The 57385-nt window shown below is 53.0% G+C and carries 58 protein-coding genes and 2 pseudogenes (2 of these 60 cut by a window edge); 9 read left to right on the top strand and 51 right to left on the bottom strand.

All coding sequences use genetic code 11. From position 1 onward, the window contains the following. From O1Q74_RS06805 to O1Q74_RS06765, 10 genes are all read right to left on the bottom strand, one after another. Positions 1–843: the 5' portion of a baseplate assembly protein gene (locus tag O1Q74_RS06805; protein WP_271877397.1), read on the bottom strand. It extends 261 nt beyond the left edge of the window; 843 of the gene's 1104 nt are visible here — the first part of the coding sequence; the start codon lies at positions 841–843; its stop codon lies beyond the left edge, outside the window. Further along, on the bottom strand, positions 834–1181 hold the full coding sequence (locus tag O1Q74_RS06800) for a GPW/gp25 family protein (RefSeq protein WP_095699143.1): 348 nt from the start codon (positions 1179–1181) through the stop codon (positions 834–836). Before O1Q74_RS06800 ends, O1Q74_RS06805 begins: the two co-directional genes overlap by 10 nt. 58 nt (positions 1182–1239) lie before the next feature. Next, on the bottom strand, positions 1240–1821 hold the full coding sequence (locus tag O1Q74_RS06795) for a phage baseplate assembly protein V (protein WP_271877392.1): 582 nt from the start codon (positions 1819–1821) through the stop codon (positions 1240–1242). Beyond that, a complete protein-coding gene (locus tag O1Q74_RS06790) occupies positions 1818–2978 on the bottom strand; it encodes a phage late control D family protein (protein WP_271877389.1) in 1161 nt (386 codons plus the stop codon). Before O1Q74_RS06790 ends, O1Q74_RS06795 begins: the two co-directional genes overlap by 4 nt. Continuing rightward, on the bottom strand, positions 2966–3178 hold the full coding sequence (locus tag O1Q74_RS06785) for a tail protein X (protein ID WP_271877386.1): 213 nt from the start codon (positions 3176–3178) through the stop codon (positions 2966–2968). Before O1Q74_RS06785 ends, O1Q74_RS06790 begins: the two co-directional genes overlap by 13 nt. Beyond that, positions 3168–4097 (bottom strand): phage tail protein, encoded by a 930-nt coding sequence (locus O1Q74_RS06780; protein WP_271877384.1) that lies wholly within the window; start codon positions 4095–4097, stop codon positions 3168–3170. The genes O1Q74_RS06785 and O1Q74_RS06780 overlap by 11 nt, the downstream gene beginning before the upstream one ends. Continuing rightward, a complete protein-coding gene (locus tag O1Q74_RS06775) occupies positions 4097–6583 on the bottom strand; it encodes a phage tail tape measure protein (RefSeq protein WP_271878798.1) in 2487 nt (828 codons plus the stop codon). Before O1Q74_RS06775 ends, O1Q74_RS06780 begins: the two co-directional genes overlap by 1 nt. 222 nt (positions 6584–6805) lie before the next feature. Next, the gene (locus O1Q74_RS20245; protein ID WP_094431851.1) at positions 6806–6949 is read right to left on the bottom strand and encodes a GpE family phage tail protein; all 144 of its coding nucleotides are present in this window, start codon (positions 6947–6949) and stop codon (positions 6806–6808) included. After that, the gene (locus O1Q74_RS06770; RefSeq protein WP_225087738.1) at positions 6894–7214 is read right to left on the bottom strand and encodes a phage tail assembly protein; all 321 of its coding nucleotides are present in this window, start codon (positions 7212–7214) and stop codon (positions 6894–6896) included. Before O1Q74_RS06770 ends, O1Q74_RS20245 begins: the two co-directional genes overlap by 56 nt. 240 nt (positions 7215–7454) lie before the next feature. Next, the gene (locus tag O1Q74_RS06765; protein WP_271877381.1) at positions 7455–7640 is read right to left on the bottom strand and encodes a hypothetical protein; all 186 of its coding nucleotides are present in this window, start codon (positions 7638–7640) and stop codon (positions 7455–7457) included. A gap of 85 nt (positions 7641–7725) precedes the next feature. On the opposite strand from O1Q74_RS06765, the gene O1Q74_RS06760 reads away from it, so the two are divergent. Beyond that, positions 7726–9089 (top strand): IS3 family transposase gene (locus O1Q74_RS06760; protein ID WP_271873361.1). Its coding sequence is split into 2 segments (ribosomal slippage): positions 7726–8203 and positions 8203–9089, totalling 1365 coding nucleotides; the frame shifts between segments, so codons are not numbered across the junction. Positions 9090–9146: 57 nt separating this feature from the next. On the opposite strand, the gene O1Q74_RS06755 is transcribed toward O1Q74_RS06760, so the two are convergent. The 15 genes from O1Q74_RS06755 to dinG form a co-directional block, all read right to left on the bottom strand. Further along, positions 9147–9671 (bottom strand): phage major tail tube protein, encoded by a 525-nt coding sequence (locus O1Q74_RS06755; protein ID WP_271877378.1) that lies wholly within the window; start codon positions 9669–9671, stop codon positions 9147–9149. Then, positions 9671–11098: a phage tail sheath subtilisin-like domain-containing protein gene (locus tag O1Q74_RS06750; protein WP_271877375.1), complete on the bottom strand. Its 1428-nt coding sequence runs from the start codon at positions 11096–11098 to the stop codon at positions 9671–9673. The genes O1Q74_RS06755 and O1Q74_RS06750 overlap by 1 nt, the downstream gene beginning before the upstream one ends. Further along, positions 11088–11285 carry a hypothetical protein gene (locus tag O1Q74_RS06745; protein WP_010281040.1) on the bottom strand — a complete coding sequence of 66 codons (198 nt, stop codon included), beginning with the start codon at positions 11283–11285 and terminating at the stop codon, positions 11088–11090. Before O1Q74_RS06745 ends, O1Q74_RS06750 begins: the two co-directional genes overlap by 11 nt. Beyond that, positions 11282–11749, bottom strand: a complete 468-nt coding sequence (locus O1Q74_RS06740) for a Gp37 family protein (protein ID WP_271877369.1) — start codon at positions 11747–11749, stop codon at positions 11282–11284. The genes O1Q74_RS06745 and O1Q74_RS06740 overlap by 4 nt, the downstream gene beginning before the upstream one ends. Before the next feature lie 261 nt (positions 11750–12010). Beyond that, positions 12011–12322, bottom strand: coding sequence for a hypothetical protein (locus tag O1Q74_RS06735; RefSeq protein ID WP_039532748.1), 312 nt, complete (start codon positions 12320–12322; stop codon positions 12011–12013). Further along, positions 12315–12644, bottom strand: coding sequence for a hypothetical protein (locus tag O1Q74_RS06730; protein ID WP_015839828.1), 330 nt, complete (start codon positions 12642–12644; stop codon positions 12315–12317). The genes O1Q74_RS06735 and O1Q74_RS06730 overlap by 8 nt, the downstream gene beginning before the upstream one ends. Beyond that, entirely contained in the window at positions 12634–13308 is a 675-nt protein-coding gene (locus tag O1Q74_RS06725; protein ID WP_271877364.1) for a hypothetical protein, read from the bottom strand. Before O1Q74_RS06725 ends, O1Q74_RS06730 begins: the two co-directional genes overlap by 11 nt. Beyond that, positions 13298–13909, bottom strand: coding sequence for a transglycosylase SLT domain-containing protein (locus O1Q74_RS06720; RefSeq protein ID WP_271877362.1), 612 nt, complete (start codon positions 13907–13909; stop codon positions 13298–13300). The genes O1Q74_RS06725 and O1Q74_RS06720 overlap by 11 nt, the downstream gene beginning before the upstream one ends. Position 13910: 1 nt before the next feature. Next, on the bottom strand, positions 13911–14240 hold the full coding sequence (locus O1Q74_RS06715; RefSeq protein ID WP_010281025.1) for a putative holin: 330 nt from the start codon (positions 14238–14240) through the stop codon (positions 13911–13913). Positions 14241–14350: 110 nt separating this feature from the next. Next, the gene (locus O1Q74_RS06710) at positions 14351–15697 is read right to left on the bottom strand and encodes a TolC family outer membrane protein (protein ID WP_271877357.1); all 1347 of its coding nucleotides are present in this window, start codon (positions 15695–15697) and stop codon (positions 14351–14353) included. Between the two features lie 2 nt (positions 15698–15699). Continuing rightward, complete coding sequence (locus O1Q74_RS06705; protein ID WP_271877354.1) at positions 15700–17028, bottom strand: HlyD family type I secretion periplasmic adaptor subunit; 1329 nt, start codon at positions 17026–17028, stop codon at positions 15700–15702. A 27-nt stretch (positions 17029–17055) separates the two neighbouring features. Further along, positions 17056–18783 carry a type I secretion system permease/ATPase gene (locus tag O1Q74_RS06700; RefSeq protein WP_271877351.1) on the bottom strand — a complete coding sequence of 576 codons (1728 nt, stop codon included), beginning with the start codon at positions 18781–18783 and terminating at the stop codon, positions 17056–17058. A 17-nt stretch (positions 18784–18800) separates the two neighbouring features. Further along, positions 18801–19112, bottom strand: a complete 312-nt coding sequence (locus tag O1Q74_RS06695; RefSeq protein ID WP_271877348.1) for a protease inhibitor Inh/omp19 family protein — start codon at positions 19110–19112, stop codon at positions 18801–18803. Between the two features lie 105 nt (positions 19113–19217). Beyond that, the gene (locus O1Q74_RS06690) at positions 19218–20648 is read right to left on the bottom strand and encodes a serralysin family metalloprotease (protein ID WP_271877346.1); all 1431 of its coding nucleotides are present in this window, start codon (positions 20646–20648) and stop codon (positions 19218–19220) included. Between the two features lie 645 nt (positions 20649–21293). Next, positions 21294–23393 carry an ATP-dependent DNA helicase DinG gene (dinG, locus tag O1Q74_RS06685; protein ID WP_271877343.1) on the bottom strand — a complete coding sequence of 700 codons (2100 nt, stop codon included), beginning with the start codon at positions 23391–23393 and terminating at the stop codon, positions 21294–21296. A 208-nt stretch (positions 23394–23601) separates the two neighbouring features. Here dinG and O1Q74_RS06680 point away from each other — a divergent pair. From O1Q74_RS06680 to O1Q74_RS06670, 3 genes and pseudogenes are all read left to right on the top strand, one after another. Next, positions 23602–24448, top strand: a pseudogene (locus O1Q74_RS06680) (helix-turn-helix domain-containing protein). Positions 24449–24500: 52 nt separating this feature from the next. After that, positions 24501–25193 carry a LysE family translocator gene (locus tag O1Q74_RS06675; RefSeq protein WP_271877342.1) on the top strand — a complete coding sequence of 231 codons (693 nt, stop codon included), beginning with the start codon at positions 24501–24503 and terminating at the stop codon, positions 25191–25193. Positions 25194–25295: 102 nt separating this feature from the next. Next, the gene (locus O1Q74_RS06670; protein ID WP_271877340.1) at positions 25296–25403 is read left to right on the top strand and encodes a hypothetical protein; all 108 of its coding nucleotides are present in this window, start codon (positions 25296–25298) and stop codon (positions 25401–25403) included. 122 nt (positions 25404–25525) lie between these two features. Here O1Q74_RS06670 and idi read toward each other — a convergent pair whose 3' ends face one another. Next, positions 25526–26065 (bottom strand): isopentenyl-diphosphate Delta-isomerase, encoded by a 540-nt coding sequence (gene idi, locus O1Q74_RS06665; protein ID WP_271877338.1) that lies wholly within the window; start codon positions 26063–26065, stop codon positions 25526–25528. Between the two features lie 126 nt (positions 26066–26191). Beyond that, positions 26192–28498, bottom strand: coding sequence for a beta-glucosidase BglX (gene bglX, locus O1Q74_RS06660; protein ID WP_271877335.1), 2307 nt, complete (start codon positions 28496–28498; stop codon positions 26192–26194). A 396-nt stretch (positions 28499–28894) separates the two neighbouring features. Between bglX and O1Q74_RS06655 the strand changes: the two genes are divergently transcribed. Further along, positions 28895–29581 (top strand): glutathione S-transferase family protein, encoded by a 687-nt coding sequence (locus O1Q74_RS06655; protein WP_271877332.1) that lies wholly within the window; start codon positions 28895–28897, stop codon positions 29579–29581. Positions 29582–29831: 250 nt separating this feature from the next. Here O1Q74_RS06655 and pbpG read toward each other — a convergent pair whose 3' ends face one another. The 6 genes from pbpG to dusC all read right to left on the bottom strand — a co-directional run bounded on the left by pbpG (position 29832) and on the right by dusC (position 34311). Further along, positions 29832–30779 carry a D-alanyl-D-alanine endopeptidase gene (pbpG, locus tag O1Q74_RS06650; protein ID WP_225087714.1) on the bottom strand — a complete coding sequence of 316 codons (948 nt, stop codon included), beginning with the start codon at positions 30777–30779 and terminating at the stop codon, positions 29832–29834. Positions 30780–30929: 150 nt separating this feature from the next. Then, complete coding sequence (locus O1Q74_RS06645; RefSeq protein WP_271877328.1) at positions 30930–31439, bottom strand: DUF6622 family protein; 510 nt, start codon at positions 31437–31439, stop codon at positions 30930–30932. A gap of 36 nt (positions 31440–31475) precedes the next feature. Continuing rightward, positions 31476–31832: an FMN-binding protein gene (locus O1Q74_RS06640; protein WP_271877325.1), complete on the bottom strand. Its 357-nt coding sequence runs from the start codon at positions 31830–31832 to the stop codon at positions 31476–31478. Positions 31833–31892: 60 nt separating this feature from the next. Next, positions 31893–32435 carry a class IV adenylate cyclase gene (gene cyaB, locus O1Q74_RS06635; protein WP_271877322.1) on the bottom strand — a complete coding sequence of 181 codons (543 nt, stop codon included), beginning with the start codon at positions 32433–32435 and terminating at the stop codon, positions 31893–31895. 402 nt (positions 32436–32837) lie between these two features. Further along, positions 32838–33386 carry a hypothetical protein gene (locus O1Q74_RS06630; RefSeq protein WP_334311396.1) on the bottom strand — a complete coding sequence of 183 codons (549 nt, stop codon included), beginning with the start codon at positions 33384–33386 and terminating at the stop codon, positions 32838–32840. After that, positions 33376–34311 (bottom strand): tRNA dihydrouridine(16) synthase DusC, encoded by a 936-nt coding sequence (dusC, locus tag O1Q74_RS06625; RefSeq protein ID WP_271877317.1) that lies wholly within the window; start codon positions 34309–34311, stop codon positions 33376–33378. The genes O1Q74_RS06630 and dusC overlap by 11 nt, the downstream gene beginning before the upstream one ends. A gap of 340 nt (positions 34312–34651) precedes the next feature. On the opposite strand from dusC, the gene O1Q74_RS06620 reads away from it, so the two are divergent. Continuing rightward, positions 34652–35341, top strand: coding sequence for an epoxyqueuosine reductase QueH (locus O1Q74_RS06620; RefSeq protein WP_271877314.1), 690 nt, complete (start codon positions 34652–34654; stop codon positions 35339–35341). 148 nt (positions 35342–35489) lie between these two features. Here the strand turns inward: O1Q74_RS06620 and O1Q74_RS06615 are convergent, their stop codons facing one another. The 15 genes from O1Q74_RS06615 to pdxB form a co-directional block, all read right to left on the bottom strand. Continuing rightward, a complete protein-coding gene (locus O1Q74_RS06615) occupies positions 35490–36683 on the bottom strand; it encodes an IS4 family transposase (RefSeq protein ID WP_271877311.1) in 1194 nt (397 codons plus the stop codon). Between the two features lie 192 nt (positions 36684–36875). Beyond that, on the bottom strand, positions 36876–37649 hold the full coding sequence (hisP, locus tag O1Q74_RS06610; protein WP_271877309.1) for a histidine ABC transporter ATP-binding protein HisP: 774 nt from the start codon (positions 37647–37649) through the stop codon (positions 36876–36878). Between the two features lie 16 nt (positions 37650–37665). After that, positions 37666–38382, bottom strand: a complete 717-nt coding sequence (locus O1Q74_RS06605) for an ABC transporter permease (protein WP_271877307.1) — start codon at positions 38380–38382, stop codon at positions 37666–37668. After that, entirely contained in the window at positions 38375–39064 is a 690-nt protein-coding gene (locus tag O1Q74_RS06600; protein WP_271877305.1) for a histidine ABC transporter permease HisQ, read from the bottom strand. Before O1Q74_RS06600 ends, O1Q74_RS06605 begins: the two co-directional genes overlap by 8 nt. 183 nt (positions 39065–39247) lie before the next feature. Beyond that, the gene (locus O1Q74_RS06595) at positions 39248–40027 is read right to left on the bottom strand and encodes a lysine/arginine/ornithine ABC transporter substrate-binding protein (RefSeq protein WP_271877302.1); all 780 of its coding nucleotides are present in this window, start codon (positions 40025–40027) and stop codon (positions 39248–39250) included. Positions 40028–40441: 414 nt separating this feature from the next. Then, positions 40442–41014, bottom strand: a complete 573-nt coding sequence (locus O1Q74_RS06590; RefSeq protein WP_271877300.1) for a UbiX family flavin prenyltransferase — start codon at positions 41012–41014, stop codon at positions 40442–40444. Between the two features lie 214 nt (positions 41015–41228). Then, complete coding sequence (gene purF / locus O1Q74_RS06585) at positions 41229–42746, bottom strand: amidophosphoribosyltransferase (RefSeq protein ID WP_271877297.1); 1518 nt, start codon at positions 42744–42746, stop codon at positions 41229–41231. Positions 42747–42767: 21 nt separating this feature from the next. Beyond that, the gene (gene cvpA / locus O1Q74_RS06580; RefSeq protein ID WP_180741931.1) at positions 42768–43268 is read right to left on the bottom strand and encodes a colicin V production protein; all 501 of its coding nucleotides are present in this window, start codon (positions 43266–43268) and stop codon (positions 42768–42770) included. Between the two features lie 316 nt (positions 43269–43584). Continuing rightward, positions 43585–44337 (bottom strand): cell division protein DedD, encoded by a 753-nt coding sequence (gene dedD / locus O1Q74_RS06575; protein ID WP_271877293.1) that lies wholly within the window; start codon positions 44335–44337, stop codon positions 43585–43587. Further along, entirely contained in the window at positions 44327–45595 is a 1269-nt protein-coding gene (gene folC / locus O1Q74_RS06570; protein WP_271877290.1) for a bifunctional tetrahydrofolate synthase/dihydrofolate synthase, read from the bottom strand. Before folC ends, dedD begins: the two co-directional genes overlap by 11 nt. A gap of 105 nt (positions 45596–45700) precedes the next feature. Beyond that, positions 45701–46618: an acetyl-CoA carboxylase, carboxyltransferase subunit beta gene (gene accD / locus O1Q74_RS06565; protein ID WP_271877287.1), complete on the bottom strand. Its 918-nt coding sequence runs from the start codon at positions 46616–46618 to the stop codon at positions 45701–45703. Between the two features lie 224 nt (positions 46619–46842). Next, a complete protein-coding gene (locus O1Q74_RS06560; protein WP_271878796.1) occupies positions 46843–47505 on the bottom strand; it encodes a DedA family protein in 663 nt (220 codons plus the stop codon). A 195-nt stretch (positions 47506–47700) separates the two neighbouring features. Next, complete coding sequence (gene truA / locus O1Q74_RS06555) at positions 47701–48552, bottom strand: tRNA pseudouridine(38-40) synthase TruA (RefSeq protein ID WP_271877285.1); 852 nt, start codon at positions 48550–48552, stop codon at positions 47701–47703. After that, positions 48552–49562: an aspartate-semialdehyde dehydrogenase gene (locus O1Q74_RS06550; RefSeq protein ID WP_271877283.1), complete on the bottom strand. Its 1011-nt coding sequence runs from the start codon at positions 49560–49562 to the stop codon at positions 48552–48554. Before O1Q74_RS06550 ends, truA begins: the two co-directional genes overlap by 1 nt. A 114-nt stretch (positions 49563–49676) precedes the next feature. Then, positions 49677–50813 (bottom strand): 4-phosphoerythronate dehydrogenase PdxB, encoded by a 1137-nt coding sequence (gene pdxB / locus O1Q74_RS06545; RefSeq protein WP_271877280.1) that lies wholly within the window; start codon positions 50811–50813, stop codon positions 49677–49679. Between the two features lie 269 nt (positions 50814–51082). Here pdxB and O1Q74_RS06540 point away from each other — a divergent pair. Both O1Q74_RS06540 and flk read left to right on the top strand, forming a co-directional pair. Next, a pseudogene (locus O1Q74_RS06540) lies at positions 51083–51977 on the top strand (DMT family transporter). 105 nt (positions 51978–52082) lie between these two features. Further along, positions 52083–53327, top strand: a complete 1245-nt coding sequence (gene flk / locus O1Q74_RS06535) for a flagella biosynthesis regulator Flk (RefSeq protein WP_271877278.1) — start codon at positions 52083–52085, stop codon at positions 53325–53327. Between the two features lie 128 nt (positions 53328–53455). Here flk and fabB read toward each other — a convergent pair whose 3' ends face one another. Then, positions 53456–54673: a beta-ketoacyl-ACP synthase I gene (gene fabB / locus O1Q74_RS06530; protein WP_271877275.1), complete on the bottom strand. Its 1218-nt coding sequence runs from the start codon at positions 54671–54673 to the stop codon at positions 53456–53458. A gap of 171 nt (positions 54674–54844) precedes the next feature. Here fabB and mnmC point away from each other — a divergent pair, with 171 nt between their 5' ends. Then, positions 54845–56872: a bifunctional tRNA (5-methylaminomethyl-2-thiouridine)(34)-methyltransferase MnmD/FAD-dependent 5-carboxymethylaminomethyl-2-thiouridine(34) oxidoreductase MnmC gene (gene mnmC / locus O1Q74_RS06525; RefSeq protein ID WP_271877272.1), complete on the top strand. Its 2028-nt coding sequence runs from the start codon at positions 54845–54847 to the stop codon at positions 56870–56872. Between the two features lie 80 nt (positions 56873–56952). Here mnmC and O1Q74_RS06520 read toward each other — a convergent pair whose 3' ends face one another. Both O1Q74_RS06520 and O1Q74_RS06515 read right to left on the bottom strand, forming a co-directional pair. Then, on the bottom strand, positions 56953–57237 hold the full coding sequence (locus tag O1Q74_RS06520; protein ID WP_271877269.1) for a YfcL family protein: 285 nt from the start codon (positions 57235–57237) through the stop codon (positions 56953–56955). A 33-nt stretch (positions 57238–57270) separates the two neighbouring features. Then, positions 57271–57385, bottom strand: partial view of an elongation factor P hydroxylase gene (locus O1Q74_RS06515; protein WP_271878794.1) — the end only. Its footprint extends 431 nt past the window's final position; 115 of the gene's 546 nt are visible here — the last part of the coding sequence; its start codon lies beyond the right edge, outside the window; its stop codon occupies positions 57271–57273.

Here is a 57385-nt window from a genome sequence, read left to right as displayed (position 1 = left end):
GATGGCGTAATCCACCTGCGTGGGGGATTTAGCGGAGACAAAATCCGTCAGCGGGCGCACCTGCTCGTCGGAGCAAAAGCTTTCCACCAGCGAGAGCAGGCTGTTGTCCGGCAGACCAGTGCTGAGCAACGGGTACAGCACCACCTCACCCGGTTCCGGTGACATCACCGCGACATCAACAATGTTTTGGTGCGCCCGCATCGCATGGAAGCGATACGCCAGTTTCGATCCCGCGGTGCTAAACGACTCCGGCGCCAGTTGAACGCGTTCCCGCAGGCGATCGTCATCCTCTTCCGCAGACCCACCGCTGCTTTTGGTGATATTGACGACACGTAAATCGCTGTCGCCAATATCATCCAGCAGCGTACTGATCTGGGCTGGCAGCCAGTCATTGCCCACTTCGCCACTTTCAGTACAGGTCGCCATTACAGTGACGCCGCTGCCGTTCGCTCTCAGCAGCGCATCGCTGTCGGTAGTGAAAATCACGCTGTCCGATGCGCTAACTCGGGTACCTGCCGGAATCAGCAAATCGCTGACTAACGGCGCTTCGGGGGTAAAACGCAGCTCTGCACGCGCCGGCTGCGCCGCCAAACGGGAGACGCCGACCAGTTCTGCCAGATAATCCAGCATCGGCGCACGAGCAAACGCGACCAGGTTCTGCTTGGCGGCTTCCTGGACCGCGCTACGCAATAAAGTTTCCCGGTAAGCAAAGAGGTTGATCAGCAGGCGTTCGGCCTGCGCTGGATAGAGTGTTTTCCCTGAGTCAGCTTCATATTTCGCGATCATTTCGGCGGTAATCTTCGCCGCGTCGCGTTCAATAAAATTGGGTTCTGTCAGCGCCATAACAACTCCGTGGTCTGTGTCGCGCCGTTAGCGGTTTTCCAGCTAACGTGCAGCGTCAGGTGAGCCCCATTCACAGAAGGTTTAACCGCCAGTAACTGGCAGCGAGGTTCCCATCGTTTGATCGCTTCTACCGATTCCCTGACGACATGCGGGATCGCACGATCGATCGGATAATCGAGATACAGATGTAGATTGCTACCAAAGTCAGGCCGATGTGGGTCGCTGCCGCAGGGTGTCCGCAGGATGATGTGAATCGCCTGCATGATATCTGCCGTTCCTTCGACGATGTCGCCAGAACGTTGCAGCGCCGGTTGCCAAAAAACAGATTGAGTTTTCATAGGGGGCTATTGTCGCCCCCGGTGAGAGAAAGGAATATTAAAGCGGTTTAGGGAAACGTTAGTGCGAGTGGTGATTGGAGTTGCCGCCAGCGTCCATGACGCTGCCGCTGGCGCTGACGTTACCAGAGATACTGACATCACCGCTGAGACTGGCACCGCCGGAACCGGACATCCCGCTCTCATAGGTGAGTTGCCCTTGCACCAGTAGCTTGCCCGTCACCGTCGTTTCTGGCGCATTGATAGTGACGCGCTGCGCGTTAACCACCACGTCTGTGCCGCTGCTAATCGCAATATGCTGCACGCCGCCGTTGATCGTTAACGTATGCGTTCGGCGATCGTATTCAATGTGCGCGCCGTCAGCGAACGTTACCGCCCTTTTGTCCTTATCTGCCAGCGTTGGCACATCAACAGCGGAGTAAATCGCTCCCAGCACCAGACCATCTTCGCCGTTGCTGTCCAGCAGAACTTCAACCTGTTCGCCAATATCCGGCAACCAATAATCCTTATTGTTCTGCGTATTGCACTGTAACACCGGTAGCCAGGCCGTACGCAGATTGTCACACTCTGGTAGACGAACGCGCACCATCACGCGAACCTCATCCAGCGCACTGATCGTGCCAATTCGACGAGATAAACTCATAACCCCACATCCTTTTTACTCTTAACCGTTTGTGTTGTCTGGCTGCCATCAGGATGGTACGTCACCAGCGTTTTTCCGCTGTCCGACTTACGCTTGCCTGCCGTAATCGGTCCGCGCGTCACACCGATCTCGGTGGTATAACCACTACCTCGTTCCAGAACATGGCGCGCCGATTCGATCAACCATTGACCAGAAAGCTGGCCGAACGACACCAGTTCAACTTTATTCCCCGCCGCCAATTGTGGGCTACCCATCAGCGTCATCGATCCCGTTTGTTGCTTTTCGTTATGCGCATCCAACGCGGCATCCGTTTTCATCCGCACACCAGAGGCATCCGCCGCGCGGGCGTTAACTTTCAGCGTATCCGCGCTGGTCTCGGCGCCAGCAGACTTCATTTCGCTTTTCACGCCTCCGTCAGCTTCATAAACCATCAGTTTCTTTTCACTCCCTTTCTGATATTTCGTCTTGGCGTTTTTATAGACGTGGCTGATGGTGTCGCGCAGTGAAAAACGCGCGACATCCGTTGGCTTGATTTGTCGAATAGGTGCCTGGCTGCGCAGCGTTGCCAGATGGGAAAAAATCAGCTGGTCACTGACCACTTTCACAACATAGCCATATTCGCTGGCGAGCCGCTTTAGAAAAGCGACATCGGTTTCCGCATATTGCGTCACACGATCGATCTTGATGATTTGAATCTTCCCTACCAGCATCAACTGATGCTTTTTCGCGATGCGCGTCGCAATGGCGGCTAGCGTCGTATCTTCAAAACCGCGGTTTGACTTGGTTCGCAATGCACGGTTGACCGATGTCGCAACGCCGCGAATCATCACCTCGCTCGGCGGTGCGCTAACCTCAATCTCATCAATCGAGAACGTACCGCAGTTAAACAGCGTTTCACCGCGATAGCCTAGCTTGAGCGATAGCGTATCGCCCGTACCGGGATACCACTTATCCATCCAGCGGCCGTCGGTATCGTCGAGCCTGACCTCGATCGAATCCGATTCATTCTTGATGCTGTCGGTATACGTCACGCTGGTGACATACGGCGCGATATCATTGGTAATGTCTTTTTGCTGATACCACAGGGTGAACGCGGGTTGCAGCACGTCCGACACGGCGGGAGAGAGCAAGGTTAATTCTTCCGTTAACGCAGCCATGGTGGGGTGTCCTCCGCATTGCTGGCTTCTGCCTGTTCAATAATCGGAATCAGCACCAACAGGCCTGATGGCAACAGCGGCACAATCGGAATATGCGGGTTCGCGGCAATGATCCGCGGATAGCCGAGCGGATCGCCGTAATACCGATAGGACAAGGTATCCCAGCGTTCGCCCTGTGTAGTGATATGTTCAAGGTGCATATGCTTCAACCCTCTTCACGATTTCCGCCGTCAGTTTGCTCAGCGCAGGTTCCGCGCCTTTAAACGTGTCGCTAGCTGCATCAACATGTTTACTGATGGCTTCCACCCTCTCGATGACGTTTTTACTGTCGACGCCCTGCAACAAGTCGGCAACTTGCCTGACCTGTTTCAGCACATCATTCGCCGCTTTATTCACCGCCGTAATTTCAGGCATCATCTTCTCTGCCTGAACAGCGGCATCAGAAATGGCTTCTGCCGTTTTTTTAAACGCGGGCTCCACCTCACTTAGCGGCGTCAATACATTCCCGACTTGCGTTAACAGCCCGGGAACTTGCAACAGCGCCGTTTCGGGATTTTTCTTCATCCGCTTGACAATCTGCACCGTGGTTTTCGCCGCTTTAAAGGCAGACTGCGCCTTCTTGGCATACGTAACGGCCGTGCGTAACGAGGTCGCAAAGTCGTTCACTTTCTCGACAGCCCTGGTGATAGCGCTGACGTTAGGAACAGGCGTCTGTATCGCCGGCGGCTTGAGCGGATTCTTCGGATCGCCAATGTATTCGCGCAGCGTCAGCTCGGCATTCATAGCCAATACGTTACCCTTCGCGTCGGTATGTTGGCTGGTCGAGGTCAGTGCAGTAATCACAAACCAGCCGCGATAGTCCCCATTACCGAAGACCAACGCCATCGCCTGATGCGCTCGCATCGCTTCATTCAAGCGCTTCAGTTCCACATCCGGCGTGCAATATTGCTGGTGAAACACCAGGCTAATGCGAATCTCGTCCAGCTTCGCGCCGATGAATTGCAGACCAGGTTTACCTTCAATACGGCTATGCTCGGCGTAATCTGCCCCGAATGACGTATTAAAGCCGTCCCAGTAGGCCGTCACTTTAAATTCAATATCTCCTAATACCGCAAACATCAGGCATACCCCCTGCGCTCACGCTGAGTGAGCAGCTTGTTCAACATATTTTCCAGTTCATTCATACTAAGCGTCAGCGTCTTCGTCATTTCAGGCGTTGGCGCGGCCTTCTGGCCGTTGAGATAAATGGTGGGTGAGAAAGCGACCTGAACACGCTCGGAAGGGGCTCCAGAGACTAACTTACCTTTCGCTCCACCGACAGATGATGTCATTGCAACCCGCTGTTGCGGCGTTGCTACGAGCACCACGTCCTTTTCAGCCTTAGGTGATTCAACATGCTGCGTCGGCTGTAGCGACAATGCAGATACTTGAGTGGGTTGCAGAACGGGTGGAGTCATAATACTGGCAGCCACAGATTGACCGCTGGCTTCTACAGACACTTTTTTCGAGCCGATACCCAGAAAGTCTTTAACACTATCGGGAATAAACTCATCGATCGTTTTCAGGACATTTTTTAGCTCGGGGAAATAACTGACCAGCCCCTTAACCAAGGAGTCAATAATCACGCCACCGAGCTCACTGAGGCTGCTGGGAAGCTGAATACCCAGTTCGCTAACGGTATCAGCAAAGATGGAATACAGCACACCGTAGGGTGACCAATCGAGCAGTAAGGCTGTAATACCCACTACGCCACCAGATACCGCATTATTGAGTGCTTCCCACCCCGCATTAAAAGCCTGACTGACTTGTGACCAGAGGTTTTTAAAGAATGCGATAATTGGTTCCCAATATTGGTAAATCAGGTAAGCTGCACCCGCGATTGCCGTTATTGCTAACCCAATCGGATTCATCAGCAGCATACGCCCCAGAAATAAAACCGCTCGGCCTGCCATCATCAAGCCACTACGTAACATACCGCCAAGCATGCGCCCTAATGTTCCGGCTCCGCCAACCAACCAGTTCAGCGCCGCTCCCACACCTTGCAATACGCCCGTCGTTCTTAATCCCGCATTGAACAATTGCCAGCCGCGCTGAACTTGCAAAATACCGCCCCAAACGCTCTGCAAAGGCGATAACAGCGTGGTCATCCCCAACTTCGCCCCGCTCAATGCCATTCTGAACGCGAAGAAACCGGCGACGGCCATCACGATCCCGCGAACCAGTTCAGGGTTCGCTGCCGTCCAGGTCACCAATTGATCCAGAATAGGGATCAGCGCATCACTCAGAGAAACCAATACCGGCGTCAGCGCTTCACCCACATTAAGCGCAATATTCATCACTGATGTTGTCATTCGATTCCAGCGCGCGGTTAATGTGTCATTCTGTCGGGCGAAGTCGAGACCCAACACTTGCGTGGCTTCTGGGCTGTTCATCCGCTGTTGGTTCGCTTGATAGCTCTGCCAGTTCTGCTTCATCGACATCGCATGGTTTACCGCTTCTGGTGTTCGGAACACCTCCTGCAAGCCGTAACGCTGCATTAAGCTTTGCTGTGCGTCGATGTTGCCCGCTTTGCTGGCCCTATCCCACCGTTGCTGGAATTGGCTGCCTTTGCTGTCGATGAATCGGTTACTAATCTGAACCGCAGCGTCGTACTGTGAGTAGCCACCTTTCATATAGCTTTTTAGCGATGCGTTGTAATCTACACCCGCGTTGTAATAACTGCCGGCAATATCGGTTCGTCCCACGGCATTCATGAAACTCCCCAGTCGAGCCGCCGTATTCGCTTCCGTATCCGTGCCTTTTGTCGCACTCAGACTGGAAACCAACTGACTCAGCGCCTGATTACCCGTCGCCCCCATCACTGTAAACCCTGGGGCCAGCGCGGTCGCGTATTGCGCCATCGACGCCATGGAAAACCCTTGCTTAGTCCCCGTCAGCATGCGGGAGAAGGATTCCTCCAGCGCTTTCGCCCCTTTCAGGTTAAACACGCCATCCAATGTGGCCGAAAGCGCGGTAAGATCGGAAAGCGCCGCGCCAGAGGCCGTTGACGTTTTCCCCAGCACCTCGGCCACATCCGTTACCTGCTCTTTTGACATACCGCGAGCAAGCAGCTGTCCTGTAGTACTGAGCAGCGCATCCGGCGTTTGGTTTACTCGTTGAGAAGATTGACGTAGCTTCTGCCCCATCAACTTTTCCTGCTCGCTCGATATCCCATGAGCAATGCTGATGTCGCGCAACTGCGCTTCAAACGACGCATAGCGTGTGACCGACGCCACAATCGGTTTCATGACAAAACCAAACTGTTCGCGCTTAGTCTTAAAGTCACTAGCGAGTTCACTTCGACGGCTACGTAGCGTTTCCTGACGTGACTGGCTACTCTCCAGCCGTTCCTGATTGGTTACCAATTTACTTAGTGACTGGCTCAGTCGGGATGTCACTTGTGTGCTGTGCAAACTGACATTGCCAAAACGTTCTAGCGACTGATTAAACAGACGCTGCCACTCCTCAGCTTGTTTGAGTTTATCGCTAAGTGGCTGCAGGGATTTTTTTGTGTCATCCAGCGTGGCGCCAAACGCCCTACCCAGCATGACACCGTTTAAAAGCATATCCACGGTTCACTCTCATTTAGAAAAACCCCTTGCGGGGCGGATCGGAGACGGCGGCTTGCGCCGCTCCAGCTTGGTTTCCCCATCACAAACCGGGGATAAAACGAGGAAAAGGGCGGTAATCAGCAGGAGAAGAAGACAGGTGGTGAGGGAGTAAAACGGCCAGCGTCCTATCGCTGGCCGGGTTAGGGTGGATGGTGGACTCAGTAATCCTGTCAGTGATCAGTCTTCCTCACCGTTCTCACGTTTTATCTGTTCGCTGGCTTCATCCAGCCAGCGTTCAAAATCGTCCAGTTCCAGCGCATCAATTTCACTCGGCTGAAAGCGAAACCACCTCGCCAGTAGCGCCTGCGCTTTCCACAGCAGCGCCGGCTGCGTTATCCAACCCAAGTAGCTGCTGAAATCGTTTTTGCAGCGCCATGTAGTCCTGCGCGTCCATCTCATCAATGTCTTCCGGCACCAGACCGGTCATGCGTGACAGCAGCGCGTCGTCCCAGTTGCTTGGGTCATCGCTGATTTTTTTCACCGCTTTGATGTCTTTGACTTTCAAACGCTTGAGCGAAATGGACTCCACGCGTTGGCCGGCAGAGGTGGTGTAAGGGAATTGCAGAGAATAGGTTTCAGTGTGCATAACGGCTCCTTAGTAAATGTCGGGAGCAGTATCGCGTGCGGCGAGGAATAACGATTTTAAAGTGAATTAGAAAACGAAAGGGGCAGGCATAAGAAAGGGGCCGAAGCCCCTTTCATTACGATAACGTGAATATTGATAATTAACGATGCAGCTCATCTTCTGCAAAGAAGCGAACAACACAGTTACTTAGCGGGTAAGAGGTATCCGTCAGAAAGAAGCCGGCCGCTTTCTGGTTGTCATCTAAATACTTTGATCGACCTGACCAGAAATCAAACGTGCTGCCGATGATGGGTCTGCGCCAGCACGACTCGAATAGGGTAAAGTAAAACCCGCTTCTTCTCCTGCATCCAAAATGTAGACATCCTCACGGCACTGGAAATGAATATTATTTTCCAAGTCGATAATATCAAATACTTTTGCTGACATAGCCACCTCACTGATTGATAGAAACGCCCGCCCCTGGACTGCACCCCAAAAGTTGGACACCCAACTGAGTAAGGTGCAGTTTTTTATGGCAAAGCCAAAATATTCCCTCGAAACCAGATTAGCTGTAGTTAATCACTACCTCGCCGGAAAAGATGGAACACATCGTACAGCTGAACGCTTTGGTGTTGAGAGAACATCAGTGCGACGCTGGGTAAGAGCCTGGCAACTCCATGGTATTGATGGCATTACCTGGAAAAATGACCGCCATTCTCCGGCGTTCCGGATGACTGTTGTCCAGACTGTTCTCAATGAAGAACTTTCGATGCGTGAAGCTGCCGCACGGTTTAATATCTCAACTGAAACCGTTGTCCGGCACTGGGTGAATGTATACAAAGACGCAGGTGAGAAAGGACTTCTGAGCATAAAACCAGGCCGGAGCAAGGACATGACAAAACCCAAAAAAACACCTCCACTTACCGATGCTGCACTGGAAAAGTTATCTCCCGAAGAACTGCGGGCTGAACTTCGTTACCTGCGCGCAGAGAATGCCTATCTAAAAAAGCTGAAGGCCTTAGTTCAAAGCGAGAAAAGCGGCAGAAAGCCGGAATAATCAGTGAGCTAAGGCTGGAGTATGCGCTCGGTGATCTTCTGCGTGCAGCGGGTATGTCCCGTAGTACGTGGTATCACAATATGAATGCGCTGAAGCGAGTGGACAGGCATGCCGGGCTGAAAGATAAAATCAGAGAGATTTACCACTATCACAAAGGGCGTTATGGCTACCGCAGGATCACACTCTCACTGAGAAAACAGGGGTTGTTGGTAAACCATAAAACTGTGCAGAGACTGATGGCGGAGCTGTCACTCCGCTCTCTGATAAGGGTGAAGAAATATCGTGCCTGGAAAGGGGAAATGGGCAAGGCTGCGCCCAATATCCTGAGCCGGAACTTCAGTGCATCGAAAGCCAACGAAAAATGGGTCACGGATGTTACAGAGTTCTCGGTGCAGGGTAAAAAGCTGTACCTGTCGCCGGTTCTCGATCTGTTTAACCGGGAGATTATCTCCTACAGCCTGTCGGAAAGGCCGGTGATGGAGATGGTTAATACGATGCTGCACGATGCGTTCTCAGCGCTCGGACCGGAGGATACACCGCTGCTGCACACGGATCAGGGCTGGCAATACCGAATGGCAGGCTATCAGGCAAAGTTAAAGGCACAGGGTATGACGCAAAGCATGTCACGCAAGGGAAACTGCCTGGATAACGCGGTGATGGAGAACTTCTTCGGCACACTGAAATCGGAGTGTTTTTACCTGAACAGGTTCAGCGATCTGAATGAACTGAGGAAGGCGATAGAGGACTATATCCATTACTATAACAACGAGCGGATCAGCCTGAAATTAAAAGGCCTGAGTCCGGTAGAATACCGAACCCGGGCCCTGATAGCCGCTTAACATGAACTGTCCAACTTTATGGGGTCAGTCCACCCACTGGCGGGCCTGGAAGATAAATTAACCGCCGATATTGGCGCGGTAGCTGTTCAGTTGATCCATACCGCCCACCATGAAGATGTTGGACATATAATCCAGCTCCAGCAGGTCTTCACCGTTCATCACCTGCTTGATGTAGGTGCAATTGAACGCGCTGCTAAAATCCGGGTTTTCGTGCTGCTTGAACGTGCCCAGCGGATTCTTTTTGAACATGATGGTCATGTACGTCACCAGCGGCACTTCTTCAATGCGGCCTTGAGAGCCGTAGCGTTCCACGCTGGAGCGGCACTGTAACGCCAGCGACTGGTACGGGTTCGCCGCCGCAAGCATCGCTTCGCGGTAGAAGGAGTTCCATTTGATCTCACCTTCCAACTTGTCGAAGCCCGCAGGCAGTTCGATCTTGCCGACCATACCCAGCGCTTTATGCTCCTGCATGATCATGGAGACATCCGGCAGTTTGATTTCCTGCGCACGTCCCAGCAGGTTGGTGCCATTGATGTAGATGTTGGCGTTGGTAATACGGTTTACTTCAATTTTCCCGGCCATCAGTTAGTGCCCTCCAGCGTTACCAGGTATTCCGAGGTGATCTCCGCCTCAAAGGTCAGACGCTCAAGCGGCGGCGGCGGAGTGAATTTGTAGTTAAGCAACAGGTACCCAGCCGCCAGCTCGGTTTGCTCGTTACGCGCAGCATCGAACCAGCATTTGAAGCCCAGCAGTGCGCCATCGCCGATCAGCTTGCGGCCATAGGCGTTGACGGATTCCACCAGCGCATCGATCAGCGCCTGATTGATCGGCATGTCGATGTACTGCTGGCTGAAGTAACGGATGGATTCGTTAATCACATCGCCAGTACGACGCACGTTTTCAAAGTTCTTCATGTGCGTCACGGTTGGCCAGGCTGCGGTACGGTTGCCCCACAGACGCAGACCGGAGCCGTAGCTGTTGAAAATGGTGCTGATGCCCTGCTCGTTCAGCAGGTTCACTTCGCTCTGCGGATCGTCAATCATCGCGGACAGTTGGCGCTCTACGCCGGTGATCCCTTTGATTTCCTGATTGGATGACGACCACCAGAAACCTTTTTCCAGATCGACTTTGGCACGCAGGCCGGCAGCACGCGCCGACAGCGGTTCCAGACGTTCGCTGTTGGTTTCCGCGTCGTACACTTTTACGTGCGGATAGCACAGACGAGCGCGTTCAGAGCTGGTGTTGAAGTTGATCGTGCCTTCCGGGCCACGGCCGCTCAGCGCCTGCGCAAAGGTGGTGCCGATTGGCGCATCGATGTAGGCAATCGCGCCCAGTTTGTCGGCCAGTGCGATCAGCTCGGTCGTTACGCTATTTTGCGTACAGAACACCGGCGAAATCAGAATCTTGGCAAAGAAGCCGTACAGGTTGTAGGTATCGTTCAGCAGCTTCATACCGGTGCGTTTGCCCGCGGCGTTGATGCTGCCGATGATGTCGGCGGCAGTCACTTTCGTGACATCAGCAAAGTCGTAAGACGCGCTGACCACAGCGGTCACATCGATGTTTTTACCCAGATTTTTCAGTACGCCGGTTTGTGCATCCAGCGTATAGTCCTGACCTTCGACAAACGGCTGACCGCCTTCTGCCGCCGTCAGCACCAGCTTGGCAACCACACGGTTAGCCAGTTGCGCCGTACCGGTCGCTTTGTCAAAAGTGACTTTTTCTGCGCTCACCGACGATTTGTGTTTCGCCGGATCCAGCACGTTGATGACCAGAACCGTACCTGCTCCGTGATCGTAAATGGCATCCAGCGCCTGTGGGATGGTATAACCGCTGAACTGGCTACCGAACTGTGCCGCATCTTTTTCGGATAGACACAGCGTGACATCATTTACCGCACCCTGCGGCGCCGTACCAATCAACCCGATCACCGCAGATTTGACGGTTTTCACCGGACGAGCACCGGTTTCAACTTCAATGGTTTCTACACCGTGTAAATAATTAGCGGCCAAGGGTCACCTCCGTTGCGCTATCAGCCAGAACCTGATCTGCGACAGGCAGCAAATAGCCCAGCGCGATCAGCGTTTTCACGTACTCATGATCTGCCGGCAGTTCAGTCACCTGAGCGGGCCAAAGCAGGATTTCCTGACCATCTGCCAGCGTGACGCCGCTGGCGGGGCCGGTATAGCGATACTTCATGCGTCTTTCTCCTCATAATTAACCGTGGTAAGCAGCGGACCATCCGTCTGCTCGCGGTCTTCGATAAAAAGGGTTTCTGTGGTGCAATCGATGGCGTAGTGCCAGCGTCCCTCGGTGTAGCCAACATAACGATCACGAACTAACCGAATACCGCGATGACAGTCAGGCAGTCGGTATCCCCCCAGCGCCTGACGGACGGTATCGAGCGTGGCCAGCACGCCGTCTTCGCCATCCAGCTCCGGCAGCAGCACGGCAACCATCAGCTGTGGTCGCTGCGTCTGAACCGGAGAATCCGCATCTTCCGGTACGGAAAATTCGGAACCGTGATACCCCACCAGTACATCGCCAGGTGTCAGGAGATCGGGGCCGAGCAGAATATTTTCTGGGCAGGACGCAATCCGCCGTGCCGGCAAGTGCTGCTTGAGGCGGGCTATCACCGCATCGATAATTGGTCTGGTATTCATATCCGTTCACCCGCAGTGTTGATGGCGCTCTGTTTTGGTGGCACATCGTGTTGATGGCGCTAGTATCCGGATAATGGTTGGCTGCGGCTTTTAATCTGTTTTAGAAAAAACAGAGAAATGACTCACTTGAAGAAATACACATAACACAATGAAAAATAAAAATTACTTCGATAAAAAACGCCAGCACAATCGTACTGGCGCAGAGAAATATGACGACACTGATAACGCGCAAAGACAGAAGTAAAAGCAATCCAAATGGGATTACCGATCCCAATATTTTTCTGGCCGGGCGATGCCAACCATACAGTCAACCGCATATTCCACGACGTCCACGCCAAGACGGGTGAGATTCGCCAGCCAGACGCCGCCTACCTCCTTGGTCAATACCGCCATCTTTCGATCGGCCAGGTAATCCAGCGCATGGCGCAACTCCGGCTCTGAGGCATCGGCATACAGCCGCTGCATCAGCGCTAGCAGGAACATTTCATTCGCGGTGTAAGGCCGCGTTTTATTTAATGCGATAAGCAAGTGCCAACGCATCGATTCCTGTCGGATACGCTGCGTATCAGCCATGATTGCCTCCCACATGCCGTTGCTGCACTAACTCCAGCTTGTTATAAAGTGCATCCAGCTTGGCTTCGATGACCGTCTGACCACGGATGTAATCCTCACGCCGCACGTAAGTCAGTGGCAAATCAGCGCGGAATTCCAGAAACTCACGCTCCAGCCGCGTCCAGCCTTGCTCGCTCTTCTGGCGTGCATTTTCCAGCGCGGCAAAACGCTCGTTCAGCCGTTTTTCAATCTGGGTAAGCAGAATCCGCCCAGCGGCAAACAGGAAGCTCATAAACGACAACAGCAGGCCGACCAGCGACCAGAATTCCACTTCAATCTTCACGTGTTACCTCCCCTGCCTGTTGTAACGCTTCGATGTAGTCCAGCAGCGCGTTAACCTGCGCACTCAGCGCCTGGTACCGCTCTCCGTTGTCGCTGATGTTGGCGAGAATATCGCTCTGGGAGACGCCTGAAAGCTGTAATTCGGTGTTAGCGGTTGCGCCGAGAGCGGACGCTGCGCCAGTGCGGCGGGCAGCGGCGGTAATGTCTGTGGCACCATTGGCGGACAGACCGAAAGCGGCGTTATAGTGCTGCACGAAGCCACGAGTAAACACGCACTGCACAGGCTGAACTTTGCCTTTTTCGTCAATATATTGCTGAGTAACATGGTCGATTTTCCGTTGCAGAGCGACGTTATCCGCCGCCAGTTTTTGACGCGCTGCGATATAGCGCTGTTCGAGCTGATTCCCACGCTCTATCTGTTGCTGATATTGTTCTGCCGCCGCACGTAATAGCTGGTTTTGGGTTTCGGCCTGCTGTTGCTGTAGCAAATTGAATGCTGCCTGCTGTTTCGCCAGCTCGGCATCCCCCAACGCTTGCGCAAGCTGATAGCCTTGATGACGACCGGTCAGATAGACCGCGAGTAGCAACACAACAACAAGCAGGACAGTGACCACGCGTGGCGAAAGAAGGGACTTCAGACTATTGAGAAACAGACTATTCCACACAGCTCGCCCTCCCCCAGCTCAAATACCGTGGTGCCAACTGATGCAAAATACGGTCAGGATAATGGCGATTTTCACGCCAGTTGGCGGCACTGCGCCCGGCATTAACGGTTTCCACATGGCCGAACCAGCGAAGAATGTCCTTCTCGGCAATCTTCGCGCGCTGTTTATCACGCTGTAACCAGCCAAGTCCGCCGTTGTAAGACGACAACGTCATTGCCATGCGTTCGCAATCATTGCTGGCACTGATTCGTGTCCACAGCCAGCGGTCATAACCCGTCAGCGCGCGGATAGCCCAAGCCGGATTAAACGGTTGGTTTGCCCGAAGCTCAGGAACGATACCGCTAAACCAGTCAGCGGTTGTCGGCATAAACTGCGCCAGCCCTTGTGCACCGACGGGCGAGACGGCCCGTGGATTCCAGCCGCTTTCCTGATGCAGTTGCGCGGCAAAGTCTGCAATCGGGGCATTCATGCCCCAATCCAGCCGTGCGCTGCGGATGACATCACTGCGGTACGCCTGCGCGGCACGAGGGATCGTGTCTGCGCAGGCCACAGCACTTAACAATATTGTTTTAAAAAACAGAATGATGAGAAAGTAGCGCATATCACAGCCCCATCGCTACGCCGATGCAAACGGCTGACACAATCAGCGCACGCCGCAGCATCGCAGCAGCAAACACGGTGTGGTGGCCGTCCCGAACCGGGAAACGTCCGCGCGGCACAGGTTCATCACCTTGTTCGAGGAACAAACCGGGGCGCGCTTTAGGAAATAGCGAACGATCCAGCCAGTAACCGAGTACGGCGGCGAGTGAAATAAGCGAGAGCTTATAGACGGTGACGGGAAGCTGTTGTGGTGAAATCAGCCCGATGACAGCAAAGAGAAAAGCGGATGTCACAATCCAGCCGGTAAGACGCGGTTTTTTGATTTTTTTCACGATAAAGCCTCCTGATAAGAACGGAGGCCATTATGCAAAATGCGGATGTTTGATGATTTTAAAGGAGTTTAAGTATTACTGAGGCGCAATACCCTACAAAATTGAACCATTTAAAATGAGGGATTCGTTGCTGGCTGAAACCAGGCCGCCAGTTCCAGAATATCTTTCTCGTTCAGCGTCCCTGCGGTATAGCGCAGTAAGAGCCACGCCTGAAGCCAGCTGTATTTCGCTTCCGCCAGCTCTCGTCGGGCGTTATACCAATCCTGTTCGGCCAGCAGAATATCCAGATTGATGCGTTCGCCGCCCGCGACGCTTAATCGCGTGGCGTTGACCGCTTCTTGTGCCGACGAGGCGGTCATTTGCCAGGCCTTAATTTTCGCCGACCCGTTGTTGTACAGATTGTAGTACTTTTTCAATTCCGCCAGCGTTTGCTTGGTTTGATCGTCCAGTTCCGCCTGACTTTGCTGATATTCCGCTGCGGCCTGCCGCATCGATGCCGAGACGGAACCGCCGGAATAAAGTGGTACGTTCAACTGTAAACCGACACTCTGTGTATCGTATTTCTGGTTGTAGTTATATTCACTTTCCGAACGGCTATCGCGCGATGATGCCACCAGCGACAGCGTGGGTAAATGCCCGGCGCGACTGCGTTCAATTTCATAACGGCTGACCGACAACCCCTCGCGCTGCGTCGCCAGTTTGGCGTTATGTTGCACGGCAAGATCGCGCCACTGCGCCAGCGTCTGCTTGCCTGATTCCGTAGACGGCAGTTGAGTCAGCGTCAGAGGATGCAGCGCCGTGATATCCAGCGCTGTACCCGTCATATTTTCCAGATCGGTGATCGCGGCATCCAGATTGTCCTGCTGCTCAATCCGCTGTGCTTCCATCAGCGTAAAACGCGCTTCCGTTTCCCGCACGTCCGTTAGCGTCCCTTCGCCCGCCAGTAAGAGACGTTTATTCAGCGCCAACTGCTCCTGATACGCCCGCTGTTGCGCATCCAGCAATTGCAGTTTTTCCTGCGCCAGCAGCGCGCTACTCCAGGCTTTATATAACCGTACCATCAGATCCTGACTGCGATCGCGAAAACGCTGGTCGGCCATTAGTGTGCGGGCAACGCCCTGCTGATAGCGCGCCCAGGCTGCATAATCCAGCAGCGGCTGACGCAGCGACAGCGTGGACGTGTAGCTGTTGTAATCACGTTTTAGCGTGTTATTGGTGAAGCTATCCGTTTGGGTGACTTTGGAGTGGCTGCGGTTAGCGCTATAGCCATACTGGAGATTGGGGAGCAGATTGGCACGCCCGATGTTTTCCTCTTCCTGACCTGCCGCACGTTCAAACCCCGCCGCACGAAACTGAGCGTCGTTACGCAGCGCCAACTCCCAAGCATCAAGCAGTCCTAATGCGCTCGCGCCCGAAGAGAGCAGCCCAAACAGCACGATTATCGCGATCCTTTGCATGATTACTCTTCCGTTAATGCCAGATGCAGGCGATCCATTAAAGGCTTAAATAGATAATTGACGAACGACCGCTCCCCAGTACGCACAAACCCTTGTACCGGCATGCCGGGTTTGATTTCCAGTCCCTCCAGCGCACGTTTTCCTGCATCATCCACCATCACGCGCAGGCTGTAATAAGGGGAACCGTCTCGCTCATCCAGCAGGCGGTCGGCGGACAACAGCTCGACCGTTCCCGCTACGCGCGGCGTTGTGCTTTGGTTAAACGCGACGAACTGCAACTCGACGGGTAGCCCCGGCCAGACCTTATCCACCAGTTCCACGGGAAGGCGTGCATCCACCAATAGCGGCTGATCGTCCGGCACGATCTCCAGCAGCGTCTGCCCCGGCGCAATCACACCGCCTTCCGTAAACACTTTCAACCCGACCACCGTGCCGGAAACGGGCGCGCGCATCTGGATATTCGCCAGATTGAAATCGGCTTTTTCCTTCTTGCTGCCCACATCACTCAGCAACGCCTGCACTTCCGCCAGCTCGCTGTTCACTTCTTTGTCGTATTCCTGCTGACGCTGTGCAATCAACAGCGTTTGTTGCTCAATATCACGGCGGATACGGTTCGTATCCCCCGCCAACTGAGCGATGTCGCCGTTAAGCTGCGCCAGCAAACGCTCGTTTTCCAGCATTTTGTTACGCGGGACATAATTTTCCGCCGCCAGTGAACGCAGCCCTTGCAGTTGCTGTTCCAGCGTCTCCCGCTGCTTCTGCTTACTGGACATTACCTGACGTTGAGCGCTGAGTGACGCCTCCATGCCTGCAATACTGGAACGCATTCCTTCAGCTTCAAGCCTGAGTGATTGCTGACGGCTGCGCAGTAAATCACGCTGCAATGCCGTAATTACGCTCATCTCCGGCCTTTCAGCGAGAAGTTTCAGGCGGGGCGTCATCACCATGTCGCTCAGACGCTGCTGCTCGGCAAGCAGTCGCCCTTCCCGTGCCACCAGTTGTAAATACTGCCCATCCAGCCCTTCACTCGCCGAACGCGCATCAACCTCATTTAGCGTGAGCAGAATCTGGCCGGCCTCGACTCTGTCGCCGTCTTTCACCTGAATTTTATCGACAATGCCGCCCTGATTGTGCTGCACAACCTTGCGATTACCGGAAATCACCACGCTGCCATTCACCGTCACGCCCTTATCCAACGGTGCAAACAGTGCCCACAGGAGAAAGCCACCAAACCCGGCAAGCACCAGCAACCACCCCAGACGCACGGCACGTTTTTCATCGCGCTGCGCCGTCTGGTTCATACTCTCTTCGCTTATTTCTGATGCGGACATGTTTTTCCCTGTTGTCGTCATTCCATGTTACCGCTGGACAGCGGCAGAAGGGGCCATTTGTGCCTGATTGGCGGCACGACGCGGCTGCAGTTCGCTCAGAATATCGCGCGCAGGGCCAAAGCGTTGCTGCCTCCCCTGATTAAGCACCAGAATCTTATGCGCCAGCGTCGTTAATGCAGGACGGTGTGTAATCAGTACCACCGTCGCCCCCCGCTTCTGAAGATGCGAGATCGCCTGCGCCAGTGCCATTTCACCTTCGTTATCGAGGCTGGAATTCGGTTCATCAAGCACCAGCAGACAAGGGTCACCATACACCGCACGCGCCAGAGCGATGCGCTGCCGCTGCCCGCCCGACAGCCCGTTGCCGTCAGCGCCGAGAGGGGTGTCATATCCCTGCGGCTGGCTAAGAATCATGTCGTGCACACCAGCCAGCTTCGCCGCCGCCACAATTTTTTCCGCATCATGTTCGCCAAAGCGAGAAATATTCTCCGCCAGCGTGCCCTTAAAGAGCTGTACATCCTGCGGCAGGTAGCCCATCGCCGGGCCAAACGCGGTTTTATCTACCTGGCTGAGATCGGCGCCATCCAGTCGAACCTTGCCGCGCGTCGGAGTCTGTGTCGCCACCAGCAGACGTGCCAGTGTCGATTTCCCCGAACCGGATGCGCCCAGAATCGCCAGCGTTTCTCCGGCCTGAAGCGAGAAATGGATGTCCTGCAACCTGGCCGCCCCTTGTGGCGTCTGCAACAGCAGATTCTCGACGCTGAGCTGGCCAACTGGCGCAGGCAACGCCATCGGCGTCGCTTTCGGCGGATATGCCGCCATGATACGACTCAGTCGATGCCAGGCCTGACGAGCGCTGCTTAACGGTTTCCAAATACCAATAAACTGATCGATAGGACTCAGCACACGCCCGATAAGAATTGATCCCGCAATCATCATGCCCGGCGTAATCTCGCCCTTAATCGCGAGCAAGGCACCCACGCCGAGCATCAGCGATTGCAGAAAAACGCGTGCATGTTTGGATGCCGCGCCGACAACCGCAGCCCGTTCACTTGCCAGATTTTGCAAGGTAATAAAGCGGTAGTGTTGCCCCAGCCAGCGGCGGCGCAAATTAGGCAGCATCCCCATCGATTCAATAACTTCTGCATTGCGCAGTTGCGTATCCGCAAGATGAGTCGCCTGTAGCGCTTCATGGTTAGCCTCTTCCAAAGGCGATGTGGTGAGATACTGATTCAGCCACGCCAGCAGCACCAACACCACCGTCCCTCCCAGCGCCACCAGACCGAGAACCGGGTGGATCAGGAACAGCACCAATAAAAAGAAGGGAAACCAGGGAATATCAAAGAAGGCAAACAGTGAATTGCCCGTAATGAACTGCCGCAATAGCGTGAGATCGTTCAGCGCCTGACCCGCTTTGGCCTCACCGGCTTCCAGATTGCGCTCAAACGCGGCGTTGAAGACCTGTTGATTCAGTTGTAGATCGATCCGGGTTCCGAGTCTGACAACAAGCAGGCTGCGCACCCATTCGAGTGCCGCCATGAATACCCCTAGCCCAGCAATCAGCAGGGTAAGCATCAGCAGCGTAGTGCCATTCCCCGACGCCAGTACGCGATCGTAAACCTGAAGCATATAGATAGAAGGCGACAGCATCAGTAGATTAACGATGGCGCTGAAAATCCCAATGCTCCAAAAGCTGCGCCGGAAAGGACGCAGTATACTCAACAACGAACGTTCCTTATTTGCTAGTTGACTCACTGCGTTTGCCTCTCCTGTCAGGGCTGTTTATGCAACGTCCGTGTACTGCCATCAGGCAATGTCAGCGTATAGCCCTCTTTTTCCTTGCTAAAAAACGCGACGGACTGCCCCTGCGCTTTCGTCAGCGTGATACCGTCCGGCGTCGGCCGCCACCCGGCAGGCACATCTGGCAGCAGCACTTTTAAACACTGTGCATCACCCTCAAGACGCCAGGTATTATCCACTAACGGTGTATTGTGCAGCACAACCTCACACTGCTGTTCTCCGCCACGCAATTGCCATACGCCGCTTAGTTCACTTGCTGAAGGCAATTTCAGACTACTTGCCATACATCCTCCGCTTATTGCACTTAACAACGCCGCGATGATTAACTTTTTCATAGTGGCCCCTAGTCGATAACAGAAAAGGACGGGGGTTTCCCCGTCCTTGCTACATCACACGATAAAATCGGTTGCCGCAGAAGGCTGACCAACAATATGCACAACAAAGTCTGCCGTGGTCTGACCCGCAAAATTCAGCCATAGATCAGTGGTATTGCTATCTGCATTCCAGTTAAGCAGTGCTTCATTGCCACGTCCGGTGAACGCATCAACAAACTGCAAATCTTTATTTTGATTCAACGCTGACAGGTCGATTTTGTCGATGCCGCGTTGGAAGTCCGTGATGGTGTCATAACCATTCTTATAGGAGGAGTCGCTCGCGCTGGCGTAAACAAAAATATCTTTGCCCGCACCGCCCGTCAGCGTATCCGCACCGCCGCCACCGTAAATAACGTCATTACCCGCGCCACCATTCAGGATATTATTCGCGTCATTGCCGATAATAATATCGTTGCCGGAGCCACCAATCGCGTTTTCGATCGTGACGCCATGGGCAATAGAGACGTTACCTTTCAGGCCGCCAACATCAGAGAATCCGCCTTCATTCAGGTTAATACGCTGATCGTTTCTGTAGCCAGAGAAATCAAACGTATCCGTACCGCCCGCATCCCAAACGGAGAAGATCAGTTTGTCACTGCTGCTATTCGCTGAATAGAAATCACGGCCAGTATTGGAGTTGAAGCCGTATACCGTGTCACCGGTACGCGTGTTCATGTTTGCACCGTAAAGATATTGGATTGCCGTGATGTCATCAATCAGCGGACCTGCGGCATAGTGCCCCTGAAAATCCCCTCCAGTGTTCTGCTCACTCCAGTAGCTCATCAGGCTGAACTGGCGCGTATCTTCAGCGTAAGTCACATCGCGGTAGGTCGGATTGCCTTCGCCAGCATTGTAAGAACCTGGGTGGTTCAGGCCCAGCGCATGACCGATTTCATGCGTCAGCGTCTGCTTACCGTATTCCGTCGCCGGGTTACGCACCGTGTCGGAGTTGTAGTTAAACCAGGCACTGCCCGCCGCCGAGTGGTTACCCGGCATATAAGCGTAAGCCTGAGTATCGTAGTCCAGACGACCACTTGAATCACGGGTGTAGTTACCAAACGTGATGGTGGCTTTTTGGGTAGGACTAACCTGGGTAAATGTAATATTGGCGACATCTGACCACGATTGCAGAGACAGTTTGGCTTGCTGCTCTTGGGCTGCGCTGAATTTCACAAAGCCCTGATCGCCAGAAGGGATAGACCGCACGTTCTGTAAGAACGAATAGGTCAGATTAGCGGATTTGCCGAATACGTTCGTGCCATTCCAGGTCAGACCGTCGCGGACAATTTCCTTGGCTGCCAGATCGCTTGTGAACGAGGGTTTGCCATTAAGCTGTCCATCGCCACGGGAATGATAATTATACAGATCGTACACATCACTATATCCTGTACCCGCTGCATGCAATGCCGATCCAGCGGTATCCTTATCTTCATCTCGTAAAGCCATCTTTTCTTCTCCATAAGTCTGATCGGGATGATCAGAATCCTAAATCCCTTCATGCAATGGCTATATTGCATGTACCGCGCGTGGTAGCGGGCTAATCGTCTCCTGGGTAGATAAAGCTCACTATACCCGTCACACTTCAAGTTGCATGTGCGTTGGCCGCGTTCAGTCACCCGAATCACTTACCAGTGTAAGCTCATCGGGATTCCCTCGCTTGCCGCCTTCCTGAAACTCGAATTATTTAGGGTATAAAAATATTTATATAAAAAACTCATATAAATAAAAATTATCTCTATAAGGAAATAATTAAGAAAGAAAGCCAATTAATTTCGTTATTATCAAATGATAAATAATAAGACCATAGTGACTAGTTTTTATTATTAGTATGGATATGAACAGCAAGAGAGACGGATGCTAAACAGCATTCATTTTTGAAAAGTAAGGGATTTTTATTAACTGCGTTAATTCTCATCGTGATACCCTTCCATGGTTGATAAAAATTGTGCCGAGCAATGACATATTTTGTCACACGTATTAACGGCATCCTTGCTGTTCGGAGACAAATCTAACAAATAAGAATAAAAAAATATAGCGTTAAATTAGGGATTAATTACGCCTTTATTCAGCGAACGGATAGAGAGGAATTTGTTATGGCATATCTCGCTGTTCGATCGGGAAGACGGGCAGCGCCGCGAGCAACTGTGCGCCATAGCCTTTAGTCAACAGGCGGCGATCGTAAATGACGATTTCGCCAAAGCAGTCATGGCTGCGAATCAGGCGTCCAACCTGCTGGATGAGGTTAAATGAGGCGCTGGGTAAGCTTTGTACGATAAACGGGTGCCGTTTGAGGCTTTTTAGCCACTCGCCTTCCGTCAGAATCACCGGGCTGTCGATGGGCGGAAACGCGATTTTATGGATATGCACCTGAGAAAGGAGATCCCCTTTCAGATCCAACCCTTCCGCAAAAGATTGTAAGCCAATCAGCACGCTCGTCTGACCTTCCTGTACCCGCTGACGATGTAACTCAACCAGCCTGTAGCGCGGCTTATCTCCCTGAACCAGCAGCATCAGGCGTAAATCGGTCACCTGCGTCAGAAATAGCTGCATGGCACGCTGGCTGGCAAACAGCATCAGTATCCCTTTATGCTTATCCTGCTTTAACTCCGCCCGGAAAAACTGCGCCATTTCAGCAACATGCTGCGCTTCCGATTCCATCAGCGGTTCATAGCGCATTTTGGGAATCACCAAACGCCCCTGCTCACGGTGGTTAAACGGCGAATCCAGCGCAATGAACGTATCGCCTTCCTGCTCACCCAGACCGGAAAGTTCCTGTAGGCGCGCGAAACTGTTCAGCGAGCGCAGCGTTGCCGAGGTCACCACGACGTGCGACACCTTACTCCACAGTAGCCTTTCAAGCTGGTCGCAGACGCGGATTCCCGCGCAGTGCAGGTGAAGATGCGGCTGGTTATCACGCATTTCCCGCGTGATCCATTTGGAAACCGGCGCATTCGAGGATTTTTCCATTGCCGCCAGCCGCCACAGTTTACTCATAGACTCAAGGTAGCCCTGCTGGCGGCTCATTTTCAACAAGGCATGATAGACCCGCACCACATCATGCTTCCCAGTTTTCTCACTCAGGTCGTTAAGCATATACTCAGCCAGCGCCCGCAGCGTGTCGGTCAATTTGAACAACCGAACGCAGAGTTCGCGCATTTCATCCGGCATTTTGCCCATCGCAAAGCGGTACTCGGTTTCCTGCCGGTCAGGCGGAAGGAACAGACCGCACATTTGCGAGAAAAACAGCACGCACTCGCGGATCTCCTCACAGTGGCTGGTTAACCGTTCGCTGTTAGCGAGCCGCGGTGGTGATTTAGGGGCAAACTGCGCCATACATTGCCCGATGAGCTGCACCAGCTGTTCCAACTGCGCCATCATATAAGCGGGATGAATATCACCGGACATCTCCAGCGTATCGCGGGCAACGTCAGGAATATGGTGCCCTTCATCGAGCACCAGCAGGAGATTCTTAGGGGGAGGCAGTACCGACTCACTTTCCATCGCCGCCATTACCAGCGCATGGTTGGTGACAACCACATCGGCCTGTTCGATCTCACGCCGTGCGATGAAGAACGGGCACTCACGATAGTAATGGCAGTTGTGCGCGAGACAGTTCGCTTTGTCGGTACTTAGCTTCTGCCACAGGCTATCGTCAATCGTATCCTGATAATGGTCGCGCAGTCCGTCCCAGGCGTAACCTTGCAGCGCCTTTTCGAGCCGCACACAGGTACGCTTTTCCTCCTTGCTGGCGGACATCAGTTCATCATCCAGAAAGAGCGGTAAATCCCCCTGCGCATCGGGATCGGTGGCCAGCATCGCCAGATTGCGCGGGCAAATATAACGACGACGACCAAATGCGGCGGTAAATTTCAGTTCGGGAATAAACTTCTGCAACAGCGGCAAATCTTTGCTGTAAATCTGATCCTGCAACGCCACATTCGCCGTGCTGACCACCAGCGTTTTATCCTCCGCACGCCCCACCGCAATGCCCGGAATCAGGTAAGAAAGCGTTTTCCCGACGCCGGTTGGCGCTTCAATAGCCAGATGGCGCGGGTAATCCCCCGCCAGCGTTTTCGCCACTTCGGCAATCATCTGTCGCTGGGGAACGCGGGAAATAAAATCCGGGATTTGTTCTTGCAGGGCCTTATACCATTGACCAATCTGCAATTTTATTGCGGGGGACAGCGTCATGCATACTCTGTATTTGTGTAATCTGACCGCCATTGTCCCACAGACGCTCGGCGACGTCAGCCGATATCACCGTCCATTCCAACCTCGACAATCTTCCGCCCAACGATTAGGGTAAGTTATTCTTTTTACCAGACACATATGTTTATCAAACACGACCTTTATCGCGAGCGGTAAATGCTATTTTCGTAAACAATAGCTTCGGTAAATTATGTCCTCAGTCCATGCCATTAACCAATCGTACTGGTTTTCACCACGATTACCGCACGTTGAAAGCCGCAGCACGCGCAACAGCAGTCATGCCTATAAAATACACAGCCATGCGCAATTTTCGATTGGGGGCGATAGAACACGGCGAAACGCTTTGCCATTACCGTAACGACATTCACCACTTACAGGTTGGCGACCTGATCTTTATCGATCCCGAGCAGCCACACAGTTGTAATCCGCTGCCCGGCAAAACGCGCAGTTATCACATGCTGTACCTGGATGCGGAATGGTGTCTCGCTCAAATTTCTACTCACTGTGGTTATCAAGTAGATACCTTGCGTTGCAACTGCGTCGTCTTGTGCGATCCCGACCTGTTTATACATTATCAACACGTCATTGCCCTGCTGTCTCGGGGGGACATTGCGTCGGCAGATAACCAACTCAAAGCGATGCTGGCACCCATCTGGCAACAATATTGCCTGCCCGCGCCATCCTGTTTGCCAGCATTACCGCATCAGGTGTCGCAAACCACGACGCGCCATGTGCGCGAACGTTTGCTGAATAATTTGCAAGAAGCGCCCTCGCTGGAAACGCTGGCGGAGGAGCTAAGCCTGAGACGTGAAACTATCGTGCGACAATTTCGTCACGATACCGGCATTACACCGATGGCATTCCTGAATAATGCCCGCATTGAGTATGCTAAATCACTGCTGAAACAAGGCACGCCATTGGTTGATGCCAGCTATCAAAGCGGCTTCTGCGATCAAAGCCATTTCCACAAAACATTTGTGCAATACACCGCCGCGACGCCGGGTCAGTACGCGCGATCAATATTTGACAATAAATAGCGGAACGCCTTGTCTAGACTGGCCTCTATTACCTATTGAGGTCAGATATACCATGTTTATCAATGCTACGTTCACCAATACCACGTTTATCGATGCCCCGTTTATCAATACCCTTTTTTCCGCTGAGGCTCTCTTTCCCACTCACTTTCCCGCTCTGGCACTGGCGCATTTTGTCGCGCTACTGAGCCCTGGCCCGGATTTCTTCCTGCTGACGGCCTACGCTATTCGCTACCGACTGCGCGGCAGTGCGGGAATTTGTTTTGGCATCGCGCTGGGTAACAGTATTTACATTCTGCTGGCGGCGATTGGCTGGGCAGGCATTCAACATTCGCCTACGCTGTTTACCCTCATCGAGTTAGCCGGGGCGGCTTATCTGCTCTGGGTGGGTTATCAGATAGTGAAAAGTCGTTCAGTGCTCTCGCTACAGGTGGAACAACCGTCCGACCACTGCCCGACACTGCGTAAACAAATTTTGCTGGGACTCGGCTCGGCGCTGTTGAATCCCAAAAACATGCTGTTCTACATCAGCCTGATGACCAGTATTCTTGGGCAGAATGTGACACCCACGCAGCAATTCGTCAGCGGTGGCTGGATGTTTTCTGTCGTTCTGGTGTGGGATCTGCTGATCGCCGCACTGATCGCTCGTCCGTTGATTCAGCAGCGTTTAACCCGCTGGCTTAACCCGATTGAACGCGGTGCTGGCGTCATTCTGCTGTGTTTCGGCCTGCTACTTTTATTTCGCTAATCAGAAGCCAGTATTTCACTAATCAGAAACAAGGTGCGTTTCAACCTTGTTTCATGGGCGGAAGGCTTTATAATTCGGGGCAATTAACAAAAGGATAACCTGATGACTCTTCAAAAAATCGGTATTATCGGTCTCTTTGCCCTGCTTTCCTTAGGTGGCATCTCCGGTATGATGCTGGTGGGTTACATTATTATCGTGCACTCAGGCTGAAGCATTCTACTCGCAGAGTTACCTCTATCCCTACGGCACAAATTTACGGTAAGAATGCACGAACAGTGCCGCATGGAAACGCGGCAATTAACGCAGTGGTTTAGCTAACACGGCCGTTCTGGCTAGCGTGATTGCTCAGACTGAAACGTCTGCCAGTACTCAGGAATACGCGCGAAGGTCAGTTGGAACCAGGCGGTAAACTGTTCGGGCGTCGCCGTCATCCGCTGTGCAATGTCGTCCATTGATTGGTATTCATAGTTCGACACTTCATCGGGATTCATCCGCGGGAGGTCATCCGTTACGCCAAAATACACATGCCCCAGCTCATGCTCAATCAGCCCGTTATCCAGCGGCAGGCGATAAGTCAACGTGAACATCGGCGTTAGCACACAGCGTAATCCCATTTCTTCATACAAACGGCGGTGTGCCGCCTGTAATGTCTCTTCACCGGGCGCAGGATGGCTGCAACAGGTATTGCTCCATAAACCGCCGCTGTGGTATTTCTCCTCCGCCCGCTGCTGCAATAACATTTGCTGGCGAGAGTTGAAAATATAGACGGTGATCGCACGATGTAAGGCTCCTTTTACATGCGCTTCCTGCTTTTCCATTACGCCCGTTGGCTTGTCACTTTCATCAACAAGAACCACTTCAGTCAACGGCATACCTTTCTCCTGCAATACCTTACTCTCCCGCAATACCCTATTTCCCGCAATCACGCGGTATGACGATAATCACCCTTCGTATTCACTCGCCGCCGGCACTTGCTCCCGGCGGCGAGACAACCATCATTATAGCAGGGTGAAACTCTCGCTCTTCACACGCTGTGAATCCAGACCAATCATCACGTCAAACTTGCCAGGTTCCACCACCTGCTGCATGCGGGCATTGTAGAACTTCAGCGCATCCTGATCGAGCGTGAAGGTAACCGTGCGGGACTCTCCCGGCTGGAGCATCACTTTCTCAAAACCACGCAGCTCTTTCACCGGACGGCTGATGGAAGCCACCACATCGTGCACGTACAGCTGCACAACGGTTTCCCCTGCGCGGCTGCCAGTGTTTTTCACTGTCACGCTGGCGTCGATCGTTCCGTTACGCTTCATCGTCTGGCTCGACAAACGCACGTCTGACACGCTGAAAGTGGTATAGCTCAGGCCGTAACCGAACGGATAGAGCGGCCCATTGGCTTCATCGTAGTAGTGAGACGTATATTTGCCTGGGTTTTCCGGCGTGTAAGGACGGCCTGACGGCAGGTGATTGTAATAAATTGGGATCTGACCAACAGAACGCGGGAAGGACATCGGTAGCTTGCCGGACGGGTTATAGTCGCCAAACAACACATCAGCGATTGCATTGCCACCTTCCGTGCCGCTGAACCAGGTTTCCAGTAACGCATCGGCCTGCTGATCTTCACGCACCAGCGCCAGAGGACGACCATTCATCAGCACCAGAACCAGCGGTTTACCCGTCGCTTTCAGCGCGGCGATCAGGTCACGCTGGCTTTGCGGCAGATCGATGTTAGAGCGGCTGGAGGCTTCATGCGCCATGCCTGCCGCTTCGCCGACGACCGCAACCACGACATCCGCCTTCTTCGCCGCTTCAACGGCTTCATCGATCATCACCTGCGGCGGACGTTTATCCACCTGCACAGCATCTTCATACTGATTAAGGAAATCGATAATGCCTTTGTGATTACTGACGTTGGCACCTTTGGCATAGAGAAGGGTGGCTTTATCGCCGACGGCATTCTTCAAGCCCTGATAAACGGTAATCGTCTGTTTCGTGACGCCTGCGGCAGACCAACTTCCCATCGTATCGCGCTGGCTGTCAGCCAAGGGACCAACCACGGCGATCGTGCCCTGTTTTTTCAACGGCAGCGTTTGCAGACGGTTTTTCAACAACACCAGGCTCTTACGCGCCACGTCACGAGCATCCAGACGGTGTAAACGGCTTTCCGCATTGGTATCCACCGGGTCGGAACCTGCCGGCCCCAGATGACGATACGGATCGTCAAACAGCCCCATATCATATTTTACGTTCAGCACCTGACGGCAGGCATCATCAATCTCCTGCATACTCACCGCCCCGCTTTTCACCAGATCGGGCAGATAACGGACGAAATACTCGTCGCTCATGCTCATGCCGATACCGGATTTCACCGCCAGACGCGATGCATCACGCGGATCGCTGGCCACGCCGTGCTTAATCAGCTCTTTAATCGCCCCGTGATCGGTAATGGTGATGCCTTTGAAATTCCACTGATCGCGCAGCACATCTTTCAGCAACCAACTGTTTGCAGTCGCTGGCGTGCCATTGATGGAGTTAAGCGCCACCATCACACCGCTGCTGCCCGCGTCGATCGCCGCTTTATAAGGCGGCATATAGTCCTGGAACATGCGCTGAGGACTCATGTCCACGGTGTTATAGTCGCGCCCACCTTCCACCGCGCCGTAGAGCGCGTAGTGTTTTACGCTGGTCATCAGCGAGTGGCGTCCGGTGACGTCATCGCCCTGGAAGGCTTTCACGACCACACCAGCAATTTTACTGGTCAGCCAGGTATCTTCACCGAAGCCTTCCGACACGCGGCCCCAGCGCGGATCGCGGGTGATATCCACCATCGGCGCCCAGGTCATGTTCAGGCCGTCTTCCGTCGCTTCATAAGCCGCCACGCGTGCGCTTTTCTCAATGGCGCTCATATCCCAACTGGAAGCCAGCCCCAGTGCGATAGGGAAAATGGTGCGCTGGCCGTGAACCACATCGTAGGCAAAAAATAGCGGAATCTTCAGGCGGCTGAGCTGCATGACCTGATCCTGCATTGCACGAATGTCCGGGCGGGTTACCGTATTAAAAATCGCGCCAACCTGGCCGTTTCTGATCATTTCCCGAATGGCTTCTTTCGGGTTATCCGTCCCGACGCTGATCAATCGGAGCTGGCCGATCTTCTCTTCCAGCGTCATTTTCTTCAGCAGATCGGTGACAAACGCGTCGCGTTGCTGATGTGAAGGCGATATTGATGCCGGCGCAGACGTCAATTCCTGCGCAAACGCCGGATTACAAGCAAGTCCAATTGCTATAGTCAGTGAAGTAAGCCATTTCATTCGTTATAAAGACCCAGTCAATCCAGGCGTCAGAGCAAAACAGAATAAGGCGCTGAAGCACAAGACAGGTTGAAGATTCCGACGGTCACATCCCTTCTCTGACAAGGCGAAAAACACCTTCTCCTGCCTTAAGCGAATAAGGCTTCCCGATAGTGGCTGCCGCACCGACGCACTCAAATGCACAGCGCGTAATATAGTGCATTTATTGAGATTTCATTTAATAAAAACTGCAAGAATAATGCTAAGCGACACGCATAATTCACATTCCCGCTTTCAGCCCGCATGATAATCCTACGAATAGCGCATTCAACCAATGGCAGAGCAGCGGTGAAGAGGATGATTTCTACCGCCTTTCGTGCTAATCCTAGGGCTTCGTCAACACAAGGAGCATCAGACATGTATCAGCTGTATATCGCCAATAAAAATTATTCGTCCTGGTCACTGCGTCCGTGGGTGCTATTGAAAACACTGTCGATTCCTTTCGAAGAGAAGCTGGTGGCGTTTGCACCGGGCATGGCACAGCCGGCGTTTAAGGCTTTTTCACCGACGGCAAAAGTCCCCTGCCTGATCGACGGCGATATCACCGTTTGGGATTCATTGGCGATTACCGAATACCTGGCTGAGCAGCATCCCGGCGTCTGGCCTGCCGAGGCCAAAACCCGTGCCTGGGCACGTTGTGCCGCGGCCGAAATGCATTCTGGTTTTACCGCCCTGCGCAATACCTGTTCCATGAGCTGCGGCGTGCGCGTCAAAATGAACGAAATATCTCCCGCCCTCAGCAACGACATTAACCGCATCTGTGAACTCTGGCAGGAAGGGCTAACGCGCTTTGGCGGGCCGTTTCTGGCAGGAAAACAGTTTTCGGCAGTGGACGCCTTCTTTGCGCCAGTTGTGTTCCGTATCAAAACCTATCAGCTTCCCGTATCGCCGGAAGCCACTGCCTATTGCGACCATCTGTTGGCGCAACCTGCTATGCAGCGCTGGCTGGAAGATGCTTTAGCGGAAACCTGGCGTGAAGATGAACATGACGAAGAAGTGAGAAAAGCGGGAGAAGTGATAGAAGATCGGCGCGCTCGCGCGTAGCGCTGTAGCAATCGGTGGCCCGTTCGGCCACCGTTAATATTCCCTTCTAAAGCATTAGAAAGAAGGAACCGTTATTCGGTTGAGGTTGCTGACAAAGTCCGTAGAGCGGGAGTAACGGATAGATCGTAAAGACGCTGCAAGTACCTCCCTGTACGCTCGGATTGCGCCATCCCTGGCGCAAACGCTTTACTCTTCTATTCCGTTACTCCCGTTTTCATTCAGCAAATAGGTTTGTCAACGGTCTGAACCGTTATTCGGTTTCGATGCTCGCCATGCTCTGCGGTTGGCGAGAAGCCAACGATTTTTGTTTCTTGTAGCTCAATGCTGCGGCAGGCACCTCGCTAACTTTGCCGGTTTCCATCCACTTACGCAGACGGTTAGCATCGGCAAAGTGCGTGTATTTACCGAATGCGTCCAGCACCACCAGCGCCACAGGCCGCTGATTAATGACCGTCCGCATCACCAGACAGTGTCCCGCCTGATTCGTGAAGCCCGTTTTGGTCAGTTGGATGCTCCAGTCCGCTTTATAGACCAGATGATTCGTGTTTCTGAACGGCAGGCTGTACGTCGGATTAGAGAACGTCGCCGTTTTCTCCTGCGTGGTGCTCAGTTGACTCAGCAGCGGATATTGCTTGCTGGCAATCAGGAGTTTGGTGAGATCGCGGGCGGTCGAGACGTTATTGATGGACAGCCCGGTCGGCTCGACATAGCGCGTGTGAGCCATGCCTAGCGCACGGGCTTTGGCATTCATCGCGCGGATAAACGCCTGATAGCCGCCTGGATAGTGGTGCGCCAGACTCGCTGCGGCCCGGTTTTCTGAGGACATCAGCGCCAGTAACAGCATGTCATGGCGGCTGATCTGACTATTCAGACGAACGCGCGAGTACACCCCTTTCATTTCTTTCGTCTGGCTGATATCCACAGAGATGATTTCATCCAGCGGCTGATTGGCATCCAGCACTACCAGCGCCGTCATCAATTTCGTCACCGAAGCAATCGGCACTACCACATCTGGGTTACTGGAATACAGAATGTGGTTATCACGCAAATCCACCACCATAGCGCTACCGGAAGCAATTTCCTGATGCGCAGTGCCGGCGGAGTACGTCGGCGCTTTCGCCACAGCCTGAGGCAACATCACAGCATGGGTTGACAGCAGCAACAGGCCACAAAGAGAAAGCTTAAAATTTTTAGTCATTCTTCAATAACTTAAACAGTATTCTGTTAAATGAAAGGGATAGGCATCGGCATTATAATTTACCGCCCTTCCCCACGCACTCATGCAGCAGAAAAAGCTTTGTGACAAATTTTGACAAACGGTTTTGTCAACCCACTGTTTTTTATCGCATTACGTCAGAGACGGTTTTATTTTGCGCATCTGGTTGAGCAAACGCAGGCTGACGCCGCTAAATATTCCCGCGGTAATCCCACTTGCCGCGCCGGACAACAGACAGAATGCGGGATCATTCGCCAACGCGGGAAACCGAGCCAGTTGGACGGAGAAATAGAAACGAGAACAGAACGTCAGCAGCATTAAGCCCAGCGGCCACCATGACCCCGTGCGCTGAAAAACGCGTGATTCTGGCAGATAAGCGCCTGACGTTTTCCCCCACGTCCAGCCGATACCCAGCCCAACGATCAACGTCAGCAGAAATCCTCCTGCCGCCGCAAGCGGGAACAGCAGCGTATGAAAAATGGCGCTAACGCCCCACACCATGAAAACGATTGACACAACCAGCATCCGCGTCAGCGATTGTCGCCTCGGCTGGCTGGCTTTTATTCCGGCATAAATCAGGTAACCCAAAACAATCCACACCCAGTAAGGTGTATGACGCAGAATAATCAGCAGGTCTTCCACGGCAGTAGATTCCTTCCTCAACGGTGACAGTGACGATTACGGTGTGACTTTTGCCTGTTCCAGCGCCTGTTTCACCGCATTAATCACGCCCTGGCTCGATAACGTCGCCCCTGTTACCGCATCCACCTGGTTAATATCCTGCTTCTCAATGAGTTCCGGCACAATTTGATCCGTCGCGCTCAGCATCATGGCTTCGGTATCGCCGTGCTTCAGCACTTCAGCATTAGCGATCTTCCCGTCTTTAATGCTGACCGTAACCTCAACGTCTGCCGCCTTACCCTGCGCTTTTCCGATATAGTTGCCGTCTTTATATTGCGCCACATCGCTGCCATGAACGGACAGAGAAAAAGCCATCACTACCGTGGCCAACGCCGCCGAAATAGATTTTTCCATCATTTCCCCATGTGTAAATCGAACACTAAAAACAACAATTCAATAACCAGAAAATAACAGTTAGTTAAAGCCTAATAATTGATAATAGGATTTCGTTTCAATATTATCCAATGACAATTGAAGTCGTATCGCACACTCTATACACCTATCCCTGAGTGCTTTCAACTGGGTTTCATCATCGGTCATTACCGATATTTCTACGAAATAACCCAAGGTCTCAATATAATCGAGCGTAATATGGAAGGCGTCTAAAAAGTAGATGCTGCGAATTTTATGAATTTCAAAAAGAGGCTGATACCCTAACGTCTGTAGCATGCTGTGGGTTTTTTCAAAATCTTCGACATTAACCGCTTCGCAGCGATCGACGCCCGGCCCTTTCACGATCCAGAGCTTAATACCCGATGGCTCCATGCGGCGCACCCGCATTTTGATATTTTCCTGCCGCAGGCGATTCTCTGCATCATCGTAATAAACGTCGTGCTCTTTATTTTCAAAGACAAAAGCCTCAGGATGAAGACTAAAAAGTGTATTCCTGAAAATGGCTATATCGTCAATGCGGAATTTAAGTTCAACTTCATATTTCCCTGTGAAATGTTCAACCATGTTCTTTCCCCTCACTGGACTCCCTGAAATAGCATTGAACATCCGTCATATAAAACAGTGTGTTATTACGCTGCCATACGGAAATTCAAGATAATAATGATTCAGTCATCCGTAAAATAGATCATACAGGTAACATAATATGGCTCAGTGGCCGTCCTCTTATCCTCCCTGATTCATACCTTACGTCCTGTCACAAGCTGTCACCGCGATAGCAATGCCGACCTTGATAATAAAACCACATTATTACCTTACAACGTCAGATATCCTGAGCGCAATTTTCTGTCAGAGCATGCACATTGACGAATACCTTCGGATATTTCCCAACAAAAAAATGCGGTCAGTGCCTTTACTGGACGCTGACCGCCGTTAATAGTAGCTGAGAAGACAAAAACCGCTAGTTCTTCACGCAACAACCTCAGGTAATAGCAAAATCAGTGCAGAATCGAAGCCGTGATGGTGCATAAACTCACGCAAAATCAGCAACCGGGCGGAAAAAGCGTTCTCAAGCGGAATCCCCTCCCAGGCTGCCGGACTCCCGAGCATGACGCGTTCCAGACGTTTAAATGTCCGTTCCATATCATCCTGCGGCAGACGCCAGCCAGCGTCCTCTTTTTCTGCTCCCGAAATCTGAGCGATAGCCACCAAGGCGGGATCAAAAGCAAACAGAGCGGAACCCGCTGGGATGTCGTGGCGAATGCGCGTCACTTCATCTTCGACCGCCATGATCGCCAATTCCATTTCGTCTGGCGTCGGAGGAAGATGTTTAAAAAACGTCGCCGCCGTTTTATCAAAACCGATGGTCAGTTGCAGGGTTGCCGACGGTTGTGATGCCGTCCCGCAGACAACCGTCGTCTGCTGTTCGCCAATGCACAGCACCGTTACCGGCGCATCGGGCGCGACGCGCTGTCTGGCAAGCGAGTACGCCTGTTTCAGGTTCATATCATTCTCCATTACCAATCACACGTGCGATGTCCGCTGAGGTCTTCAACGTACGGATTTCGCTAAATAACTCGGTGGCGTCGTCGTACTCTTTACGCAAATAGCCGAGCCACTGTTTGATACGTGCAACGTGATACATTCCCGTGTCACCCTGCTTTTCCAACTGCACATATTTTTGAAGCAACTGCATAACCTCCGGCCACGGCATACGCGGTTCGTTATACTTAATCACGCGGCTCAGGTTTGGCACATTCAGCGCCCCCCGCCCGATCATCACCGCATCGCAACCCGTTGTCGCCATGCAGTCCTGCGCACTCTGCCAGCCCCAGATTTCGCCGTTGGCGATCACCGGAATCCGCAATCGCTGGCGGATTTCCCCTATCGCCTGCCAGTTAATGCATTCCGCCTTGTATCCGTCCTCTTTGGTACGGCCATGCACGACCAGTTCGCTCGCACCCGCCTGCTGCACCGCATCGGCGATTTCAAACTGGCGATCGCCGGAATCCCAGCCCAGCCGTATTTTCACTGTAACCGGTAAATGGGCAGGCACCGCCTCACGCATGGCTTTCGCGCCCTGATAAATCAGCTCGGGATCTTTTAACAGCGTCGCTCCGCCCCCGCTGCCGTTCACCAGCTTCGACGGACAACCGCAGTTGAGATCGACGCCATACGAGCCCAGTTCCACCGCTCGCGCGGCATTTTCCGCCAGCCACTGTGGATATTGCCCTAGTAGCTGTACGCGCACCAACGTGCCTGACGGCGTGCGGCTGGCATGGTGTAGCTCCGGGCAAAGGCGATAAAAGGACTTAACTGGCAGGCACTGATCCACCACGCGTAAAAACTCGGTGATGCACAGGTCATAATCATTTACTTCAGTCAGCAGTTCCCGCACTAATGAGTCGAGAACCCCTTCCATCGGGGCAAGCAGAACACGCATAACGCTACTCGGTAACCATTTTATCGTTAATCACAGCCATTCATTGCACGGCTAAAAAAGCAGGCAATCTTAAAGTAATACAGGTCACTTAAGCCCGTTGTTAGGGGAAACACAGGGGGAGGTTCTCGCAGGGACACCTCACCCCTGTGGTCGCCCCGTGTATCTCGGTGCCTAAACGATCGGAGGCCGGCAATCTTAGGGGGTATTGTACGAGGAACGCAACGGGAAAGATAAGGCAGGACGGGCGCAGAGGTTGCCTCTTGTGAGCATATCATCAATAATTCGTGACGAATTTGTGCCGACACTGTCCTAACGGGCCACAACGAAGTGACTATTTCTTATGTCGAACATCAAAACTATGCAGAACGTCAAAATAGGCGCGCTGCAACGTCCACAGCTTTCTCTGCCGAATAACGCAGACAAGCTGTTGCTGCACTCCTGCTGCGCGCCCTGCTCTGGTGAAGTCATGGAAGCCATCACCGCTTCTGGCATCGATTACACCATTTTCTTTTATAACCCTAACATCCACCCACAGCGTGAATACCTGATCCGCAAAGAGGAAAACATCCGTTTCGCTGAACAGCATAACGTGCCGTTCATCGATGCCGATTACGACACGGACAACTGGTTCGAACGCGCCAAAGGCATGGAGTGGGAGCCCGAACGCGGCATTCGCTGCACCATGTGTTTTGATATGCGTTTCGAGCGCACGGCGCTGTACGCCGCAGAAAACGGCTTTAGCGTTATTTCCAGTTCGCTGGGGATTTCCCGCTGGAAAAACATGCAGCAGATTAACGAATGTGGTCAGAACGCCGCGCAGAAATATCCCGGCATCACCTACTGGGATTACAACTGGCGCAAAGGCGGTGGCTCGTCGCGTATGATCGAAATCAGCAAGCGCGAACGTTTCTATCAACAGGAGTATTGCGGCTGTATTTATTCTCTGCGCGACTCCAACAAGCATCGAAAATCACAGGGACGCGATATTATTCGTATCGGTAAACTGTATTACGGCGACGAAACCGAATAACCGCATCACACAAAAATCTGTAGCGCGGTAGTAACGGATAGATCGTAAAGACGCGGTAAATACATATATGGACACTCGGATTGCGCAGATATGAATCTCATCCCTGAGATTCACCCTTACAGGCTGAGGGATCCCCACAAAATCATCGCTAATAAACCAGCACCATATTTCGGTAGGTGCTGGTGAGTTGGGCTAAAATACTCTCCAGCTTCACTCGCCTGATTATTCGCGGTGAATGCCGCAGTACATTTTCCGCCAGTGTCAAAAACGATATCACTCTTCGACTTTTAAGGCTGTTCGCCTGATAATGAAGATGAAGACCTTTATTTTCAAAATGATATCCTAATAACCAGAGAACAATTGATGCCAGTGTTGCCAGCAAACTCAGCACCCAAAGCCGCTCACCCGTTTTGCTTCCACAGGCGCGTAAGCCAAAGCCAAATCTCTCACTCTTTTCATCGCGAAAGTTTTGTTCAATCTGCATTCTCCTGCTGTAGAGTTTCATAATTTCATGGGGCTTGAATTCATCAGTACTGGTAAATAGCAGCCACGGCTCTTTAGCTGACGCACGCTGTTCTTTTTCTGTTGTGGGATGGCTCGGTTTCCCTTTGCGACGTTGGCTTTTTCGGCCTTTCGGCGCTTTTTTATAAAGATAAAAATGTCCGTTGCATTGCGCCTTTTTTGAACGCGCCAGCGTTCCGGCTCCCAGATATTCCGCGCGCGCCGTGCCAGTACAGTCTTTCACGTTCAGCCAGCGTTCCGGGCCATGATGAAGGCAAAATTTTACGTTTCCCCGGATGCGACCAATAAAGTCCCATCCCAGTGCTTTGATATGCCGAAACCATTCATTGTGGAAGCCCGCGTCGGTGATGAGGGTGACTTTCATTTGCGGGGCAATAGCACAGGCAAGCGCGTCAAGAAAGGCTTTCTGTATCAAAATATTGTTTTGCTTTTCTGACGGAACCACCTGACTCATCAAGGGGATAGCGCGGCCATCACAGACAAGGCTGGCACGCAGGACATGAAAAGCCTGGGAGGGATAGCCACTCCAGTCGACGGCAATAACACACCACGGCATGTTTTTGGTCATCATGGACGTAATCTGATTAAATATTTTCGGGATATCGTGATGAAGCGCAGTGTTTCCCAAAAGGCGAGCAACCCGTTTTATTTTATCTTTCACGCGAGCAGGGCCGGGTAAATAACGCCCGATGCAGGTGAGTGAAAGCGTGGCACCGCTTATCAACGCAGCGGTGGAATCAATAAGCGCATGTTGTCGATATTGATGTGTTGAAGCTAAAGCGTGACGGAAAAAAGTCTGGCATACTTTACGGACAGGCATAGGGTGATCTCATTGAATTTTTTGGCGAAAATCAGTAGATCATAAAACTCTATGCCTGTCTTGTTTTCTGGGGATTCCTCAGCCTGAAAGGGTGAATCATATCTGCACGGCTCGAGCGTACAGGGATGTATTCACAGCGTCTTTACGATCTACCCATTATCATCGCTCAATGCGCATCATCAGCCCCAAAATCTACTTCAATGCCCCTGACAAAAACTGCTGCAAACGCGCACTTTTCGGGCTACCGAACAGCTGATCCGGTGGCCCTTCCTCTTCGATTACGCCCTGATGCAGGAAGATAACGTGGCTGGAAACATGGCGGGCAAACTCCATTTCATGCGTCACCACCACCATCGTTTTCCCTTCCTCCGCAAGCTGCTGCATGATGCGCAACACCTCGCCGACCAGTTCGGGATCGAGCGCTGACGTAGGTTCATCAAACAACAAGACTTCCGGCTCCATCGCCAGCGCCCGTGCAATGGAAACACGCTGCTGCTGACCACCAGAAAGATCCGACGGATATTTCTGTTGAGCAGCATCCGTGATCCCAACCTTGTTCAGGTAGAACACCGCCCGCTCGCACGCTTCCGCTTTGCTCAGTCCTAATACCTGAATCGGCGCTTCCATCACGTTCTCCAACGCCGTCATGAAGCTCCACAGGTTAAAGTGCTGAAACACCATCGTCAGGCGCGTCCGCAGCATCTGAAGCTGTTTTTTATCAAACACTTTCAACTGCCCGTCCGTATCTCGCACCATGCGAATTTCCTGATCGCTGACGTAAATCGCCCCTTCGCAGGGCTTTTCCAGAAAATTAATGCAGCGCAGTAAGGTACTTTTTCCCGAACCAGACGAGCCAATAATTGAAATAACGTCACCCGCTTTCGCTTGTAATGAGATCCCTTTAAGCACCTCATGTTGGCCATAGCGTTTACGCAGTTCCGTCACCATCAGTTTGTTATTCGACATGCTCTTTTTCCTGCGTTTAATGGGATGAACGGGTATAAAGATGACGTAACCAGCGCCGTTCCGCTCTTCTGAACAGCCCGATTAACACAAACGAGATCGCCAGATAGATAACCGCAGCGATACCAAATGCATAAAACGGCTGGTAGGTTGCGGCGTTGATATCACGGGCAATCTTCAGAATATCCGGTACGGTCACGGTAAAGGCCAGCGCCGTCGAATGCAGCATCAGAATCACTTCGTTGCTGTAGGCAGGCAGCGCAATACGCAGCGCCCCCGGCAAAATAATGCAGCGATACTGCTTAAAGCGAGAGAAGCCGTATGCTCTGGCCGCTTCAATTTCCCCATGCGGCACCGCGCGGATGGCGCCTACGAAAATCTCTGTCGTATACGCACAGGTATTGAGCGCCAGCGCCAAAATGGCACAGTTTAGTCCGCTGCGAAAAAAGGCATTCAGCAGGTCGGTACCGCGCACAATCTCCAGGCTATACACGCCGGAATAGAACACCAGAAGCTGCACATAGAGCGGCGTACCGCGGAATATATAAGTAAATAGCCATACCGGAAAACTGAATCGGCGTCGCGGCGACACCCGGGCAATCGCCAGCGGCAACGCCATCAGCCCACCGATGATCACCGAAGAAATGAGCAGCCAGAGCGTCATCGCCAGCCCGGTCAGACGGTAACCATCGCTCCACAGTAGCGGCTGCCAATATTGTTGCAGGATCTCACTCATAGTTTACTTTCTTGACTCCCTGCGAATAGTGCCTTTCCAGCCACCACAACACGCCGTTAGAAACGGTGGTAAAAATCAGGTACATCGCCCCGGCAACCAGCGCAAAATAAAACGGTTCATGTGCGCCCTTGCCAGCCAGTTGCGTCGCCTTAATCACATCATTCAGGCCAAGCAATGACACCAGCGCCGTGGCTTTCAGGATCACCTGCCAGTTATTGCCAATGCCCGGCAGCGCGAAGCGCATCATGGAAGGAAACAGAATACGACGGAACACCTTTATGGGAGAAAAACCGAACGCCACAGCCGCTTCGATTTGTCCACGCGGCACGGCAAGATAGGCACCGCGAAAGGTTTCCGTGAAATACGCGCCGTAAATAAAGCCCAACGTAATAATCCCGGCGGTTAAAGGATCGATGTCAATCTGCGCCATCCCCATCGACTCCGTCACGCCGTTTAAGACGATTTGCAGGCCATAGAAAATCAGCAACATCAGCACCAGATCGGGAATGCCACGAATCAGCGTGGTATAGCAGGAAAAACACCCTGCCAGCAGACGATTGGCAGACAGCTTCGCCGATGCGCCAATCAGGCCGATAACCAGTGCCAACAATAGCGAACTGGCTGCCAGCTCCAGCGTCATGATGGCGCCATCCAGAATTAGCTGGGAATAGCCATAAAGCATCAATGATATCCGTTGAAATAGCGGTTAATGGCACGGTGCGTCATCATCAGGAACACGGCACGGGAGGAACGATCCCGTGCCGTATTATCCTGCGATCCCGCTACACACTATCTACTGTAATAAAGAATCTACTGTGATAAAGAAATATGTACCGTGATAACGATATGCATCGTTGTGGCGACATTAGCCGCCGTAGACGTCAAAATCGAAGTATTTTTTCGCGAAGGAATCGTAGGTACCGTCTTTACGCATCTCTTCAAAAGCCTTGTCCAGTGCAGCTTTCAGTTCGGTATCCGCTTTACGCAAGCCCATCCCCGTCCCCACTCCGAAGAATTTATCATCTTTTACCGCCGGACCAGCAAATGCGTAGTCTTTACCCATATCAAGCTTCAGGAAACCTTCGCTTCCCGCCACTTCATCCTGAAAAGCAGCATCGATGCGGCCTGCGGCCAGATCCGCGTAAATCAGATCCTGATTTTGATAAGCAACAACTTCAACACCTTTTGGCTGCCAGTTCGCGTTGGCAAAGGCCTCCTGCGTTGATGCCTGCAATACGCCTACACGCTTGCCGCCCAGAGAAGCCAACGTGGGTTCGATGCTCGCGCCTTTCTTCGCAATCAGACGCGCGTTAGCCGCATACAGCTTCTCAGTGAAAGCAATTTCCTGCTGGCGTTTTTCGGTGATGGACAGGGAAGAGATGATGGCATCAATCTTTTTAGCTTTAAGGGAAGGGATTAACGCATCAAAATCACTTTCCACAAACGTACAGTTAGCCTGAATACGCTTGCACAACTCCTTTGCCAGATCGATATCAAACCCAACCAGTTCGCCGCTGGCATTTTTGGATTCAAAGGGAGCATAGGTCGGATCGGTGCCGATTTTAATATTCTTAGGAATCTCCGCCATCGCGCTGCCCGCAGCCAGAATGAGTGCCAACGGCAAAACTTTGATCAGTGTCTTCATATTGCTACCCTTATCATGAGTGATTGATGTCATGTGTCGTCAATGTCGGAACAGATATCGATTTATTGCTTTAAAAATGAACGAGATGAATGCTATTTGCTTTCTAACGCCGACGATTACCTTTTTCATAGCAGTTTTCATGCCACAATGAACGCAAGGACATTGTAAAACCCCTATGGGCAATACATGCGAGAAATAATAAATAACCAATTGATTATTAAATATTTTAATAAAAATTTTTTGGCATGCAATAATAAGGATAGATAGCATTGCTATGAATACAAAAACTTAAATGCACCATTTAAGTGCCCTTGCGTGCAAAATTGGTGCAATGTGATAAAAAGGCACAAAAAAAGGGCAGTAACGCTTTACTGCCCGGAAAGAAGAAAATGACGCACGTTAGCGTCTATCCTGCTACGACGCACCTTGCCAGCGGATAAAGAGATCTTTCGGCAGCGCGATATCAAACTGGTCCAGAATACGATTCACCGTCTGATCGACAATGTCCTGCACACTTTCTGGGCGATGATAGAACGCAGGCACAGGCGGCATGATGATCGCGCCTAGCTCAACGGCGGTCGTCATCAGCCGTAAGTGCCCTAGATGCAGCGGCGTTTCACGAACCCCCAGCACCAAAGGACGACGCTCCTTCAGCACCACATCGGCCGCGCGGGTTAATAGGTTATCGCTGTAGCTGTGCACAATGCCGGACAGGGTTTTTATCGAACAGGGTAAAATCACCATCCCCGCCGTTTTAAACGACCCCGAAGAGACGCTGGCAGCGATATCACGCGTGTCATGCACCACATCAGCTAACGCCTGCACATCACGCAGGCTAAAATCGGTTTCTAACGCCAGCGTCTGCCGAGCGGCCTGACTCATGATCAAATGTGTTTCGATACCTTCCAGCGTCTGTAAAACCTGTAGCAGCCGGACGCCGTAAATAACGCCGCTGGCGCCGGAAATCCCAACAATGAGTCGCTTCATTCGTACTGCCTCTGGCTGACCGCGTAAGCAAAAACGCGGAAAAATCATCTGCGCAAACTTTGCCGCATTGATTGGCGATAAGCAAGGAGAAGCGCCGAAACCCTATTTTCTCGATACAGAATGTTTTCTCTATACAAGTCATTTCGATATACGACAGAGGGAAGACACTTTCGTGCCTTCCCCCTTCGATGAAGCTTTAACGTGCAGTTAGCCGTTAGCCTTCGTTGTGCAATTCCAGATCTTCGACTTCATTCTGGCTACGTAACGCTTTGGCGTCGTCGTTGCGCAAGACTTCCAGATAATCCAGATAGCCTTGATCGACATCCTTCGTCACGTAAATTCCGTTGAACACCGAGCATTCAAACTGAGCAATATCCAGGTTATCTTCACGCGCCGCCTCGATCAGATCGTCGAGATCCTGGAAAATAAGTGCATCAGCGCCAATAATCTTACAGATTTCATCCACTTCACGACCGTGAGCAATCAGCTCATTCACGCTCGGCATGTCGATGCCATACACGTTAGGGAAGCGAATTTCCGGTGCCGCCGAGGCCAGATAAACACGTTTGGCTCCCGCTTCACGCGCCATCTCCACAATCTGCTCCGACGTGGTACCGCGCACAATCGAGTCATCCACCAGCAGCACGTTTTTATCACGGAATTCGGCACGGTTGGCGTTCAGTTTACGGCGCACCGATTTCTTACGCGCCTGCTGCCCCGGCATGATAAAGGTACGGCCAACGTAGCGGTTTTTCACAAATCCCTGTCGGTACGGCTTGTTGATGATACGCGCGATTTCCAGCGCGATATCACACGATGTCTCAGGAATCGGGATCACGACATCAATATCGAGATCTTCCCACTGACGTGCAATCTTTTCACCCAGCTTCTGGCCCATGCGAACGCGTGCGCTGTAAACCGAGATTTTATCGATAAAAGAGTCCGGGCGAGCGAAGTAGACATACTCGAACAGGCACGGGTTGCTCTTTGGATTCTCTGCACACTGGCGAGTAAATAGCTGCCCTTTTTCCGTAATGTAGATCGCTTCTCCCGGCGCCACATCGCGTAAAAATTCAAAGCCCAGCGTATCCAGCGCGACGCTTTCCGACGCCACCATATATTCGCTGCGGCCATCTTCCAGATCGCGCTTACCAATCACCAGCGGACGAATCCCGTTAGGATCGCGGAAAGCCACCATACCGTGACCGATAATCATGCCGACACAGGCATAGGCACCGCGAATTTGCTGGTGCGTCGCGGCAACGGCCGCAAAAATATTATCGGCTTCCAGCGGATAATGTTGGAAACGATCCAACTCTCTGGCAAAAATATTTAACAGAATTTCAGAATCAGACGTGGTGTTAACGTGACGGCGCTCCTGCTCGAACAGCTTTTTACGCAGCTCGTGGGCGTTAGTCAGGTTACCGTTGTGAGCCAACGTGATACCGAAAGGAGAGTTAACATAGAAAGGCTGTGCTTCCGAGGCGCTGGAACTGCCCGCGGTTGGATAACGCACGTGACCAAGCCCCATGTTTCCCTGTAAGCGTTGCATGTGCCGCGCTTCAAACACATCTTTCACCAGGCCATTGGCCTTACGCAGGCGAAAACAATTAAAGGCATCGATGGTTACAATACCCGCTGCATCCTGCCCACGGTGTTGCAACACCGTTAACGCGTCATAAATCGACTGGTTGACCGGTGTAAAACCGGCGATACCGACAATACCGCACATGGTGTCTTTTCCTCATCAGCGCTACCGCAGCGGTAAATGCTGCGGCAAGAAACTTGACGTGCTTTGCAGGTAGTCAAAAAACCACCTGATAATATAACTGAACTGCGGGATTAACTGGGACTGCTTCCAGTCATCACTTTGTGAAAAACCGGTGAAAGTATCCAGAAAGAATAGCAGTGCGGAAACGATCAGCACCCCGCGCAGCGCACCAAAACAGATGCCCAGAACGCGATCGGTGCCGGATAATCCGGTACGCTCAACCAGCGAACTAATCGCATAGTTGACGATAGCCCCCACAATCAACGTTGCAACAAACAGAATGGCAATCGCAATACCGTTACGCACCAGCTCATCATCAAAACGGGTGAAGTAGACCGCGAGGTAAGCGTAGTAATGGCTGGCGACAAAAAAAGCACATCCCCAAGTTACTAACGACAGCGCTTCACGAACAAACCCCCGGATCAGGCTAACCAGAGCCGAAAATCCGATGATGCCAATAATGACGTAATCAACCCAAACCATGAACTATCCTAATAATGAACGATGCTACCGATAAGCCGCTACGTCATCCTGTTCGCGGCGCATTCTAACAGAAAAAGAAAACGTTTGCGTAGCGTATTTCCGCCGATTTCATCAATAGATAATCAGGCGAAAAAATCAGCAACACACCATGCCTGAGTCTATTAACTGTCGGCACAACAAAATCAACAACAACCGTCTTAAAACAGGTGCGGGGCGAAACATCACGCCTATGAGCCTCATCCCCGCGACCTGTTTCTGTTTATCTACGTGGCGACGACAGACTCATCTACCTCGTTATTCTCACATTCAACGACCGTTAACGAACCGCGTGCGCACGTACCTGCCCACTCAACCCACTGAGCTGTTTCAGCTCACCCAACGAGGACTCCAGCTTCTGCTTCGAGGCATCTGGCCCCACGTAAATACGGGTAATTTCTCCTGAAACCGGCGTTGACGGCACGGTATACGCGCGATAGCCGGAAAGACGCAATTTGGCGACAATCTCGTTCACCTTATCTGCATTTTTCAGTGCACCAAGCTGCACAATGTAGGCCTGTCCGACAGGCGCTTGCTGCGTCGGCTGTGTTTCAGGCTTCACTTCCGGCTTGGGTTCCGGTTTAGGCTCAGGCTTCGGTTTTACTTCTGGCTTCACCTCAGGTTTTGGCTGAGGCTTTGGCGTCACTGGCGCTGGGGTCTGAACCGGTGGACGCTCAACCACCACTGGCGGGGCCGTCATGGCTGACGTACTGCCAGAATGGGATGATGGCGGCGTCTGCGTCGTGGTTTCAGATGTTGTCGTTGAATGAGCTGTCGACGATCTCGCGTCAGGGGCTTCGGCTTCCGAATTGTTCTGCATCGCCGCCTCCGCCCCTTCCGGTGGCAACGACGGGTTCAGCGCAGGCAGCGATTCCATCTCATTACTGTCACCCGGTTTAGGGATCAGCGGAATCGACGCAAACTCGTCCTCGTAGTGCTTCTTCTTACCGTCCAGCAAGCCAGGTAAGACGATCACGCCCAGCGCGACCAGAATAACCGTGCCGACCAGCCGATTCTGAAATTTACTCGCCATTCGCCTTCTCCTCATCCAGCGCTTCCATCACATGCGCTACCGTATGAAAAGATCCACACACAATGACGATATCCTGCTCCGTCGCCTCGGACATCGCCTGCTGCCAGGCGGCAACAACATCGGAGAACGATTGACTGCGCGTCAGGTGCTCGGCAATCTGCTGCACCGTTGCGCCACGCGGCCCTTCCAGCGGTGCGCAATACCATTCATCTACCACCGGTGTTAAGTGGGCCAGCGTACCGGCGATGTCTTTGTCCGACAGCATGCCAACGACAGCCCGCACTTTTCCGGTTTTCGGCAGCCCGGCCAAACGGTTTGCCAAATACGCTGCTGCATGAGGATTGTGTGCGACATCAAGAATCAATCGCGGTGACTCCTGCACAGTCTGAAAACGACCGGGTAATACTGCGTGCTGCAAGCCTTGTCGAATAGCTTCCTCAGTCACGTTGAGTGAAGAGTACTGCAATGCAGCCAGTGCCGTTGCGGCATTGGCTAACGGAACGTTGGGTAACGGCAGTCGTGACAGCTCGCGCTGTTTATCCTGCCAGCTCCACGTCTCGCGCTGCATTGAATATTCCCAGTCGCGACCACGACGGCGCAACTGCGCCCCTTTCTCCGCGGCAACGTCGGCAATCGTTCCCGGCATATCCGGCTCGCCAACAACGGCTGGTCTACCCTGCCGGAATATCCCGGCTTTCTCGCGACCAATGCTTTCCCGATCGTTACCTAACCAATCGGTATGGTCGATGGCGATGCTGGTCACCACGGAGACATCCGCATCCACAATGTTGGTGGCATCCAACCGCCCGCCTAGCCCGACTTCCAGAATAACGACATCCAGATTCGCCTGCTTAAAGAGTTGCAGCGCCGACAGCGTACCGAATTCAAAGTAGGTGAGCGATACCGCCCCTCTTCCGGCTTCGATATCCGCAAACGCTTGAGTATGCAGCGCTTCAGGCAATTCTTTGCCCTGAATACGTACTCGCTCGGTATAGCGAACAAGATGGGGGGAACTGTACACGCCAACCCGCAGCCCTGCGGCCAGCAGAATGGATTCCAGCGTACAGCAGGTGGTTCCCTTGCCGTTCGTCCCCGCGACGGTGAAAATCGTTGCGGCAGGCTGGAGCAGTTGGAGATGTTCAGCAACCTGCTTAACGCGATCCAAGCCTAAATCAATGGCCTGAGCGTGCAGGTGCTCAAGATAATGAAGCCACGTGACCAAAGGTGACGTGGCTTGAGGTATTTGAAGAGTATCCATGAGTCCCGTTCACTGGCTTACGGTTCATTGCGGGCAGAGCGTGCGCGTTACTACTCGGTCGAGAACGACGTGGTCGAGTACCACACGTCCTGCCCATCATGTCAATTATGCGTCATCCTGTGATGATTCAGACGGCGCATCGCTGCGGATTTCCACGTCATCGTTGCCCGGTTCTGGATGATTCGTCAGTTTGGCAAGAATAGTGGCCAGCTTGTAGCGCATTTCCGGACGACGAACGATCATATCGATCGCCCCTTTTTCAATCAGGAATTCGCTGCGCTGGAAGCCCGGCGGCAGCTTTTCACGCACGGTTTGTTCGATAACGCGTGGACCGGCAAAACCGATCAGCGCTTTCGGCTCGGCAATGTTCAGATCGCCCAGCATCGCCAGACTCGCGGAAACACCGCCCATCGTCGGGTCAGTCAGCACGGAGATATAAGGCAAGCCGCGCTCACGCATTTTTGCCAACGCCGCACTGGTTTTCGCCATTTGCATCAGCGACATCAGCGCTTCCTGCATACGCGCACCGCCACTGGCAGAGAAGCAGACCAGTGGACAGCCGTCTTCCAATGCCTGCTCAACGGCACGCACAAAACGCGCACCCACAACAGACGCCATTGAACCGCCCATGAAAGAGAACTCAAATGACGCGGCAACAATCGGCATGCCGTACAGCGTGCCTTTCATGACGACCAGCGCATCTTTCTCATCGGACTGTTTCTGCGCAGAAACCAGACGATCTTTATATTTTTTGGAGTCCCGGAATTTCAGGACATCCTTCGGCTCCAGTTCGCTTCCCAGCTCAACAGTGCTTTCTTTATCCAGAAACGCCTGTAGGCGGTTACGTGCGGAAAGACGCATATGGTGATCGCACTTCGGGCAGACCCCCAGGTTACGCTCCAGCTCGGCACGATAAAGAACCTGACCGCAGCTATCACATTTTGTCCAGACCCCTTCAGGGATGTTCGCTTTACGGGTCGGTGTGATGTTGCTTTTGTTAAGAATTCGTTCAATCCAGCTCATTGATAACCTTTCTGCTTGAACCTGGCAAATGCCAGTCCGCTGTTCATGTTATTCCCTGACAACATTGCCAATGAAAAAATGCCTGAGACGCACGACAATCGCGGTACAAAGGCATCGGCACCCAGGGTGTTCCCAAGAACAGACCATAAATGCTGCCCATTAAACCATAACGTTCCGGTACTGTGGATAAAAAACTGGTCAAACCGGATGTTAAAATACTTCACTTATTTCACATTGCCGCGCGCGGCCGCTCTACGATGGCGGACAATCTCAATAATGCCCGGCAGGATAGAGAGGAAAATAATCGCGACAATCAGTAATTTCAAATTTTCCTGCACGACCGGCAAATCGCCAAACAGGTAGCCCGCATAGGTGAATGACAGCACCCACAGCAGCGCACCAATGACATTATAGGCAGCAAAATGCCGATAGCTCATGTGCCCCATCCCGGCGACAAACGGCGCAAATGTTCTCACAATCGGGACAAAGCGCGCCAGAATTATCGTCTTACCGCCGTGACGCTCGTAAAACGCATGCGTTTTATCCAGATAGCTGCGGCGGAAAATCTTCGAGTTCGGGTTGCTAAACAGCTTCTCACCGAACAGTCGTCCAATCGTGTAGTTCACTGCATCGCCCGTAATCGCGGCAACAATCATCAGGAACACCATCGTGTGTACATTCAGATCGTTCGACGGCAGCGCCGCCAGCGCCCCTGCAACAAACAGCAACGAATCGCCCGGCAGAAACGGTGTCACCACCAGCCCGGTCTCACAGAACAAAATCAGGAACAAAATGGCATAAACCCAGACACCATATTGCGCCACCAGTTCCGCCAGATGCACATCAATGTGCAGAATAAAATCAATAATAAACTGTATAAATTCCATCACAACTTCTTCTCCCCAAAGTGTATACCGATTGCACGCGGTCGATATACGCAAGGCAGCCGGAATTCCCGCGTTGCCTTGCGTATAGCACGCCAAACAGCATCGTCCTTAATACGCACCGCACGCGGTCAGATGGCCGTAGGTCAACAGGCGCGTGCGATACGACAAAAAACGGGTAAATCACACCAATAAGTACTAGTCCGCCAAAAAGAGCGGCCCCATCGTGGGCCGTGGCAAGGCAAAACGCGCCGGGTAATCCACCGCCACTAAATACAACCCTTCTGCTCTGGCCGTCGCTGCGGCCAGCGTACGATCTTTGGCCGCCAGCAGCTCTGCAATCCACGACTCGGGGCGATTGCCACAGCCGACTTCCATCAGGCTACCAACAATGTTGCGCACCATATGATGAACGAACGCATTGGCCTTAATATCTACCACGATATAGTCACCGTGACGTGTAACCTTTAAATGATTTACATAGCGCCACGGCGTGCGCGACTGGCATTGCACCGCCCGAAAAGAGGTGAAATCATTCTCCCCCAACAGGCACTGCCCGGCACGCTCCATCCGCTCCACATCCAGCGGATGATAAAAGTGCGTCATGCCATGTGAGAGCACTGCAGGGCGATAGCGGTGATTATAGATGACATAGCGGTAGCGACGTGCCGTCGCACTGAAGCGCGCATGGAAATCCTCGTCCACCGTTTTCACCCAACGCACGGCGATATCCGGCGGTAAATTCGCATTCACGCCCATCGTCCAGGCCGCGTCTTTCCTGACGGCGTGCGTAGTAAAATGCACAACCTGCCCGGTACCGTGCACGCCAGCATCGGTTCGGCCGGCACAAAACACCTCTATCGGTTCATCCGCGACTTTGCTCAGCGCCTTTTCAAGACAAGCCTGCACGCTAGCGACATCACTCTGGCGCTGCCAGCCATAATACTGGCTACCGTCATACTCAATGCCCAACGCGATTTTCAGCAGGGCGCGTTCGTTTTCCGCAACGGCGTCGGCCTGAACCGCCTCCGCCTGAGTGGTTTCCGACATTACCCGAGATACTCCTGCACCAGACATTCTGCCGTTTCCACCGCCATCAGCGCGCCGCCAAAGCGAGCGTTATCAGCGACCGACCAGAATTGCAGTAGCTCAGGAATACCGTAATCATTACGCAGACAGCCGACGCTCAGTTGCCCATTGCCGGACGCATCGCCAACCTGCGTCGGGTAATCCTGCTCGTCGCTTACCTCAATATTCCCGGCATTCAGCAATTCGTCACGCGCTTCTTCCGCAGACAGCGGACGCAGTGATTCAAGATGAACAACCTGCGCATGACCATAGAACACAGGAGACTGAATGCAGGTCACTGAAATCGGCAATCCTTCATCCTGCAAGACTTTACGCACCTGATCGACCAGAACGCGCTCTTCACGCACGCTGCCCGCATCATCAGGCAGTAAAGGCAACAGATTGAATGCCAACTGTTTCGGGAAAAGCCCTGCCTCAGGCGGAATACCATTCAGCAGACGGGCACTTTGCCCAGCCAGATCGTCTATCGCCGCTTTACCGAGTGCGGAAACCGACAACATATTGACAACGTGCAGGCGCGAAAGCCCCGCGGCATCGGTCAACGGTTTAATCGCCGTCAACAGTTGGCTGGTCAGACTGTCTGCCACCGCAACGATATTGCGGTTACGATAATCCGCCAATGTATGCGTATTCACGCCGGGCACCACCAGTGGCACATCCGGTTCCAGAGCAAACAAACCACTGCTGTCGATAACCAGGCAACCTGCATTTCCCGCCTCTTCTGCGTAGCGAGCGCTGGCATCCTGACTGGCGACAAAAAACGCCAATTGCACCTGTGACCAGTCAAAATCAGCCACATCGGTGACCAGACAGGATTTTCCGTTAAAACGTATGGTTTCACCCGCGCTACGTTCGCTGGCCAGCGGATACAGTTCACCCACCGGGAATTCACGTTCCTGCAATAATTCCAGTAACGCCGTGCCTACTGCGCCCGTTGCGCCCAGTAGAGCAATATTCCAGCCGTCAGACATTTGGTTCTCTCCCAAATTTTGAATGAAACACAAATCATAAATGGAACCGACAGACGATAGCGACGCCGTCTGTCAGTTCATGAATAAAAAAAGTGATGCTCGCGCGAAACGCCGTTAGCGTGCGCCCCGCACTGACGCCGTGAACCCCAGCGCGTTCAGGCAATCTGCGCTGTCAGCATCGGCGCAGATAACATGGAGTGACGACCATTCGCGTCGTTCCTGATAATGTTTGCGCAGGCGATCGAACTCGCCTTCCTGATGCGCAACGTGGCGCAACAGTGCATCGTCCCGGCGCACATCATACACCAGATGCACCAGACGTTTTAGCAGCGCCTCATCCAGCGGTACGGTCAGAGTCACTTCGGCAAACTCTGGCTCAGGCAAAAGCGACGAAAGCGCCACCTGCTGAGGGGTTCCGATAAACTCGCTCCAGGCTTCAAAAACCTGCGTAGTGCCGCGCGCCTTCCCTTCCAGCGTATAACCGGCGATATGCGCCGTACCAATATCGACTCGCGCCAGCAGATCGGTTGATAACTCGGGCTCAGGCTCCCATACGTCAAGAATGACGCTGAGTTTTTTACCCCGCTGCAACGCCTCAAGCAGTGCCGCATTGTCCACCACCGGGCCGCGGCAGGCATTAATCAAAATACGCCCGTCCGCAAACGCATCCAGCACGCTGGCATCAACCAAATGATGGGTACGGTATGGGCCATCGAGATACAACGGCGTGTGCAGCGTCAGAATGTCAGCATCGCGCACCAGCGTTTCTAGCGGCAGAAAATCGCCTGCATCACCGCGATCGGCACGCGGCGGATCGCACAGCAGCGTTTTCACGCCCCAGGCTTTCAGACGCGCATCCAGGCGTCTGCCAACGTTCCCCACGCCGACAATCCCGACGGTTTTATCACGCAGTTGGAAGCCATCACGCTCGGCCAGCATCAGCAAAGAAGAAAACACGTACTCCACCACCGCGATGGCATTGCAGCCGGGCGCAGCAGAAAATGCGATACCGTTGTCGTTAAGCCAGACATCATCAACATGGTCGGTGCCTGCCGTCGCACTGCCGACAAATTTCACCGCCGTACCCGACAGCAGATCTGCGTTCACCTTCGTGACCGAACGCACCATCAGCGCATCCGCATCTGCCAGTAAATCACGTGGCAAAGGGCGTCCCGGCACGGCTTGCACCTCACCCAGACGGCTAAAAAGCTCGCGGGCATACGGCATGTTCTCATCAACCAGAATCTTCATTGTCTTCTCCGACATCGGTAGCCAGCCAAAAAAAGCGGGGAGATATTTTGCCACCGAATGGTGCAGAAACCCAAGGCAATTACGACACGACGTCTTTACACTATCAGTTCACATCAATGAAGGCCTTACAAGAGAGGAGTCATAAACAGCCGATCGCCATACAAGGTTGATAGCCGCCACGTGGCTCTGTTATGTTGTTTGCCAATGTCACACTTGCCCCATTTTTATCGACCAGACTGGCAATAGGTACGTTTTCCGTCTGGTCTGCGATGAGAGACCCAACGTTGAACGCCCTATTTCCCACTATTGCCGTCCTGATCTGGTCAATTAACGTCATCGTTAACAAACTCTCTGCGAACGTTATCGATCCGGCCGCCATCTCGTTTTATCGCTGGCTACTGGCATTCCTCGTCATGACGCCGTTCATGCTGCCAACCCTGCGCCATCATGCGGCGGCCATTCGCCAACATGCCTGGAAGCTGCTGGTGCTGGGGTTGCTCGGCATGGTGTTGTATCAAAGCCTGGCCTACTACGCAGCACACACTATCAGCGCAGTGATGATGGGAATCATGGGCTCATTAGTGCCACTTCTCACCGTTGTACTCAGCATCCCTTTGCTTCGTTTGGCTCCCACACTCGGAGTCCTACTCGGTAGCCTGCTGTCGATGGCGGGGATTGTCTGGCTGATCGGTGCGGGACATCCTGAACAGATTCTGGTGCAGGGCATCGGCCCCGGTGAATTCATGATGTTTTGTGCCTCATTGTCCTATGCGCTTTATGGCGTATTAACCAAACGCTGGCACATCCCGCTGCCCAATTGGGTTTCGCTCTATGTGCAGATTGCCTTTGGTGTGGTGTTACTGGTACCCAATTTCCTGCTGACGGACAATGTGCAACTCAACGGTCAAAATCTGTCGTTAGTGATTTTCGCTGGCATCATGGCTTCAATCATCGCGCCTTTTCTGTGGATTCAGGGGGGTGATGCGCCTGGGAGCCAACAAGACCGCCATCTTTATGAATCTGACGCCGATCTTTACGACGATGATTGCGATTGGCTTGCTGAATGAACCGTTGCATCACTATCATCTGGTTGGCGGTGGTATCACGCTACTCGGTGTTATCCTCGCCCAACGTTTGCGCACCCCGCTAGGACGTCCCTCCTAAGCGCCCACCATGATATTCGTGTGTTTTACGCGATGCATGACTATCGGCCGTCACAGGAGATTGCTATGATTCATCTCAATCATGACGGCAGTGAGGATAACCGATATGCAACCTGTAAGCGGCCCAGGTGCCCCGCTGCCCGGCGAACGTCCGGTTACGCCGACAACTGCATCTTTGGCTTCATCCGCCTCGAATACCACGGGTTCAGCCAACGGCGATCGGCCGCTCACGCTGGCACAACGGACAACGCTGGAAAATCTGGTGCTCAAAGTTGCCGCACTGACAACGTCAAAGGCCGCAGAAGTCTGGACAACGGTAAAACAGGGATTAGGTCTGGCAGAAAATAGCGAACTGCAATCCCGCCACTACCAGCCTGCCGAGCAAATACTCCAGACGCGTTTAACGCAGGCACAAGATAACGGCGGGCGTCAGCAGTTGCTTCAACGCCTGACGGATATGCTGTCTCAGGGAAATAATCGTCAGGCGGTCAGTGATTTCATCCAGCAACGGTTCGGCAGCACTACGCTAAGCGCATTGAATAAAACGCAGTTGCAGCAGGTTGTAACGCTGCTGCAAAACGGGCAAATCCCGCAGTCAACGGCATCAGCCACAGCATCGCAAACCGCTCAGGCCGCCAACTCGCCCGATCGTCCGCTCTCTCCTGCGGAACAGCGCGGCTTGAATCAGTTAGTCACCCGCTTAGCGACTATGACTGGGGAACAGCCTGCAAGAGTACTGAACAATCTGATGATGATGCAGAATCTTAGCCCGGGCGACGCTATCCCGCTAAAACATCTGCCGCTGATCACGCAGTTCCTGCAAGCGCAGGTTGAGCTGCAACAGACGCAGACGCTGCTGCGCGCCACCCCGCCGGCGCAGCAGGGAACATCAACAAATGCAGGTGCAGCGTCAGAACCGCTGACAGCCAGCACCACCAATACTGCTAACGCGAATCCGTCGTCCACAGCGAATCTATCATCACAGTCGCTATCGCCACAGAACGCGCTGCTTTCCCCGAACCTTGCCCCGTTACAGGCTTTGCTACAACAGCCCATGACCGCGCAGGAACAGCACTTGCTGATGGATTACACACAGAATCGCTTCAATATCGGATTACAAACGCCGCTGACGCCGATGCAGGTCAGCGATCTGCTGACGTTTCTGTTTACACAGCGTATTCAGCGCGCGCAGGAAACAGATTGGACGACAACCTCACAGTTGCTGCATCCGCTATTTAATCCTCTGATTGCCTCACTGCCGCTCAGTTGGCAATCCCTGTTCCATAAGCCGATGTTTCTGGTGATTGTCAGCACCTGCGTGGCGGCATTTTTGCTCTGGGTTCTGATCTAACCGCTAAGCCCGTTAAAGGCAGGCTTATCGCTCATCATTCTCTCAACAAAACCATCGCCGACAAAAAACCCCGCGGCTTGCGCCAGCGGGGTTTTATTTATTTGAGATAATGCCGAAGAATAATTCGATTATTTATCGAGCTTTCTCATGACCAGCGTCGCATTGGTGCCGCCGAAACCGAAGCTGTTAGACATCACCGTGGTCAGTTTACGCTCCGTCGGCGTCGTCACGATGTTCAGGCCGACAGCCTGCTCATCCAGATTTTCCACGTTAATGCTCGGTGCAACAAAGCCGTGCTCCAGCATCAGCAATGAATAAATGGCTTCCTGAACGCCTGCGGCACCCAGAGAGTGACCAGTCATCGCTTTCGTCGCGGAGATCGCTGGCGAGTTGTCGCCAAACACTTCACGAATCGCGCCCAGTTCCTTCACATCGCCAACCGGCGTAGAGGTACCGTGAGAGTTCAGGTAATCAATCGGGGTATCCACACCGTGCATCGCCATCTTCATACAGCGAACGGCACCTTCACCCGATGGGGCAACCATATCTGCACCGTCAGACGTCGCGCCGTAGCCGACCACTTCCGCATAGATGTGTGCGCCACGCGCCAATGCGTGTTCCAGTTCTTCAACCACGACCATACCGCCGCCGCCTGCAATCACGAAACCATCGCGATCGGCATCATAAGTACGGGATGCTTTTTCTGGGGTTTCATTGTACTTGGTTGACAGTGCGCCCATGGCGTCAAATTCACAGGCCAGTTCCCAGCACAGCTCTTCAGCACCGCCGGCGAATACGATGTCCTGCTTGCCCATCTGGATTTGCTCAACCGCGTTACCGATACAGTGTGCAGAAGTCGCACAGGCAGAGCTGATGGAGTAGTTCACGCCGTGAATTTTAAATGGCGTTGCCAGACAGGCAGATACCGCTGAACCCATGGACTTGGTCACGACATAAGGGCCAACGGCTTTCAGGCCACGCGGGCTACGCATCGCGTCAGCACCGAACACCTGATAGCGCGCAGAGCCGCCGGAACCGGCAATCAGACCAACACGTGGGTTATTCTGATAAACCTCATCGGACAGCCCGGAATCCTGAATCGCCTGCTCCATAGATAAGTAGGCATAAATCGATGCATCACTCATAAAACGCACAACTTTGCGATCGATGAGGCCAGTGGTGTCCAGTTTGACATTCCCCCAGACGTGACTACGCATACCGGAATCTTTCAGCTCTTGAGAGAAAGTAATACCCGAGCGGCCTTCCCGCAATGATGCCAGAACTTCCTGCTGGTTATTACCGATGCTTGATACGATCCCCAGGCCAGTAATCACTGCACGTTTCATTTAATACCTCTTTTCCACTTATAGAGTTTGGGATTTCGCCTCGCACTTTAGCGTACAGTTGTAAGCTGAACAAGTCCGATCAGCCGAACTATCGAGAAATTATTGCTAAATTTGCGCCACGATATTCCGCTCGTTAAAATCTTGCCATCACTTGAATAATGAGCTTTTGTCGTGGCTAATCTTCCCATCCAACATGCGTCGTTAAGTTGGAACGCTCAGGGTACACCTGTATCGCAACAGTTTGATGACGTCTATTTTTCGAATCAGGATGGGCTGGCTGAAACCCGTTATGTGTTTTTAAAAGGCAATCAGTTTCCTGAGCGTTTTTCCACGCACCCGCGCACTGCGTGCGTGGTAGCAGAAACCGGCTTTGGCACTGGCCTGAATTTTCTCACGTTGTGGCAAGCCTTTGCCGCGTTTCGCCAACAGCAGCTGCAGGCGACATTACGCCACCTGCATTTCATTAGCTTCGAGAAATTCCCCCTGCGGCGTCACGATCTGGCTGCCGCGCACGCCCAATGGCCGGAACTGGCAGCGTTCGCAGATGAACTGCGTGAGCAATGGCCGCTACCGCTGCCGGGCTGCCACCGTCTGATACTGGCGCAGGGTACTATCACGCTCGATTTGTGGTTCGGTGACGTTAACGTCTTACTGCCTGAGCTGGATGATACTCAGAACCATCAGGTCGACGCCTGGTTTCTGGATGGCTTCGCGCCGTCCAAGAACCCGGACATGTGGACAGAGAATCTGTTTCAGGCAATGGCTCGTCTGTGCCGTAAAGAAGGCACGTTCGCCACCTTTACCGCCGCAGGCTTTGTGCGTCGCGGCCTGCAACAGGCGGGGTTTAAGGTCAGCAAAATCAAAGGATTCGGGCAGAAACGCGAGATGCTGCGCGGTATCCTTCCCGACACGCTTCCCGTAACATCGCCAACGCCGTGGTATGCGCGCCCTGCGGCCAGTACGACTGACGATATTGCGATTATCGGCGGCGGCATTGCCAGCGTACTGACAGCCCTTGCTCTGCAACGACGCGGCGCAAACGTCACGCTTTATTGCGAGGAAGCACAGCCGGCCACGGGCGCTTCCGGCAATCGTCAGGGGGCGCTGTATCCTCTGCTGAATAACCGGCACGATGCGGTATCCCGCTTTTTCTCCCTTGCTTTTGACTTTGCCCGCCGCAGCTATACGGCACTGGCGCAGCAGGGTCTGGCATTTGAGCACCAGTGGTGTGGCGTCAGCCAGCTTGCTTGGGATGAAAAAAGCGCGCGTAAGATCGAGCAGATTCTGCAAGGAAAGTGGCCGGAAGCGCTGGTCGTTAGCGTGAACGCGCAACAACTGGAAAAACAGAGCGGCCTGAATCCCGGCGTAGACGGCATCACCTATCCCGACGGTGGCTGGCTGTGCCCGGCGGAGTTGACGGCTTCTGCACTGAAGCTGGCAGAGCAAAACGGCCTGTCGGTACAGATGAATACTGCCGTTTCCGCACTGAAGAAAACGGACAACGACTGGGCGCTTACCCTGAGCAGCGGCCAGAAGGTACATCATTCGGTCGTGGTACTGGCGAACGGTTATCGCATCACTGACTGGCCACAAACCCGCCATTTGCCCGCCTACGCCGTGCGCGGACAGGTCAGCCATAGTCCCACCAACCCCGTGCTAGGGCAGCTCAAACAGGTGCTGTGCTACGACGGCTATCTGACGCCGGTTAGCCCACGTCATCAAACGCACTGCATCGGGGCAAGCTATGTGCGGGGAGACACGCGCTGTGATTATCGGGAAGCCGAGCAGCAAGAGAACCGCCAACGGCTGCTGAATTGCTTGCCCAACGCAGAGTGGATCAAGGCGATCGATGTCAGCAATGCACAAGCGCGTCAGGGCGTACGCTGTGCGCTACGCGATCATCTGCCGCTCTTAGGGGCCGTGCCGGACTACGAACAAACGCTGGCAGAATATGAAGAACGACTGCATCCCCAGCACCGTGCCGATGTGGTCCCAAACGCGCCTTACTGGCAGGATCTGTTTATTATCGGTGCGTTAGGCTCACGCGGGCTCTGCTCCGCTCCGCTCGCCGCGGAAATTCTGGCTTCTCAGGTCTATGGTGAACCACTGCCGCTGGATCGCAATACGCTCGCCGCGCTCAATCCGAATCGTTTCTGGATAAGAAAACTGCTGAAAGGCAAACCCGTCGCTCAGGATTAATGGGAAAGAAAATGTGCTGGCTCGACGACACGAGCACGTAAAGCCAGCACTGACAGATTAACGATTAGCCCATATGAAAATCAGTGGGTACTATTCTGTGCCTGCTGGAACAAACGTTCCCACATTCCGTTAACCAGTACCTGATCCGGTGGCGACAGTTCACCGTTTTTAATAGCATGCTTAATACTGTCGCTCACGCGCGCGTGCAGGGCTTCCAGCGTCTGTTCCCCGTGCTCTTCTGTCTCTGCCACCGACACCGTCAGATGACCGCGCAAGTAGCCGCCGGCAAACAGTTCGTCGTCGCTGGCATGCTCTACCATGTCATCAATCAGCGCCAGAATGCGCGTTTCAAATTCTGCGATCATGTCTTATCCTCAAGTTTTTGCATTTCCCGTGCATCACAGATCGGCTGGATACGGGAAGCTCGCCGCCGTCAGCGGGGGCGTATTGTAAAACGATTGTAATGCGCGAATAAAGCATGCCGGACGAGCGGGAATACCCTCTTCCAGATAC

The organism is Pectobacterium sp. A5351 (assembly GCF_028335745.1).
Taxonomy (GTDB): Bacteria; Pseudomonadota; Gammaproteobacteria; order Enterobacterales; family Enterobacteriaceae; genus Pectobacterium.
The sequence above is the reverse complement of the archived record's forward strand: the minus strand, read 5'-3'. Positions and strand labels throughout refer to the sequence as shown.

Coding starts and splice junctions, on each gene's coding strand:
- O1Q74_RS06640 (WP_271877325.1), bottom strand. CDS start 31,832: ATGGAAAAATCTATTTCGGCGGCGTTGGCCACGGTAGTGATGGCTTTT.
- O1Q74_RS06720 (WP_271877362.1), bottom strand. CDS start 13,909: ATGCGCTACTTTCTCATCATTCTGTTTTTTAAAACAATATTGTTAAGT.
- cvpA (WP_180741931.1), bottom strand. CDS start 43,268: ATGGTTTGGGTTGATTACGTCATTATTGGCATCATCGGATTTTCGGCT.
- pbpG (WP_225087714.1), bottom strand. CDS start 30,779: ATGACTAAAAATTTTAAGCTTTCTCTTTGTGGCCTGTTGCTGCTGTCA.
- O1Q74_RS06795 (WP_271877392.1), bottom strand. CDS start 1,821: ATGAGTTTATCTCGTCGAATTGGCACGATCAGTGCGCTGGATGAGGTT.
- O1Q74_RS06710 (WP_271877357.1), bottom strand. CDS start 15,697: ATGCAAAGGATCGCGATAATCGTGCTGTTTGGGCTGCTCTCTTCGGGC.
- O1Q74_RS06560 (WP_271878796.1), bottom strand. CDS start 47,505: ATGGAATTTATACAGTTTATTATTGATTTTATTCTGCACATTGATGTG.
- O1Q74_RS06740 (WP_271877369.1), bottom strand. CDS start 11,749: ATGAATACCAGACCAATTATCGATGCGGTGATAGCCCGCCTCAAGCAG.
- cyaB (WP_271877322.1), bottom strand. CDS start 32,435: ATGGTTGAACATTTCACAGGGAAATATGAAGTTGAACTTAAATTCCGC.
- O1Q74_RS06765 (WP_271877381.1), bottom strand. CDS start 7,640: ATGTCAGCAAAAGTATTTGATATTATCGACTTGGAAAATAATATTCAT.
- dusC (WP_271877317.1), bottom strand. CDS start 34,311: ATGCGTGTTCTGCTTGCCCCGATGGAAGGGGTTCTCGACTCATTAGTG.
- O1Q74_RS06800 (WP_095699143.1), bottom strand. CDS start 1,181: ATGAAAACTCAATCTGTTTTTTGGCAACCGGCGCTGCAACGTTCTGGC.
- O1Q74_RS06630 (WP_334311396.1), bottom strand. CDS start 33,386: ATGGAGAATGATATGAACCTGAAACAGGCGTACTCGCTTGCCAGACAG.
- O1Q74_RS06520 (WP_271877269.1), bottom strand. CDS start 57,237: ATGATCGCAGAATTTGAAACGCGCATTCTGGCGCTGATTGATGACATG.
- O1Q74_RS06755 (WP_271877378.1), bottom strand. CDS start 9,671: ATGGCCGGGAAAATTGAAGTAAACCGTATTACCAACGCCAACATCTAC.
- O1Q74_RS06690 (WP_271877346.1), bottom strand. CDS start 20,648: ATGGCTTTACGAGATGAAGATAAGGATACCGCTGGATCGGCATTGCAT.
- O1Q74_RS06790 (WP_271877389.1), bottom strand. CDS start 2,978: ATGGCTGCGTTAACGGAAGAATTAACCTTGCTCTCTCCCGCCGTGTCG.
- flk (WP_271877278.1), top strand. CDS start 52,083: ATGCAACCTGTAAGCGGCCCAGGTGCCCCGCTGCCCGGCGAACGTCCG.
- purF (WP_271877297.1), bottom strand. CDS start 42,746: ATGTGCGGTATTGTCGGTATCGCCGGTTTTACACCGGTCAACCAGTCG.
- bglX (WP_271877335.1), bottom strand. CDS start 28,498: ATGAAATGGCTTACTTCACTGACTATAGCAATTGGACTTGCTTGTAAT.
- accD (WP_271877287.1), bottom strand. CDS start 46,618: ATGAGCTGGATTGAACGAATTCTTAACAAAAGCAACATCACACCGACC.
- O1Q74_RS06655 (WP_271877332.1), top strand. CDS start 28,895: ATGTATCAGCTGTATATCGCCAATAAAAATTATTCGTCCTGGTCACTG.
- O1Q74_RS06605 (WP_271877307.1), bottom strand. CDS start 38,382: ATGAGTGAGATCCTGCAACAATATTGGCAGCCGCTACTGTGGAGCGAT.
- pdxB (WP_271877280.1), bottom strand. CDS start 50,813: ATGAAGATTCTGGTTGATGAGAACATGCCGTATGCCCGCGAGCTTTTT.
- O1Q74_RS06735 (WP_039532748.1), bottom strand. CDS start 12,322: ATGGCTGATACGCAGCGTATCCGACAGGAATCGATGCGTTGGCACTTG.
- O1Q74_RS06785 (WP_271877386.1), bottom strand. CDS start 3,178: ATGCACCTTGAACATATCACTACACAGGGCGAACGCTGGGATACCTTG.
- truA (WP_271877285.1), bottom strand. CDS start 48,552: ATGTCGGAAACCACTCAGGCGGAGGCGGTTCAGGCCGACGCCGTTGCG.
- dinG (WP_271877343.1), bottom strand. CDS start 23,393: ATGACGCTGTCCCCCGCAATAAAATTGCAGATTGGTCAATGGTATAAG.
- dedD (WP_271877293.1), bottom strand. CDS start 44,337: ATGGCGAGTAAATTTCAGAATCGGCTGGTCGGCACGGTTATTCTGGTC.
- O1Q74_RS06705 (WP_271877354.1), bottom strand. CDS start 17,028: ATGTCCGCATCAGAAATAAGCGAAGAGAGTATGAACCAGACGGCGCAG.
- O1Q74_RS06600 (WP_271877305.1), bottom strand. CDS start 39,064: ATGCTTTATGGCTATTCCCAGCTAATTCTGGATGGCGCCATCATGACG.
- O1Q74_RS06670 (WP_271877340.1), top strand. CDS start 25,296: ATGACTCTTCAAAAAATCGGTATTATCGGTCTCTTTGCCCTGCTTTCC.
- folC (WP_271877290.1), bottom strand. CDS start 45,595: ATGGATACTCTTCAAATACCTCAAGCCACGTCACCTTTGGTCACGTGG.
- O1Q74_RS06595 (WP_271877302.1), bottom strand. CDS start 40,027: ATGAAGACACTGATCAAAGTTTTGCCGTTGGCACTCATTCTGGCTGCG.
- O1Q74_RS06615 (WP_271877311.1), bottom strand. CDS start 36,683: ATGCCTGTCCGTAAAGTATGCCAGACTTTTTTCCGTCACGCTTTAGCT.
- O1Q74_RS06745 (WP_010281040.1), bottom strand. CDS start 11,285: ATGAAGTATCGCTATACCGGCCCCGCCAGCGGCGTCACGCTGGCAGAT.
- O1Q74_RS06770 (WP_225087738.1), bottom strand. CDS start 7,214: ATGCACACTGAAACCTATTCTCTGCAATTCCCTTACACCACCTCTGCC.
- fabB (WP_271877275.1), bottom strand. CDS start 54,673: ATGAAACGTGCAGTGATTACTGGCCTGGGGATCGTATCAAGCATCGGT.
- O1Q74_RS06550 (WP_271877283.1), bottom strand. CDS start 49,562: ATGTCTGACGGCTGGAATATTGCTCTACTGGGCGCAACGGGCGCAGTA.
- O1Q74_RS06695 (WP_271877348.1), bottom strand. CDS start 19,112: ATGGCAAGTAGTCTGAAATTGCCTTCAGCAAGTGAACTAAGCGGCGTA.
- O1Q74_RS06590 (WP_271877300.1), bottom strand. CDS start 41,014: ATGAAGCGACTCATTGTTGGGATTTCCGGCGCCAGCGGCGTTATTTAC.
- O1Q74_RS06620 (WP_271877314.1), top strand. CDS start 34,652: ATGTCGAACATCAAAACTATGCAGAACGTCAAAATAGGCGCGCTGCAA.
- O1Q74_RS06675 (WP_271877342.1), top strand. CDS start 24,501: ATGTTTATCAATGCTACGTTCACCAATACCACGTTTATCGATGCCCCG.
- hisP (WP_271877309.1), bottom strand. CDS start 37,649: ATGTCGAATAACAAACTGATGGTGACGGAACTGCGTAAACGCTATGGC.
- O1Q74_RS06775 (WP_271878798.1), bottom strand. CDS start 6,583: ATGCTTTTAAACGGTGTCATGCTGGGTAGGGCGTTTGGCGCCACGCTG.
- idi (WP_271877338.1), bottom strand. CDS start 26,065: ATGCCGTTGACTGAAGTGGTTCTTGTTGATGAAAGTGACAAGCCAACG.
- O1Q74_RS06780 (WP_271877384.1), bottom strand. CDS start 4,097: ATGTTTGCGGTATTAGGAGATATTGAATTTAAAGTGACGGCCTACTGG.